At 68.1% G+C, this 57,671-nt stretch carries 50 protein-coding genes (1 of these 50 running past the window's edge); 19 read left to right on the top strand and 31 right to left on the bottom strand.

Features of this window, described 5'->3' with window-relative positions; all coding sequences use genetic code 11:
* Positions 1-581, top strand: the 3' portion of a protein-coding gene (locus ABT078_RS30410) for an SMI1/KNR4 family protein (protein ID WP_351233332.1). 211 nt of this gene lie to the left of the window's left edge; the window shows 581 of its 792 coding nt (coding positions 212-792); its start codon lies off the left edge, out of view; it ends in the stop codon at positions 579-581.
* Between the two features lie 207 nt (positions 582-788).
* Here ABT078_RS30410 and ABT078_RS30405 read toward each other — a convergent pair whose 3' ends face one another.
* Complete coding sequence (locus tag ABT078_RS30405; protein ID WP_351233330.1) at positions 789-1,739, bottom strand: hypothetical protein; 951 nt, start codon at positions 1,737-1,739, stop codon at positions 789-791.
* 3 nt (positions 1,740-1,742) lie between these two features.
* Positions 1,743-2,123 carry a hypothetical protein gene (locus ABT078_RS30400; protein ID WP_351233329.1) on the bottom strand — a complete coding sequence of 127 codons (381 nt, stop codon included), beginning with the start codon at positions 2,121-2,123 and terminating at the stop codon, positions 1,743-1,745.
* A 220-nt stretch (positions 2,124-2,343) separates the two neighbouring features.
* On the opposite strand from ABT078_RS30400, the gene ABT078_RS30395 reads away from it, so the two are divergent.
* Both ABT078_RS30395 and ABT078_RS30390 read left to right on the top strand, forming a co-directional pair.
* Positions 2,344-6,162, top strand: coding sequence for a CHAT domain-containing protein (locus tag ABT078_RS30395; RefSeq protein ID WP_351233327.1), 3,819 nt, complete (start codon positions 2,344-2,346; stop codon positions 6,160-6,162).
* A 247-nt stretch (positions 6,163-6,409) separates the two neighbouring features.
* Complete coding sequence (locus ABT078_RS30390) at positions 6,410-6,598, top strand: hypothetical protein (protein ID WP_351233324.1); 189 nt, start codon at positions 6,410-6,412, stop codon at positions 6,596-6,598.
* 167 nt (positions 6,599-6,765) lie between these two features.
* On the opposite strand, the gene ABT078_RS30385 is transcribed toward ABT078_RS30390, so the two are convergent.
* Positions 6,766-7,524 (bottom strand): IclR family transcriptional regulator, encoded by a 759-nt coding sequence (locus ABT078_RS30385; RefSeq protein WP_351233322.1) that lies wholly within the window; start codon positions 7,522-7,524, stop codon positions 6,766-6,768.
* Positions 7,525-7,721: 197 nt separating this feature from the next.
* On the opposite strand from ABT078_RS30385, the gene ABT078_RS30380 reads away from it, so the two are divergent.
* The 4 genes from ABT078_RS30380 (at position 7,722) to ABT078_RS30365 (ending at position 11,106) form a co-directional block, all read left to right on the top strand.
* On the top strand, positions 7,722-8,381 hold the full coding sequence (locus tag ABT078_RS30380) for a hypothetical protein (RefSeq protein WP_351233320.1): 660 nt from the start codon (positions 7,722-7,724) through the stop codon (positions 8,379-8,381).
* A complete protein-coding gene (locus ABT078_RS30375; RefSeq protein WP_351233318.1) occupies positions 8,375-8,518 on the top strand; it encodes a hypothetical protein in 144 nt (47 codons plus the stop codon). The genes ABT078_RS30380 and ABT078_RS30375 overlap by 7 nt, the downstream gene beginning before the upstream one ends.
* Before the next feature lie 125 nt (positions 8,519-8,643).
* Entirely contained in the window at positions 8,644-10,116 is a 1,473-nt protein-coding gene (locus ABT078_RS30370) for a hypothetical protein (protein ID WP_351233316.1), read from the top strand.
* 84 nt (positions 10,117-10,200) lie between these two features.
* Positions 10,201-11,106, top strand: coding sequence for a hypothetical protein (locus ABT078_RS30365; protein WP_351233314.1), 906 nt, complete (start codon positions 10,201-10,203; stop codon positions 11,104-11,106).
* A gap of 249 nt (positions 11,107-11,355) precedes the next feature.
* On the opposite strand, the gene ABT078_RS30360 is transcribed toward ABT078_RS30365, so the two are convergent.
* From ABT078_RS30360 to ABT078_RS30310, 11 genes are all read right to left on the bottom strand, one after another.
* Positions 11,356-12,447: a C40 family peptidase gene (locus ABT078_RS30360; RefSeq protein WP_351233351.1), complete on the bottom strand. Its 1,092-nt coding sequence runs from the start codon at positions 12,445-12,447 to the stop codon at positions 11,356-11,358.
* A gap of 62 nt (positions 12,448-12,509) precedes the next feature.
* Positions 12,510-14,786, bottom strand: coding sequence for a hypothetical protein (locus tag ABT078_RS30355; RefSeq protein ID WP_351233312.1), 2,277 nt, complete (start codon positions 14,784-14,786; stop codon positions 12,510-12,512).
* 20 nt (positions 14,787-14,806) lie between these two features.
* The gene (locus ABT078_RS30350; RefSeq protein WP_351233310.1) at positions 14,807-17,350 is read right to left on the bottom strand and encodes an ATP-binding protein; all 2,544 of its coding nucleotides are present in this window, start codon (positions 17,348-17,350) and stop codon (positions 14,807-14,809) included.
* Positions 17,350-17,922 (bottom strand): hypothetical protein, encoded by a 573-nt coding sequence (locus tag ABT078_RS30345; protein WP_351233308.1) that lies wholly within the window; start codon positions 17,920-17,922, stop codon positions 17,350-17,352. The genes ABT078_RS30350 and ABT078_RS30345 overlap by 1 nt, the downstream gene beginning before the upstream one ends.
* 17 nt (positions 17,923-17,939) lie before the next feature.
* Entirely contained in the window at positions 17,940-18,233 is a 294-nt protein-coding gene (locus tag ABT078_RS30340; protein WP_351233306.1) for a hypothetical protein, read from the bottom strand.
* A gap of 15 nt (positions 18,234-18,248) precedes the next feature.
* Positions 18,249-19,343, bottom strand: a complete 1,095-nt coding sequence (locus tag ABT078_RS30335; RefSeq protein WP_351233304.1) for a conjugal transfer protein — start codon at positions 19,341-19,343, stop codon at positions 18,249-18,251.
* Positions 19,343-19,606, bottom strand: a complete 264-nt coding sequence (locus ABT078_RS30330; RefSeq protein WP_351233302.1) for a hypothetical protein — start codon at positions 19,604-19,606, stop codon at positions 19,343-19,345. Before ABT078_RS30330 ends, ABT078_RS30335 begins: the two co-directional genes overlap by 1 nt.
* Positions 19,607-19,659: 53 nt before the next feature.
* The gene (locus ABT078_RS30325; RefSeq protein ID WP_351233300.1) at positions 19,660-20,565 is read right to left on the bottom strand and encodes a hypothetical protein; all 906 of its coding nucleotides are present in this window, start codon (positions 20,563-20,565) and stop codon (positions 19,660-19,662) included.
* A gap of 481 nt (positions 20,566-21,046) precedes the next feature.
* Entirely contained in the window at positions 21,047-22,681 is a 1,635-nt protein-coding gene (locus ABT078_RS30320; protein ID WP_351233298.1) for a DUF2637 domain-containing protein, read from the bottom strand.
* Between the two features lie 130 nt (positions 22,682-22,811).
* The gene (locus ABT078_RS30315) at positions 22,812-23,903 is read right to left on the bottom strand and encodes a ParB/RepB/Spo0J family partition protein (protein ID WP_351233296.1); all 1,092 of its coding nucleotides are present in this window, start codon (positions 23,901-23,903) and stop codon (positions 22,812-22,814) included.
* Positions 23,900-25,048 carry a ParA family protein gene (locus ABT078_RS30310; protein ID WP_351233294.1) on the bottom strand — a complete coding sequence of 383 codons (1,149 nt, stop codon included), beginning with the start codon at positions 25,046-25,048 and terminating at the stop codon, positions 23,900-23,902. Before ABT078_RS30310 ends, ABT078_RS30315 begins: the two co-directional genes overlap by 4 nt.
* A gap of 337 nt (positions 25,049-25,385) precedes the next feature.
* Here ABT078_RS30310 and ABT078_RS30305 point away from each other — a divergent pair, with 337 nt between their 5' ends.
* Together ABT078_RS30305 and ABT078_RS30300 are read left to right on the top strand one after the other, a co-directional pair.
* Positions 25,386-26,321 (top strand): ParA family protein, encoded by a 936-nt coding sequence (locus ABT078_RS30305; protein WP_351233292.1) that lies wholly within the window; start codon positions 25,386-25,388, stop codon positions 26,319-26,321.
* Entirely contained in the window at positions 26,318-27,310 is a 993-nt protein-coding gene (locus ABT078_RS30300) for a hypothetical protein (RefSeq protein ID WP_351233290.1), read from the top strand. Before ABT078_RS30305 ends, ABT078_RS30300 begins: the two co-directional genes overlap by 4 nt.
* Before the next feature lie 119 nt (positions 27,311-27,429).
* Here the strand turns inward: ABT078_RS30300 and ABT078_RS30295 are convergent, their stop codons facing one another.
* The 3 genes from ABT078_RS30295 to ABT078_RS30285 form a co-directional block, all read right to left on the bottom strand.
* Positions 27,430-28,377: a hypothetical protein gene (locus ABT078_RS30295; RefSeq protein WP_351233289.1), complete on the bottom strand. Its 948-nt coding sequence runs from the start codon at positions 28,375-28,377 to the stop codon at positions 27,430-27,432.
* Complete coding sequence (locus ABT078_RS30290) at positions 28,374-29,015, bottom strand: ParA family partition ATPase (protein ID WP_351233287.1); 642 nt, start codon at positions 29,013-29,015, stop codon at positions 28,374-28,376. Before ABT078_RS30290 ends, ABT078_RS30295 begins: the two co-directional genes overlap by 4 nt.
* Before the next feature lie 156 nt (positions 29,016-29,171).
* Positions 29,172-30,407, bottom strand: coding sequence for a hypothetical protein (locus ABT078_RS30285; protein WP_351233285.1), 1,236 nt, complete (start codon positions 30,405-30,407; stop codon positions 29,172-29,174).
* A gap of 413 nt (positions 30,408-30,820) precedes the next feature.
* Between ABT078_RS30285 and ABT078_RS30280 the strand changes: the two genes are divergently transcribed.
* Entirely contained in the window at positions 30,821-31,561 is a 741-nt protein-coding gene (locus ABT078_RS30280) for a hypothetical protein (RefSeq protein WP_351233283.1), read from the top strand.
* A 128-nt stretch (positions 31,562-31,689) separates the two neighbouring features.
* On the opposite strand, the gene ABT078_RS30275 is transcribed toward ABT078_RS30280, so the two are convergent.
* From ABT078_RS30275 to ABT078_RS30240, 8 genes are all read right to left on the bottom strand, one after another.
* The gene (locus tag ABT078_RS30275; RefSeq protein WP_351233281.1) at positions 31,690-33,459 is read right to left on the bottom strand and encodes an ABC-three component system protein; all 1,770 of its coding nucleotides are present in this window, start codon (positions 33,457-33,459) and stop codon (positions 31,690-31,692) included.
* A complete protein-coding gene (locus tag ABT078_RS30270) occupies positions 33,437-33,703 on the bottom strand; it encodes an ABC-three component system middle component 6 (RefSeq protein ID WP_351233279.1) in 267 nt (88 codons plus the stop codon). The genes ABT078_RS30275 and ABT078_RS30270 overlap by 23 nt, the downstream gene beginning before the upstream one ends.
* Complete coding sequence (locus ABT078_RS30265; protein ID WP_351233276.1) at positions 33,700-34,635, bottom strand: ABC-three component system protein; 936 nt, start codon at positions 34,633-34,635, stop codon at positions 33,700-33,702. The genes ABT078_RS30270 and ABT078_RS30265 overlap by 4 nt, the downstream gene beginning before the upstream one ends.
* A 113-nt stretch (positions 34,636-34,748) precedes the next feature.
* Complete coding sequence (locus ABT078_RS30260; protein ID WP_351233272.1) at positions 34,749-37,223, bottom strand: DEAD/DEAH box helicase; 2,475 nt, start codon at positions 37,221-37,223, stop codon at positions 34,749-34,751.
* Positions 37,224-37,319: 96 nt separating this feature from the next.
* On the bottom strand, positions 37,320-37,991 hold the full coding sequence (locus ABT078_RS30255) for an IS110 family transposase (RefSeq protein ID WP_351233270.1): 672 nt from the start codon (positions 37,989-37,991) through the stop codon (positions 37,320-37,322).
* Between the two features lie 385 nt (positions 37,992-38,376).
* Positions 38,377-39,021 (bottom strand): hypothetical protein, encoded by a 645-nt coding sequence (locus ABT078_RS30250; RefSeq protein ID WP_351233268.1) that lies wholly within the window; start codon positions 39,019-39,021, stop codon positions 38,377-38,379.
* Positions 39,022-39,497: 476 nt separating this feature from the next.
* Positions 39,498-41,240: a serine/threonine-protein kinase gene (locus ABT078_RS30245; protein WP_351233266.1), complete on the bottom strand. Its 1,743-nt coding sequence runs from the start codon at positions 41,238-41,240 to the stop codon at positions 39,498-39,500.
* Positions 41,241-42,058: 818 nt separating this feature from the next.
* Positions 42,059-42,619 carry a hypothetical protein gene (locus ABT078_RS30240; protein ID WP_351233264.1) on the bottom strand — a complete coding sequence of 187 codons (561 nt, stop codon included), beginning with the start codon at positions 42,617-42,619 and terminating at the stop codon, positions 42,059-42,061.
* Between the two features lie 65 nt (positions 42,620-42,684).
* On the opposite strand from ABT078_RS30240, the gene ABT078_RS30235 reads away from it, so the two are divergent.
* Complete coding sequence (locus tag ABT078_RS30235; protein ID WP_351233262.1) at positions 42,685-42,858, top strand: hypothetical protein; 174 nt, start codon at positions 42,685-42,687, stop codon at positions 42,856-42,858.
* A 501-nt stretch (positions 42,859-43,359) separates the two neighbouring features.
* On the top strand, positions 43,360-44,589 hold the full coding sequence (locus ABT078_RS30230; RefSeq protein ID WP_351233260.1) for a methyltransferase domain-containing protein: 1,230 nt from the start codon (positions 43,360-43,362) through the stop codon (positions 44,587-44,589).
* Between the two features lie 61 nt (positions 44,590-44,650).
* On the opposite strand, the gene ABT078_RS30225 is transcribed toward ABT078_RS30230, so the two are convergent.
* Positions 44,651-46,915 carry a pentapeptide repeat-containing protein gene (locus tag ABT078_RS30225; protein ID WP_351233258.1) on the bottom strand — a complete coding sequence of 755 codons (2,265 nt, stop codon included), beginning with the start codon at positions 46,913-46,915 and terminating at the stop codon, positions 44,651-44,653.
* 528 nt (positions 46,916-47,443) lie between these two features.
* On the opposite strand from ABT078_RS30225, the gene ABT078_RS30220 reads away from it, so the two are divergent.
* The 3 genes from ABT078_RS30220 (at position 47,444) to ABT078_RS30210 (ending at position 49,194) form a co-directional block, all read left to right on the top strand.
* Positions 47,444-48,481, top strand: a complete 1,038-nt coding sequence (locus tag ABT078_RS30220; RefSeq protein ID WP_351233256.1) for a hypothetical protein — start codon at positions 47,444-47,446, stop codon at positions 48,479-48,481.
* Between the two features lie 112 nt (positions 48,482-48,593).
* The gene (locus ABT078_RS30215; protein WP_351233255.1) at positions 48,594-49,028 is read left to right on the top strand and encodes a hypothetical protein; all 435 of its coding nucleotides are present in this window, start codon (positions 48,594-48,596) and stop codon (positions 49,026-49,028) included.
* Positions 49,029-49,032: 4 nt separating this feature from the next.
* Entirely contained in the window at positions 49,033-49,194 is a 162-nt protein-coding gene (locus ABT078_RS30210; protein ID WP_351233253.1) for a hypothetical protein, read from the top strand.
* 122 nt (positions 49,195-49,316) lie between these two features.
* On the opposite strand, the gene ABT078_RS30205 is transcribed toward ABT078_RS30210, so the two are convergent.
* From ABT078_RS30205 to ABT078_RS30190, 4 genes are read right to left on the bottom strand one after another with little or no spacing between them, the layout of a single operon-like run.
* Entirely contained in the window at positions 49,317-50,126 is an 810-nt protein-coding gene (locus ABT078_RS30205) for a hypothetical protein (protein WP_351233251.1), read from the bottom strand.
* Positions 50,123-50,380, bottom strand: coding sequence for a hypothetical protein (locus ABT078_RS30200; protein ID WP_351233249.1), 258 nt, complete (start codon positions 50,378-50,380; stop codon positions 50,123-50,125). The genes ABT078_RS30205 and ABT078_RS30200 overlap by 4 nt, the downstream gene beginning before the upstream one ends.
* The gene (locus ABT078_RS30195; protein WP_351233247.1) at positions 50,377-52,593 is read right to left on the bottom strand and encodes a Mucin-19; all 2,217 of its coding nucleotides are present in this window, start codon (positions 52,591-52,593) and stop codon (positions 50,377-50,379) included. The genes ABT078_RS30200 and ABT078_RS30195 overlap by 4 nt, the downstream gene beginning before the upstream one ends.
* A 60-nt stretch (positions 52,594-52,653) precedes the next feature.
* Positions 52,654-53,076: a restriction system modified-DNA reader domain-containing protein gene (locus tag ABT078_RS30190; RefSeq protein WP_351233245.1), complete on the bottom strand. Its 423-nt coding sequence runs from the start codon at positions 53,074-53,076 to the stop codon at positions 52,654-52,656.
* Positions 53,077-53,447: 371 nt separating this feature from the next.
* Here ABT078_RS30190 and ABT078_RS30185 point away from each other — a divergent pair, with 371 nt between their 5' ends.
* Positions 53,448-53,954: a hypothetical protein gene (locus ABT078_RS30185; protein WP_351233243.1), complete on the top strand. Its 507-nt coding sequence runs from the start codon at positions 53,448-53,450 to the stop codon at positions 53,952-53,954.
* A 322-nt stretch (positions 53,955-54,276) separates the two neighbouring features.
* On the opposite strand, the gene ABT078_RS30180 is transcribed toward ABT078_RS30185, so the two are convergent.
* Positions 54,277-54,720, bottom strand: coding sequence for a hypothetical protein (locus ABT078_RS30180; protein WP_351233241.1), 444 nt, complete (start codon positions 54,718-54,720; stop codon positions 54,277-54,279).
* 254 nt (positions 54,721-54,974) lie between these two features.
* Between ABT078_RS30180 and ABT078_RS30175 the strand changes: the two genes are divergently transcribed.
* The 3 genes from ABT078_RS30175 to ABT078_RS30165 form a co-directional block, all read left to right on the top strand.
* Positions 54,975-55,181, top strand: a complete 207-nt coding sequence (locus tag ABT078_RS30175; RefSeq protein WP_351233239.1) for an Imm32 family immunity protein — start codon at positions 54,975-54,977, stop codon at positions 55,179-55,181.
* Between the two features lie 285 nt (positions 55,182-55,466).
* Positions 55,467-55,916, top strand: coding sequence for a DUF6193 family natural product biosynthesis protein (locus tag ABT078_RS30170; RefSeq protein WP_351233237.1), 450 nt, complete (start codon positions 55,467-55,469; stop codon positions 55,914-55,916).
* Between the two features lie 1,114 nt (positions 55,917-57,030).
* Positions 57,031-57,671: reverse transcriptase domain-containing protein (locus ABT078_RS30165; protein ID WP_351233235.1), on the top strand; the 641-nt coding region annotated here is incomplete at its 3' end.

Genomic DNA, 57,671 nt, shown 5'->3' with positions numbered 1-57,671 from the left:
GCGATGTACAGACGGCCCGGAGCCTGCGCCATACCGAACCGCTGGCGCGGCTCTGCCCGCCGCCCGGCGGCGGCCGAACCGTGAAGTGGAGCGCCGTGGAGGAGACGTTGGGCATCGTCCTGCCGGCCGACTACAAGCGGCTCGTCCAGAGGTATGGCGGCGGGCTCTTCGCGGGGGTGATCTGGCTGCTGGAACCCGGCTGCCCGGATGCGATGTACGACCTGGTTGCCCAGACCGCGGAACGCGAGGAGATCCTCGCCGAGCTTTGGGAAGCGGGCGAGGAAAGGCCGTCGGAGCTCCATGAGGGCAACGCCAGGCTGGTGCCCTGGGGGTACGTGGAAGGTGCGGGCCACTTCCTGTACTGGCTGGTCCGGCCCGGTGTCGAGCCGGAGGAATGGACCGTCATCCTCAATGAGGGGCGTGGCCCCCTCTGGGAGTCTTATCCGGCGTCGTGCAGCCAGTTCCTCCTTGATGTTGTGGCCGGCACGACGACGTCGTTCTACTTCACCAACCTCGAAGACATCGTTGCCTCGGAAGACAGGACTTGTTTCTCACCCAACTCGCAGATCCTCAGCCAGTAGGAGCAGGCGGTGGGGGCCGTGCCGGCCACGTTCGGGCTCGCCTGTCCCGCGGCCACTACGTGCGTTGAATCGAGCCCGCCCGTCTCACCCAGTCCAGTCCAGGCAGGTCAGCGCAATCGCGGACGCCTAACTTCATTGAGACTGGGCACTCGGCAAGTCGCCATGACACATGCGCAGGGGATGGCGTGCCGCGGGCGAGGAGCCCGTCTATCGCGTCGGCGATGGGGCGGCGGGCGGCGGAGGCTGGGTCCGCAACAGGGCGGTCAGGGTGGTACCGACGCCGGGTGTGAGAGGTCCTGTGTGGTCAATGCCCAGATGACGGGCCAGATCGACGGCGTGCAGTCGGGTGACCGCCTCCAGCAGCTGCGCGTAAATGTCGACGGCCGTACGGATGCGGTGCCGAGATATGAGTGCAAGGACACCGGTGAGTGGCGCTGCGGGCCACCACAAGAGAGTGAGGGGCGCGTACAGCAGGGTCCAGCCGCCCAGGGTGGTGGCGCGGGTGACGGCGGTGCGGGCGGCAGTGATTTCGGTCCGTACGGTTTCCGGCAGATGGAGCCATAGGTGCGGCCACACGACGGCGAAATCCAGGAGCAGGTCGCGGTCCAGGCGAAGAGCGACTGCGTGGATGCGGTCGCCGCTCCATGTGGGGCGGTCAGAGGGTTCGACAGCGATGCGGTCCCTGGTACGGCGGGCCTCGTGGCGGGGAGCGGGGTCCGCCCGTTCGCCGCGGGTTCGAGCGACTGCGGCCGATTCGCGGTGGTGATGGTAAGCGGCGTGGGCGTCGGCCCAGCGGGTGGCGCGGCGGTCGACGCGCCGTGCGGTCAAAGTGCGCACTGGTCTCGGCCAGGTCCGCCAGTTGGCGGCCAGGACAATCTGTTCGGTCAGGGATCCGATGGCCTGCGCGGCCAGCCCTACGGCGGCTGCGCCAGCCAGGACCGCTGCCAACAGGACGACCTGCCCGCCGATGGTTTTGGCGGCGGGTGCACCGGCCCAGGCTGTGATGTGGTCGGTGAGGCGGCCGACATCCAGGGCGTGGGCCTGGCCGAGAGTGTGGGCGGCGACAGCGACGGCCAGGTAGAGGACGCCGGGGAGCACCAAGAGGGTGAGCCAGCGTTCGGCGAGCTTCTTGCCGAGTTCGCTCAGCAGGCCCCCCATCGTCTACAGCCCATCGCGGCGCAGAGGCTGTTCGGTGATCGCGCACTGGGGCGGGTCGACGGTGGCCGCGGGCCAGCTGTAGCGGGAACACCGGTGTGCCGGGCACAGGTACACGGTCTCTTCTGCGCCGTCGTCGACCCCGACAGGCCGAATCCCCCTGTTTCCGTAGACCCCGATGTGGTCTCCGGCGGCCAGCAATGCAGTGTGGAGAGCCTGCAGCGGGCGGTCTGGGTCTTCGCCGTTTCGCATTGCTTCCAGCAGACGTCGCAGCGGGGATGCCTCATCGTTCTCGGGCAGGACAGCGCTCAGGACGTCCAGCTGCCGGCACACGTAGGCCAGGGCGTCCCTAATCCGTTCGGCCGCGCCGTTGGGCTCCTCGGCCACCGATCCCCCTGTCTCGACGTACGCGTATGGCCCCTGATCCGTGGCTTCGGGGCCCGTATTGTCGGGCACCCTGACCCTACCGATTGAACCCTGCTGCGCGCAGTCGCATTGGGTACTAGCGTCATCTTCTGGGCATAGGCGGGGAGGGGTTGTGGGGGAACGCGAGGAACTCGTGGAGGCGGCTAAGTCCCGGCTCCACAGGGTTGGGACCACCCAGGACTTGTCGTCGGTACTGGGCGCGGATGCGTTGATCCAGGCGCAGCGTCTTGCACAGTACGCGGAGGAAGACGGCGACCTGGAGACGAGGTGCCTGCTCGGCTGGCTGCACTGGTATCGCTACCAGGCGCTGCCCGAGGGGGAAGACCAGCACGATCTCGGCGCGGCCATCGACCAGTTCACCCACTGCTTCATCGCCGATGTGGAACATCTGCCCGAACCCCTGCTACCTGTCCTCGCCGAACGGGCGGCCCCGATTGCCATCGCCATAACCAATCAAGTCCTGGACTCCGCCGACGAGAGCACGATCACGGCTATCGTGGAACTGCACGAGCGCATCCTGGACGCAACTGCGGAAGTCCATCCCGACCGGTGTGTGCGTCTGTCCTACCTGGCGATGGCGTTGCTCATCAGGTTCGATCGCGCTGGCGCGGCGGGCGATCTCGAGGCGGCGATCAAGGCCGGGCGCAGCGCGGTGGACTCCACCCCTGCAGACCACCCGGGCTACTCCCCGATACGGAACAATCTCGGCCGGGCTCTGCAGACCAAGTACCGGGAGTCCAATGCGTCAGAGGACCTGGACAGTGCGATAGAGGTCATCCAGGAGGCAGTGGACGCGACCCCGGCCGACGACGCCCAGCGCACGAGTTATCTGAAGAATTTGGCGAGCCTGCTCCGGGTCAGATACCTGCGGGCCTTCCCGCCGGGCGGCGCACTGGACGACCTCGACACTGTGATCTGGGCCCTTCGGGAAGCGGTCGACGCCACCCCGGCCGGCCACCCCGGGCGCCCTGAGCAGCTGTCCGACTTTGCAATCATGCTGCGGTTCAGGTTCGAGCGCACCAGTGAGCCCGCGGACCTGGAAGACGTGATCAGCGCTCTACGCGAGGCAGTGGACACGACCCCCTCCGACGATCCGCAACTGGCGATGTACAAGTTCAACCTGGGGAGCGCTCTCCAGACCAGGTTCGATCGAATCGGCGCAGTGGGCGATGCGAACGCCTTTGTCGAGTCGGGGCAGGAGCTGGTGGACGGCACACCTGCCGGTCACCCACGCCGCGTGTCCTATTTGGAAAACCTGGGCAGAGCGCGTCTGGCCCGATTCGATCGGACCGGCGAACTGGAGGACGTGGACGCGTCGATACGGGCTTATGAGGAAGCGGTTGACGCCGCGCCGGCCGACGACCCCCAGCGCATCCGTCACTTGGTCGACCTGGGGCATGCGCTCCAGGCGAGGTTCCTGCGCACCGGTAGACTTGCCGACTCGGACTCCGCCCTCACTGTTGTCCGGCAGACGGTGGATGCGACCGTCGATGACCGGCGCGATCACGCCAGATGCCTCTCCAACCTGGGAAACGCGCTCCAGGCGAGGTTCGGACGGACCGGTGCACTCGACGACCTCGACACGGCGATCGAGGCCCTTCAGGAAGCGGTCGAAGCCACCCCGGCCAATGACGTCGACCAGGCAACAGTCCTCAGCAACCTGGGCATTGCGCTGTCGATCAGGTTCGAGCGGACCGGGGCACGACGCGACCTGGATAGCGCCATCGAATTTCTCCAGCACGCGGTGGACGCTACCCCCGCCGACCACCGGAACCGGAGCGGCTACCTCTCCAACCTGGGGAGCGCCCTCATACCCAGGTACCGCCGGACGGGCGCACTGGCCGACCTGGACAGCGCCATCAGATTCCATCGGGAAGCAGTGGAGGCCACCCCCCATCATCACCCGCACCGTGCCCTGCTTCTGCACAACCTGGGATACGCGTTCGCCTCCAGATTCGAGAACACTGGCGCTCTGGAGGACCTGGACACCAGCATCAGGGCCATTCGGGAGGCGGTCGACGGCACGGCTGACGATGCCCCGGACCGTGCCCTGTACCTGGAGAACCTTGGCGACGCACTGTGGATCAGGTTCGAGAGGACTGGGGCGCTGGGCGATTTGGACACTGGTATCAACACTCTCCGAGTGGCAGTGGATGCCACACCCCCCGACCACCCGCGCCACGCCAGGCTGCTGTTCCGCCTAGGGGGTGCACTGCGGACCAAGTTTGGGCAGACCGGGGTTCCCAGCGATCTGGAGGCTGCGGCGTCCGCTTATGCCGACGCGGCGGAGGGCGCTTCGGCCCCGCCGTCGATCCGTATCCACGCCGCCCAGGCGGCGGCCGAGCTGATCGCCTCGGCAGAGCCCGCGCGGGCGGCCGGGCTGCTGGAGGACGCAGTGCGGTTGCTGCCAGAGGTGGCGCCCCGCCGGCTGGAGCGTGGTGACCAGCAGCATGCGATCGGCAAGTTCGCTGGACTGGCCGCGGATGCCGCCGCCCTTGCCATGGCGGACCCCGGCATCCCCACGGACCGACGGGCAGTCAGGGCTCTGCGGCTGCTGGAGGCAGGCCGGACAGTGCTGCTGAGCCAGGCGCTGGATACCCGGAGCGACCTCAGCGCACTGCGTGACCAGCACCCTGAGCTGGCCGCCCGATTCACCGATCTGCGTGAGCGGTTGGACGGGCCTGTCGACGCACTGTCACCGATTCCCGCGCCGCAGGACGGAAACGGCCACATCACCGGTTTTCGGACGCAGCAGGGGCTGGATCGTCGACACCTGGCTGACGACATCACCGCCACCCTTACCGAGATCCGCGCACTGGAGGGGTTCGTCGGCTTCGGACTACCCCCGGCTACCGAGGAACTCCTCGCAGAGGCGGAATCCGGCCCGGTGGTGGTGTTCAACGTCAGCTCACACCGCAGTGACGCCCTCCTTCTGACCACCGGAGGCATCACGCCGGTGGCATTACCCGCCCTGACTCACGACACGGTGATCGACCAGGTCAACGCATTCCACCGTACTCTGCACACCGCACTCGACTCCAACGTCATGCCCGTGGACCGCATGGCCGCCCAGGCCAGGTTGCGGACCATCCTGGAGTGGCTGTGGGACACAACCGTGGAACCGGTTCTCAGCGCTCTCGGGCACAACGGCCTCCCGCTCGGCGATGACTGGCCGCGGGTGTGGTGGTCGCCCGGGGGACTGCTGGGTCTGCTGCCCATCCACGCCGCCGGCTACCACACCGAACCGTCGGGGCAAGAGCCGCGCACCGTGATGGACCGCGTCGTATCTTCCTACACTCCCACCATCCGCGCCCTGCGCCACGCTCGCCAACGAGCCCGGGTCCAGCCCACGCCTCGGGACCGAGCGATGATCATCGCCATGTCCGCCACGCCCGGACTTCCCGACCAGGGCCGCCTGCCGAACGTTTCCGCCGAAGCCGCGATGCTCCGGGCCCGTGTGCCGAATTCCGTCCTGTTCACGGAACCCGGTGTCACCAGCGGCATCGAGGGGGGAGGTGTGGCGACCAAGACCAACGTCCTGACACACCTACCGAGCTGCACGATCGCGCACTTCGCCTGTCACGGGTACAGCGATCCCACCGACCCGTCCAGCAGCCAACTGCTTCTGCACGACCACCTGGACGACCCCCTCAACGTCACCAGCCTCGCCTCGATCGCGCTCGACAACGCCCGCCTGGCCTACCTGTCGGCCTGCAGTACCGCCCTCACCGCCGACACCAACCTCCTGGACGAGGCCATCCACCTCGCCTCGGCGTTTCAGATCGCCGGATTTCCGCACGTCATCGGCACTCTCTGGGAAATCAACGACCAACTAGCCGTCAAGATCGCAAAGTCCTTTTACACCGATCTCACCACCGGCGACGGCAGCCTCAACACCGACCGAGCTGCCCATGCCCTACACCGCGCCACTCGCATCGCACGCGACCAATACCCCGCCACACCCTCTCTGTGGGCCGCCTACCTTCACGCTGGCGCCTGACTGCACGGCAGGTAGAATCCGCAGCCCATTCAAGGCCCCAATGGAGCGGTCACAGCCGTCACCACACCGGAGGCGTTCCCCCGGCGGTCCGCCGCGTGGTCGACGCAAGCTGGCCCCGACAGCGACGGCCACCCTCGTCGCCGCGGTCCATCTCCTCGCGCCTGGGTGATTCATGGGCTTTCCGCGTGCCGCAACCGGCTGCTGGGAGGTTCGTCCCTTGACGTTCTGATCACTGGAGGTGCACGTCATGGCCGTTCCTGCACTCACCCGGGCGACGATCACCACTTGTGCCACTCTGCTGGCCGCGGCTGCGCCGGCTGCGGCGAAGAACAAGACCCACCGCGGCGTCGACGGATGCATTGCCTGGTCCTGGACGGAGGGCGGCTTCGCGACGACCACCATGCACTACTCGAACCGCTGCGACACCATGCGATGAATCAGGATCCGCTGGGGTGGTACCGCCAGCTCGGAAACCAAGACGGCCGACGCGAAGAAGAAGGGATCGGAGTGGACCATGGCCACCAACGCTGGAGGCTGGGTCGAAGACCTCGGCAGGCGCTGACCGCTGGCCCACCGCAGCGCCGCAGTGAGCATGGGTGCTGATCAGTTCGCCTTGTCCGCGGCAAGGGTCAACTCACGCCCGAAGTGTTCGGCGATCCGCTGCACCTGGGTGATGCCGCGAGCCATCGGGACGCCTCGCGTCTCCGCGGTCAAGCCGAAGACGTAGTTCGCTGCAGGAGCAGGCACCAACACCGCGGCGCACCACCAGCCCAGTCGGTTCTCCTCCCACTCGTGGGCCACGCCCGTGTCGGCCACCCGCTGCAGCCTTCCGAGCAGCATGCGCGGGCTGGTGACGGTGTGCGGGGTCAGCTTGGGAGGGCCGCCGGATCGGAGGACTTGTTCCACGTAGGCCGGCTGAGCCGAAAGGAGCAGGCGGCCGGCAGCGGTCCCTGCTGCTGCCGCTATCGGCATCCGCGGGTCCCAGTGCGCTGCAATGATGGCAGAGTGCTCCCGCGCGAAAGCCTTGTCGAGGACGACCAGCGCATCACCGTCGAACGTGCACACCCACGCGATCTGGCCGGTCCGTTCGTGCAATTCGTGGACGTAGGGCGCTGCGAACTCCGCCGTGCCGAGCTGCGACGCGGCCGCAACGCCTAAATCGATCAAGCGCAGGCCAAGTCGGTAACCCCGCGGATCTCGGCAGAGGATTCGCTGGGCGACGAGTTGGTTCGCGATCCGACGCACGGTCGGCTTGGGAATCCCCGTCTCGGTCGCCAACTTGGCCAGCGATGAAGGGCCCGACGTGGCCCCGACAGCTTCGAGAATCGCCGATGCTCGACCGAGCACTGTGTGATCGTCCATGGCTTCCCCCTGGCCACCGCTGAACTACCCCGCGCAACAAGAATGCACCCTCCGTTGGGGGGATGCCCCGGTTTCGGCGACGCGTAGGCAGGGCGGGTCACTCAGCGACACGTCCGCCTGGCCCGGGCCGGGCCGGCGGTGACAACGTTCAGCTGAGCCGGCACGCCAGCCAGGCCAGGCAATCCGAGAGGAAGCCGATGAGCGGAGATTGGCAACTGGACCCGCCCCCCACACCGACCGAGGGCGACAAGTCCGTGACCGAGCAGATGGACGACGGAACCGTGGTCACCTCATGGCCGGACGGAACCAGCCGCGTCGACTACCCCGACGGGTCGGCGACGATCACCTATCCGGACTTCGCCGTCCTCAACATCTATCCGGACGGCTCCAGGACGCTGACCGACGCTCAGGGTGTCTCCTACGACCCCTACAGCGGAGCCCCGCTCGGCAAGCTCGAGGTCCCCCTGTACGGGGCGGCAGAAATCCAGGACATCCTGGCGGGCGGCAAGATCCTCGGGACGTTGGGCGAGGCCAAGGAACTCGTCGAGGCCGCCGCCGACTCCGTGCGAGGAGCCGTAGACCCGACAGAGTGGGTGGGTCAGGTGGTCAACGCGATCCTGGAAGTGGTCCGGGCGCTGGAGACTGAGGAGCGTGGTTGCTTTCTCCGCGGCTGGAGCTACGCGCTGCTATATGGGGCACTGGACATGGCGGGACCACCCGAACCCGTCTTTGCCGGAAGTCTCGGTGGCCCCGACCAGGACGAGCTGAACCGCGCCACGTGGTGGGACGGAGTTACGCGGGCCCAAGCGGATCTGTCGAAGGCGAATCGGGAGTCGCCGTCCGGAACAAGGTGCTGATCCAGGTCGCGCTTGACGGCGGCGACGCGACGACGGCGCTGCGCAAGACGTGGTCAGCGGCATGTGCCGCCTCCGACGACTGGCAGCTGGCAGCTGCCTACGACCAGCTGAGTTGGCCCGAGCCCGTCGGCTCCTGACCAACCCGAGGGCACACGCGCACAGAGAGAAGGCGATCACGATGAGGATTGACCTGTCCAGGCTTAAGGGGTACGTACCCGCCCGGGAAGTCGGCAGTGCCAAGTTCAGCGTCACAGTCAACGCGATGGGCGAAATCTCATTCGGGCCGGGGTTCGCCTACGTTGCGCCCCCGGAGGTCGCCTGGGGCGGGCTCCAGGACCTGCACCGCAGGTCTCTCGGCTGGTCGGAGTCGTTCAACATGACCGGTCTCGATGACCTCACGCCCCATCAGGCCCACGTCGGCTACGAGCGGACGATGGGGACCGTACTGGCTCAGATCGCAGCCAATGGACCCGCATTCTCGCAGCATGTGGTCGAGACCATCGGCGACTACGCCGACCGATCCGGGTCCCTCGACGGCCTCGAAGGACCGCTGATGAGCGCCATGCTGACCGCCCAGAGCGGACCGAATGCCCAAGAAGTCTTCACCGCCGGCTGGGAGCGGCTGCGTGAGCACGGCGTACCGCAGCACTCGGGCGGCGGACGCGAGCTGTCCCACATCATCGACGGGACCACCAAAGAGGTCACCGGCGTCAGCACCTCCGACATCCAACGCATCATCGACAACCCGGTGGCCGAAGGCGTCGGAATGGTACGCGAGATGTTCCGTGACTCCGGGAGCGGCGAAAGTAGCGCCGCAGACGAGATCTTCCTCGGCATATTCCTCATGGCCCTGGGCGCGGTGGCGAGCCTCGTAGCCCCGCCAGTCGGCGCCGCCCTGGAGACAGTCGGGACCACCGTCCTCGTCCACGGCACCCTGGAGGCCACCCACCGGATTGCTCACGAAGTCGGCGTCACACTCCCCGGCGAAGCACAACACCCCGCACCCGCCGGACACCCCACACCGGCCGGACACCCGACGCCAGCCGGCCCGACAGCCCCAGTCCCCTCTCACACCTCGACCAAGCACTCGGTCCAGACCACGACCCGGAACCTTCCAGACGGGACGACCGAGGCCACCACGTCCACCACCACGCAAACCAAGGACGTGTTGGTGGACGTGAAGAAGCGGGGGGAGGACGGAGCACACGTGCCGGTCGACGACGGCTTCGACTCGAGCGTCGACCCATGGACCGGAGCCCCCGTGCCGATCAACCCGCTCGCCACCTGGATCCCCGACGGCGACGGCCTCATCGGCATGGTGAACTACCTCGGCGACGGTACCTACTTGCTTTCCGGCCTGCCGCACATCACCGACGACTTCACGCTCGCCGATGCGGGAATTTTCCAAGCGGCACTCGACCCGGCACCGCAAGCGCGCCAGGCAGACCGGCTCCAGGCCAGAGCGCTGGACCGCTACGCCACCCTGCTCGAATTGCAGACGTACCGCACCGCACCCAATCGAGTCGATGCGACAGTGACCGTCGACGGGTCGCAAGTCCGACTCACCGGCACCCCGGGCGAGCGGTACACCGTCACCGACGAGTTCGGTGCCACCCTCGAGCTGGGTGCCGACCTCATCCCCATGGCGGACGGCAAGCCAGCCGGCATGGTCCTGGAACCCAAGAACGTGGCGGCACAGGTACAGCGGTTCCTCAAGTCGATCGGCGCAACCTGAGATCACCTACATGCCCAAACTGGCGGTGACTCGCCTGCCGGGTCCAGTACCTGTATCTGACCTCATTCACGGAAGGCGTCACCCATGGCGGAGCCGGTCACGGTCGTCCTTGCGGTGGTGGGGCTCATTGCTGCCTCCACGGCCGCCATCGAGGGCATGAAAGGCCTCCTAGACGAACTGGGATTCGACCGGTCGGCGGTCATCGAAATCGATAACGCCACCAATGAGCCCCTTCGGGTCGCCGGCGCCGAGACGGAGTCGGGTGCCTTTCACGACTGGCCAGCGAACTGGATCGAGCCGAGCAGCCACTTGCTCTTCTCCGCCAGAAGCCGCCATGCCGCGGAAGGGGTGTCCGGTCACACCACCCTTGAAGGGAACGGCTTCGTCGTGTTCGTGGACTGGAGCAATCCACTGTTCGGCAGCAACGACATCGACATCACCGTGACCGGCCCCCGGGCGGGAGAGTTCACTACGCGAGCGCTCACCACCGGAGGAGCGACCGGCGCCCATCTTAAGGCGGAGCTCTACTACACCGATGTCAACCGGATGGAGGCCATGCTCACCGCCCAGCCCTACGGCGGATTCGCTCCCGACGCCACAGACTCGGCGTGCGCGCCCGCGGCGGGCCAGTACAGCGTTCAGCTTCCGGATGCGTACAACGCGGTCCGCGGGGGCTCGGGCAGGATCCGCTTCGACATCATCGTTACCGACTCCTCGGGGAACGTCCGAACCGGCCGCAGCGACCAGCCGACGCGGGACGACAGTACCGGCGGCATCACCATGGAGGTGAACGAGTGCGTGAACGGCCAACGCGCGGACCAGTGGAGCAACGTCGGTATCGGGGAGATCTTCGGCTCCTACCTCATCCACTTCGAGCTGCCGTCCTTCGACCATGACACGGCCACGCTGAACGAGTCCAACGGGTACCGCCAGGTGTACGACGACGGGAGTTCGGTGACCGTCGTCAGCTGGCGAATTCCGAGCATCTGAGACGACTCCGCGCCGGCGGCTGACTGCCGACGGTCCGCCGAACCGGTCGCCCATCGGATCGCGGCCCTCGCGCCGTACGGCACGTGCACGGCGCTTCGGCTTCTGCGCACCGCCGTCGTTCTTCGCAGCCTCCTAGCGAGGGCCGTCGTCGTCACTCGGCGCGATCGTGAGGCATGTCATCGAGCCCAACGGGAAGCTTTCCCCACATCCGCGACCATGACTTGGTTCTCAGCGCGTAGCGGAGGATCATCATGCGATGCGTCGGGCCATAAGGATCGTGCCGTGGTTTGGCAGTGTGGCCACCTCCACCACCCGGCCCGGGCGCGGCGCGTGCACGACGAGGCCGTCACCGATGTACATCGAGACGTGCTCTGGCCTGGCCGGGGAGCCGACGGTGAAGACCAGATCTCCCGGCCGGAGAGCGGTCGGCGGCACGGGGCGTCCGTCGTTGATCTGCGTGTAGGTGGTGCGGGAGATCTCGATGCCGGCCACGCCGTACGCGCGCTGCATCAGGGAGGAGCAGTCGCACCGGTCACGGGGGTTGGTGCCGTGCGGGTTGGTGCAGGTGCCGCCCCACTGGTACGGCGTGCCGAGCTGGCCGAGTGCCCAGCGGATCGCGTTGCGCACCGGCAGGGGGGCGCTGACCGGGATCTGGTAGCCGGCTGGCAGCGTCCCGGGAGGGATGGTCCCGTAGTCGGCGCCGGCCTGTGTGACACAGCCAGTGCCGAGGTCGCCGGCGAACGCGGGAGTGCCTGCAGGTCCCGTGGCTGCGCCGCCGAGGGTCGGCGCGATGGCTTGCTGCAGGGCGGTTGCGAGCGGCTCGTGCTTGGCGTACGCGTTGGGGAATCCCGAGTTCTGCACCTTCTGCGCGGCGACCGTGACCGGCATGTGCTCCCACCCGTCAATGGACTTGAGGGCCTTGTAGAAGCGGGTGGACGCGTAGACCGGATCGAGGATCTGCTCCGGGGTGCCCCAGCCCTGGGAGGGGCGCTGCTGGAACAGGCCGAGGGAGTCGCGGTCGCCGTGCCGCACGTTGCGCAGGCTGGACTCCTGCAGGGCGGTGGCGAGGGCGATGACCTGTCCGCGGGCGGGGATCTTCATTTGGGCACCGGTCGCCACGATCACACGTGCGTTGGGGATCTGCTCGCTGGGTGAGGACAGCCCGGAGACCCTAATGTCGCTGGGGCTGCCGGCGAGGACGGCTCTGACTTGCTGGGCGACCTGGGCGGTGTCGACGTCCTGGCCAGTTGCACGACTTGTGGTGCAGCTGGCCCTGGCGCGGGCGGCGGCTTCGGCATCGTCCTGGGCGATGCCGGTGACGTGTGCGGCGATGGCCCCCATGAGGATGATTGCCACCACGATCAGGCTGGCGCCGCCGCCCAGCCACTTCTTGCGTTGCTTCGTCACGAGGGGCCTCGTGGAGGCATGCGCCGGCGGGACAGTTCCCGTTCCTCACGTTCGTCGAGCCAAGCGTCGAATCCACCCGGGCCGCTGGCTGAGGGGCTTGGGGGCGTGGCTGCACGCTGGCTGCGCCGGGCCGCGACGCGCTGGGCCTGGACGTGGCGGCGGGAACGGTTCGGCTGGCCGGGCGTGCCGGCCCTTGCGGCAGCAGTTGCCGGAGCGCCGGGAGTCGTCCGAGGGCGAGGGGTTCGCACGGTAGTGCCGGGGCGGCGGCGCGGCGTGCCGGCGGGGCCTGCGGTGGGCGGTGCGGGTACAGGGCGGGACGTGTTTCCGGGCTGCGGCGGCAATCCGCCCTGGGGAGCACGTGGCTGTGGGCCCCGCGGCGGAGGGCCCGGATTGCCTCGACCGCCCGGGCCCGGACCCCTGCGTCCGCGTCGCCGCGTGCCGGCGTTGAGGCGGGTGGCGAGCGTGGTGGCGCCCATGCTGCGCGGCATGCTGTAGGCGACCGCGGAGAGCGGGTTTCCCTGGGCGAGGGCCACACCGACCAGTGCGGTGTGCATCAGGCCTCGTGCTGTCGCACGACCAGCCCCGGAGCGCTTGGTGACAGCGTCGGAGGCGGGCGAGGTGAAGATCGAGCCGTGCGTGCCGCCGATCCGGCCAGCGGACATCTTGGTGCGGAAGTTGGCGGCGACCTGCTTGGAGCGCTCGGCGAGCTTCTTGCGCTTCTTGATCGCGCCGATGCACACGATGTCGACGATCAGGAACCGCAGGGTCAGCTCTTTGCCCGAGTCCTCGATGGCGGGGTCGAGGACGGCCTGATCGAGGACGGCCTTGACGATGATGATGAACACGGCGAGCGCGATGACGCTGGTGAGCATCTGTCCGAGCGAGCGCAGTACCGAGGCGCACCAGTCCCACAGGAAGGCGCGGCCGGCTCCGGGGATGGTGCCGGCGATGAGGGCGGGCTCGCCGCGGATGGCGTCCCAGGCGATGCGGCACTGTGCGACCAGAAAGCTGCCCGCGAGGCCGGTGATGAGGAAGGCGACGATGAGCGCGGCGATCAGGAGGAAGACCGCGCCCCCGAGCTTGTCGAGCGAGGCCTTCTTCGCGGCCTCGACGTCGCCGGACACGCACTGCTCTTCGAAGGCCTCCATGGGCGGGTTGCCGAAGTGGTCGACAACCCAGCGCGCAGCGAGGTCCGTTTCCCAGTCGTGGATGGTGGAGGTGAGGCCGGTGGGGTCGATGAAGTCGGCCAGCCCGTTGATCTCCTTGGCCTTCTTCGTGTAGGCGGAGATCTGCCGGTCGTACGCGAGCTGGGTGATCTTCGTGTTGGAGTACCGCGTGGCGCACTCGCCCTCGAAGGTGCGGCCGTACTGCAGGAGCATCGCGGGCTTGACGATGAACGCGTCGGTTAGCGCGTCGGTCAGCGGCCGTGAGAGCGCGCTGGAGGTCGCCTCGCTGGCATCCCCTTCCACGGGTGTCTTGGCGGGGTCGGCGTCGAGGATGACGTCGGCGACCTCGAGCGCGAAGCCGCGGGCCGCTGCGAGGGCTCCCTCTTGCTCCCCCAGCAGGACCTGGGGCGGTGAGGCGAGGAGCGTGGTGGCCAGCGCGGCGAGCAGGAGGGAGAGCGCAGCATCTCCCCAGCCGCTGGCCCTGTTTCCGAAGAAGATCCGCGCCACGGAGATGACCGCGCACACCGCGAGGAAGACGCTGGGCAGCCCCATCTCCATGATCACGCGGGTGTGCAGGGAGCCGGCGACGGACATGACCGGGGCCATCAGGAGCTTCGCAAGGCCGAAGCTGAGGGCCCAGGTGATGAGCCAGCAGCAGAACGCGATCAGCCACTTCGTGGCCATGAAGCACAGCTCGGTGAGCAGGTTCTGGATACCGAGGTCCCAGTCGAGCAGGCTGCCGGTGTCGGACTTCACGGTGTAGGCCGAGATGGGCATGCCGTTGGCGTCGGTGACGTTGAAGACGCCGAGCACACCGCCCTCGTCGGGCAGCAGCTTGCGCAGCCGCTCCTGCGCCGCCTTCAGCCTCGCCTCCTGTTCTGCCTCGGGCAGCCTCTCCCCCTGTTCGCGCAGGATGTCCTCGATCGCCTCCATCTCCTCGGGCGTCGGCGTGCGCTGCCCGGGCGCCGTCGGCGCGCTGGGCGAGGGGGCGGGGCTGGGCTCGGCGTGCGCGGGCAGTGAGGTGAGCAGGGTGAAGGTCGTTGCGGCGAGCGCGGCGATGAGCAGGGCGAGCCGCAGTCGCGCCGATCCGAGCAGCCTCAGTCTCATCCGCCAGTTCCGGAGCGTGGTCATACCGCGGCCCGGTGGTCGCTGGGCGTGGTGTGGATGACGCGCATGACGGCAGGGTCGAAGGGGATGAGGACCTTCATCAGGCCGACCCGGCCGGCCAGGTCGCGGTAGAGGCACTCCCCCGCCCGCACGAGCTTCTCCTCCTCCGGGAGGTCGAGCGGGGACAGGCCGGCGGTGACGAGGTCCAACAGTTCGGCATCGGTGGCATCGACCCCAAGGAACTCGAGGCCGCGCGACGCGAGGGCGCGGGTGGTCTGCCGGAACAGGAGCCGGTGCGGGATGAGGCCGCGGATGATGGCGCCCTTCTCCGACTCCGTCGGCCCGATGTCGTGGGGGTCGTGGCTGCCGACGTATGCGGCGGCGTTGTGCTTGCGGCCGTCGCGCATGAGCTCCAGCAGCAGCTCCAGGCCCTCGTCCGAGCTGGTGAGCCACCAGCATTCGTCGAAGACGGCGACGCCGAACTCGTGCTTCGCCTTCATGACCGTTTCGCGTGCCACCGCGGCGATCAGGTACATCAGCGCGCGGCCCAGCACCTTCTCGAACTCGAGGCGTTCGATGCGGTGCTCGGAGGCGAGCTCGCTCTTCTTGGGGAGCTGCAGGGAGTTGACGAGGAAGACGACGGAGTCGGCGCGGGCGGTGTCGACGACCGGCAGGGTGTCGTCGAACACGGCGGCGGCGAGGTCTTTGCGGGCGACGGCGTTCAGCTTGCGGGCCAGGTTCCGTGCGGCGGTGTCTTCTCCGCCGCGGGCGGTGAGCTCGTCGACGAGCGCCCGCGTCGAGGGCGCTGGCTGCTCGAGGACGGCCTGGACCGCTTCCGACAGTGCGACGCCTTCCAGGTCCATGGGCTTCACGCCGAGCAGCAGGGTGAGGAACGACTCGCAGAAGCGGGCCGCGACCTTGGGGCTGTCGCGTACGTACAGGCGCAGCGGGTCGAGGGACACTTCGGCGTTCTGGTCGATGCGGATGATCTGGCTGGTGCCGGGGCAGGCCTTGGCGAAGCGTGCCCACTCCTCTTCCTTGGTCCGGTCGACGATGACGGCACGGCCGCGGGAGCCCGGCTTGCCGGTCTGGTGGCCGCGGGCGAGGACGTTGTAGACCGCGGCCTTGAGACCGACGGACTTGCCGGCGCCGAGCTCGCCGATGAACGCCATCGACGCGGAGGCGTTCTCGCGGGGGCCGCGGGCGGGGTCGACCATGACCGGCCGGGCGCCGCCTGAGGCGAGCTGCAGGCCGAACAGGCCGCCGCGTTCGTCGCCGAGCTGGGAGCCGCACCAGGGCATGGCCATCGCGAAGTCGCGGGCGAGCAGGTACTGGGCGTACCCGGTCATCACCCGGGGGGTGCGGCAGCCGGGCAGCATGGCGTGCCACAGGTTGGTCTGCTCCCCCACCGGGCGGGCGAAGGTGTAGTCGGTGGACCCGAAGTCGGAGGCGAGGGCGGCGGCCCGGTCCTGGGCGTCGTCGGGGGTGGTGCCCCAGACGGCGAGGGTGACCATGGCCCGTATTTCGACCTCGCGCCGGTTCGCGGTGAGCCGGTCGCGGTACTCGTCGTTGTCGGCCTTGTTCCTCTCGATGGAGGCGGGCGGGCCGGCCGGGTCGCCGGCGTATTCGTCGGCTTGGGACTTCAGGTGCCGGGCCCGCTTGCGGACTTTGGGTTCGGCCTTCGTGCCGGGGGTGATGACGAGGCGGGCGGTCCAGTCGACCGGGTAGGCGAGATCGTCCAGCTGCTGCAGGTACGCCGCTCCGGGCAGCGCGAAGGCCTCCGGCATTTCGGAAAGGGCGAGCAGCGCCTGGTAGGAGTTGCCCCACTCGCTGGAGACCTGTAGGAACCGGCGCTCGAACGGGTTGCCCGGGACCATGCGCCGGTCGGTGAAGTCGGCTCCGCCTTCGGCGAGCAGTACCTCGCCCAGCGCCGCGACGGCGCGGCCGCGGCCGCGGACCGCCGGCTCCGAACCGTCGGGCAGGAACGGCTCGGCGAGCCCGCGCCGTGCCGAGTGGCCGTAGATCCACAGGATTTCCGCCTCGGTCGCCGGACGCATCGACACCCCGGCTGGCCACTGCGCCTGCATCCGCGCCGCCTGCTCACTGCGTCGCTCGACCTCGCCGGCGGTGATGGGCGCGGGCATCAGGCCGAGCTGCTGGGCGACTTCGGCCCGCGCCGCGGAGAACGCACCCAGCAGGGCGTCCTTGTGGGACTGCGCCGGCAGCGGGATAGCGAGCCAGTCGGTGCGGCCGGTGAGCTCCATCTCCTTGAGCTGGTCCAGTACCGCGTGGCCAAGCCGCTCGTAGCGGGGCGACTTGCTCAGGTCGACGTCGGCGACCATCGCGCGGACCACAGCGATCGGATCGACTTGAGGACACAGCGACATCAGCATTGGCTCGCCCGTGAGCGACCTGAACAGCGCCTCGAGGGCTTTGAGCCGGCGCTGCTTGGCCGTGGCTGGCGCATGAGAGTAGTTCGCGGCCGCGACCCGCCAGATCGCCCAGGTGGTGCCATGGGTGGTGAAGACCAAGTTGCCGGCGACGTGCCGGATCGGCAGACGCATCAGTTCTCCAGATCGGTTCGGTTCCCGGCCGCGGCGCGCCGGGCGAGCAGGACCTGCACCCCGGACGCCACCGGCGCCGCGCCGGTGCGGGGAGCCGGCGAAGCGACAGCGGGGCGGGGCTGCTTGGCATTGCCAGGTGTCGCCGAGAGGACGGCGGGCGGCGCATCGACGGCGGTGAGGGTGATGAGGGTGTCGCCGTGTGCGGGCCGGGCCGGCTTGTAGGGGCGTCCTCGCAGGACGCCCCAGCGCGGGCCGGCGAGCATCACGGCGACGCTGGCTGCAGCTGCGGCCGGGTTGCGGCCGTCGATGTGCAGGTGCCGCAGCGCGAAGGCGGCACCGACCGGCGTACCGAGCAGCACGACGATGTCGACGAGGCCGTGACCGCCCCACAACGAGCGGGTCAGGATCAGCACGACGAAGCTGATGACGATCGCGGCAAGCTGGGTCAGCGTGTACGGGCCGCCGGGGAGGCGCAGGCTGCGGCCGGCGCCTCCCGGGACGGAGCCGACGACCAGCGGGGTGCGGCGGGCCTTGGTGTAGCAGCGGCCGATGAGCTCACCGTCGTCGCTCATCTCCCGTGCGGCGGCGGTCACTGGTCACCCGGCCCGGTGAGCTGTCCGCCGCCTCCGCCGTCGTACTGGGTGATGTCCTCCGTGGTCTTGTCCTTGAGACGGTCCATGTTGGCGGACCCGCCCCAGACAATCGCAGCGAAGATCACGGCCATGATCGTCGGCCCGGGGGCCTTGGTCTTGACGCCGACGATGACGACGAACGCCCCGCACAGCACGGGAATGGCGACGTTGAAGATGAGGTCCTTGATGTCGTTGCCGAGGCCGGTCCCGGTGTCGATCCATCCGGCGGCGAGCGTCAGGGTTTCAGGCATGGAGGCTTCTCCTGTTCAGGGCGTGGGAGCGGGGTGGGGCGTACGTGCCGGTGCGGTGGCGGGGGCGCCGTCGAGGGCGGCGATCTCCCAGCGGCCGGCCCGGGCTTTGAGGGTCAGCGCGTAGGTGAGCGGGACACGGACCGTGTCGTGGCCGGTGGCGCGCAGCGCGACCATGAGGCGCAGCTGGGTTCCGTCGGCGGGCACGGAGGTGACGGGCTCGGATCCCTGCTCGCCCTCGATGGCGAGCTGGTCGACGGCGATGCCCGTGTAGGGGGTGGGGGCGATCGCGGTGAGCTGGGTGCCGGGGGCGAGATAGCGGTCCAGCTCCCCCGCGCCGGCGAGGTAGGCGGTGAGGAACTCGGTGACGGCCTGGGTCCGCGGATCCGAGGGGAGGGCCGGCCGCATCGGCCCGTAGACGAGCTGTGGCGGCTGGATCCGTGCGGGGGCGCCGACTTCGGCCGGCATCGCGAGGGCGACGTAGCCGCTCGCTCCGCCGCCGGCGGGCGAGGTGGCGACGGGGACCTGGAAGTAGTGCACGGCCTCGGCGGCCGCCGTCCCGGCGTCGCGCTTCCCATCCGGGCGATCCGCATCGGACGGCTTGGTGGTGGGGCTGGGGTCGCTGATCCGGGCGGCCACCGTCACCGACCAGATTCCGCGATCGGTCTGGCGCAGCCGCACGACGGTGAGCTGCTCGCCCGCACGTCGGCCCGAGTCTCCCTCGAGGCGGAGACTGGTGGCCGGCGGGTAGTAGGCGACGAGCTTGGCCTCATCGCCCTCCCCCGCGGCAAGGTAGGCGGCAACGAAGAGCTGGGCGAAGCCCGCTGCACCCTGGGCGCCGGCGGTGGCGGGCGCGGTGGTCGCCGCCTTGGGCCTGGCGGCGCCGGCCGAAGCAGGTGCCGAGAGGTAGGCGGCGGCGCCGAGCAGCGGCCCGAGGACGAGCAGCCCCCATGCGGCCCAGCGGATCAGAGCCGAGGTGTTGGCCTGGGCGCCGGTAGACCAGCCGCCGACATAGTCCGGACCGTCGTCTGCCTGCCCGTGCTCCGGCTCGGGCTCGGCCGGTCCGGCGGGTGCGGGCTGGGCCGGGCGGCGGCGAGTCCATGCGGACTTCATCACGCACCCCCGAACGGGAGGAGGCGGTGGCCGGCCAGCTCGGCAATCCGCCGGCGCAGTTCGGTCTCCGGGCGCTGTTGCAGGATCTCGAGCGAGGCGAGGACCTCATCGGCGTCGTCGGCGAGGAAGGCACGCAGGCGGTCGTGGGTGCGGGTGTCGAAGGGCTGCGAGACCAGTTCGGCGCCCAACTGGATGAGCAGACGCTGGGCGCGGGTGACGCGCTCCTCGTCTGCATCCAGGGGCGTCCTATCGGCCTTGGGCATGCGGTTCTCCTTCTGAGGGAGCGGGCGGACGGTGGTCGGGCGAGAAGGCGGTGTCATGCCGCAGCCCTCGCAGGGAGCGCGGCTGTCAGCCGGGCGACAGCGCGCGACCGGCGCCGCTGCCACGCCCCGGCCGTCGTGCCGGCGCGTGCAGCGGCCTCGGCATCCGGAACGGGGGCGGTGGTGTAGTGCCAGGCGATGGCCCGGCCATCGGCGGGCGAAAGGGTGCCGGCCGCCATCGCGTCCAGAACCAGCTCGAGCAGCTCTAGGCGGGCACGGCTCGCCTCGGCCCCCGCTTCGCCGGCAGACCCGGGCGCATGGAGGCCAGCCGCGGCCGCGGCCGCACGTACCGCGTAGGCGTGGGCGTACTCGTGCGGTCCGGGCGCGGTGTCGGCCAAGTCCTCGGCGGCGGCCAGCTCCTCGCCGCGCTCTTCTCGCTCAGTGGCGAGCTCGGCGCAGACACGGCGCAGCGCGTCCAGGGCGAGGTTGGCGGCGGGCCGGCCGGGCCGGGTGTGGATGCGTCCCGAGCACGCCACTTCGAAGAGCGCCGCCACCGTCATGTGACCGATCGCGTCGAAGGTGCGGCCGCCGAAGGGACGGCACTGGCCGCGGGTCATGCGGACCGCGGCCGGGATCATCGCCTGCACGACGATGCGCGCGGCGAGCGCGGCCGATCGGTCACGGCCGGCCGCGCGCCGCAGCAGGCCGCGCAACACGGCATCGGTCAGCGCATCGGTCACGGCTCCGTCGCGTGACCGAAGGGCGGCGAGCAACTGAGCGGGACCGAGAGCGCGAACCCGGAAATCGGTCACGGCCGCGACGTCGTCGGCCAGGCGATCGGCCACCAGCCAATCGGTCACCGCGGCCTGGACGGAGGCGTCCGCGCACAGCGCAGCCCACTCCGCATCCAGGCGGCCAAAAATCCCGCCGACGATGTGGACGGGGTGCTGTCGCTCGAGCACGGCACGTCTCCTTTCGGATCTGGTGCCGTGCACTCTCCTCAGACCGGCTTGCCCGAAGGCTTGCCCAACTCCCGAAAAGCCCAGGTGGAAAGCTTGCCCATTCGCTGGGCAAGCCGCCGGTGACCGATTGGGCAAGCCCCCTGAGGAGCCGGGCAAGCCCTCGTGACCGATTGATGCAACCCCGGGCAAGCCCCTCCCCGGGGTGGGCAACCCAGGCCTGCGCCCACGGGAAGGGGACGCCGAGAAGATGGATCGGTCACGGCAAAGCGGTGACCGATCCGTGGCGGATCGGTCGTGACCGATGGCCGATGTGGCCCCCATCGGTCACCGGTCACAGACAGCCGGATCGGTCACGGGGACAGCGGTCACCAGACACCGGCATCGGTCACGGGGACAGCGGTCACGGCCGACAGGGGCGCAGAAACGGCAGTGACCGATGACCGGCACCGGTCATCGGTCACTCGCGCGGGGCGGGACAGGATCAGTCTCTGACCGACCGGAGGCGGGGACGACCCTGCTGCCGACGCTGCTCCTCCAAGTACTTGGCCGCGTCGATGACACGGCGCTGACCGGTCTTCGGGGACACCCCCAGGCGGCGCGCAACCTCGGCCCCGGAAAGCTTCTCGCCGACGTCCTCGGCCTCGGCCAGCCACCCCGCGACGGTGACGATCTGCTGCTGCAGAGGGTCCAGGTCGGGCTCCTGCGTCTGCTGCGCGGGCAACCGCGCTGTGGCCGCGCCCGTGTCGGTGACCGTCGCCTCCCAGACGGCCGGCTCGCCCGCAGCGGACGCCCCAGCCGTGGTCGACGTCGGGACATCCAGGGCGATCTGCTGGGGCACTCCCCCGCCGACGATGTGGTCTCCCGATGTAGAGGCCGTCGGTACTGGCACCGGTTCGGCAGCGTACGGCCGCGCGTCCGCCGGCTCCCCCATCGCCGACTGCGCGGCGCCGGGCCCGAAGAACGGGTGGAACTCGGAGACGCCCAGGTGATCGGTCACAGGGCTGGCGCCCTGGTCGTCCACGTCGGTCATGACCGGCTCGGCCGACCGGTCATCGGTCACCGGCTCGGCCAGCGTCCGGTACAGCTCAGCCAGCACCGGCTCCAGATCGGCCTCGGCCAGCGGGCCACCGGTCTCCGCATCGGTCACCCCGTAGGCCTGGGCGAGGAAGAAGGCGAACTGGCCCGCGCTGGGGAAAACGCCGTACTGGTCGATGAATGCGCGGCAGGGCTCCCCCAGTTCGGCCGCGGGAATGCCCTGTTGCTCGGGAACCGGGAAACCGTCCGGCACGGGAGCCGCCGTGGGGACTTCGTCCTCTGCGTGGCCGACGGCTGCAGGCTCGCCGGACTCCCCCACATCCAGGGCCCGCTGGTGCTCGCCGTCAGGCTGGGCGACCGCCCGGTTGTCGCGCTCTACGGTCACAGTGCTCAGATCAAGGCCGGCGGCCTCCAGAACGTGCGGTGCGGTCTCGGCAAGCGGGACGCCGTAGTTGGCCAAACGCAGCGGCATCAGGTCCTCCACGGGGGCCTTGCGGCGCCAGCGGCGGCCGTAGCGTGCCTGCAACTGGGCCTCGTAGACCAGGCGGTGCTGCTCGAGCTGGACCGCGCTTCCGTAGGAACGGATCTCCCACAGCTTCATCCGCCGCCACAGCTTGAAGGTGGGGATTGGGGAGAGCAGCCAGCGAGTGAGCCGCACGCCCTCCATGTACTTGTCAGCGGTGATGTCCGCGATCCTGCCCACCGCGTGCCGGGCAGCCTCAAGGGAGACGACGAAGAGGACGGGGATGACGGCGTGCATGCCGACGGCGAGCGGGTCGGGCCAGGCAGCCGCACCGTTGAACGCAATCGTCGCGGCCGTCAGCAGCCATGCCGTTTGACGCAGCAGCGGGAACGGGATGCGGATCCACGTCAGCAGCAGGTCCAGCGCCAGCAGGACGCAGATGCCGGCGTCGATGCCGATCGGGAAGACGTACGAGAAGTCACCGAAGCCCTTCTTCTCGGCGAGGTCGCGTACGGCGGCATACGAGCCGACGAAGCCGATGCCAGCGATGAGCACGGCACCTGCGATGACCACCCCGATCAGCAGTCGATGCGCCCGGGTCAGCCGCGGCTGCTTCACAGGTACGTTCCTCTCCCCCGTTGTGATGGATCGTTCGAGCACCGAGTCCAGACTCCTCTGAAGATCCAGCCTTGCATGGCGCGGGTCTTTGTCTCAGCGTTCTGCCGAGACAAAGACCGCTTCGGCGCGATCAGTCCTCCGCAAGAAGTTTGGCCAGCGTGATGCGGTCCTCGTCCGACATGTGCCTACGTACCAGCTGGTTGAGTGCCTGCGGGCTGTCCCACGGCAGCCTCACGGCCTCATCAGGGGCGGTACGTGTGCCACCCGCTGATGCCGAACCGTCAGTGGGACGCCGACTGATTACGTCGTTATCACTGTCCTGGGCCCTCGCCGCCGCGGGACCTGAGGCGGCGATAACGCCGTTATCACCGGGCGGAGTGCCTGCTTCTCCCCCACTGGTGATTACGTCGTTATCACTCCGACCGGAAGCCAGGTCTGCCCCGCCTCGGGTGATCGCGTCGTTTTCACCGGCGGGCCCACCCGCGACCGCCGACTCCCTGCGCTGAGTGGCCTTCGCCTGCCTCTTCTCCTCAGCCTGTGCTGCACGGGCGTTGGCAGTCGCACGCTGTTCCTGCGGCGACAGCTTCGCCATGCCGCGCACGTGCTCGACCTTGCGTAGGCCGGCCTGGAGGTCGGCCTGAAGGTCCGGCGCGAGCGCGAGCAATGAGAGGCGCTGTGAGATGTAGGGCTGGGTGACACCGAGCCGCTTGGCGGCCTTGTGCTGGGATCCGTAGAACTCGACCAGCGTCTGGAGGGCTTGTGCTTCCTCGAGGTCGCTCAGATTCTCGCGCTGGGCGTTGGCAACGAAGGCCGCTTCCAAAAGCGCCTCGTCAGTGGAGACCCGGGTGTCGTCGATCGTGACCTTTATTGACGGCAGCCCTGCTTCCCGAGCGCCGGCCAGGCGACGGTGGCCATCGACGACCACGTACTGCGCGCCGGTATCCAGCTCCCTGGCGCGCTCTGGACGGTCCCGCAGGTAGGCCTCGACGGAGGCCACGGTGATGGCCTGGATCTGTCCGATCTCCAGCAGGCTGGAGGCCATGCCGCTGACGTCGCCGATGTTCTCGCGCGGGTTGTCAGGGTTGGCGCTGATGACGTGCAGCGGCAGCTCGCTCGGGTCGCCGCCGAGGGCAGCGTCGGTGAGTTGCCGGCGCAGGCTTCGCGCTTGTCCCGCTCGCGCGAAGGACGACGAGGCGCCAAGCGTCTCGCTCTTGCTGCTCATGAAATCTCCCGGGCGATCTGTCGCATGTTCTCGGCCTGGTCGCTGTGCGGGGAGTAGGCCAGCAAGGGGCGTCGCATTCGTACTGCTTCGCGCTGTTCCTTGAGGTCTCCGATGACCGCGAGGACTCTTGGGTCGCCGAGGCTGCGCCACTCCTGGAGTGAGGAGGTCGCCACGTATCCACGGCGGCTGTCGTAGAGGTTGACGACGAGCCCCAGGTACTCGATCTCGAGGCCCATGTCGTCGCGCAGCGATTCGATCTGATCGGCGAGCATCGTGTAGGCCGTGGCCGAGGAGTCCTCAGCCAGGACAGGGATGACCATTCCGGAGACGCCCGCGGTTTCGCCCGGCCGGCGGCGGCCGTAGTAGATCGCCGCATCGGTAGCCATGCCGAGGCTGGGCGGACAGTCCACGACGATGACGTCGAAGTCCTTCTCAATCGGCTGCAGAGCGCGCTCGAGAGCGGACTCCTTGTTCCTCATACGCGCAAGAGCGATCTTCGCGTCGAGGAGGAACCCGTCGGGGCATGCGGGGAGGACATTGAGGCGCTTCTCGAAGCGGGGCTCGTCCACGGCGACGATGAGATCGCTCAGAGGGCCTCTGCCTTCCCCGCACATGTGCAGGACGAGACTGTCAGCGCCGGGGGCGATCTGCTCGATTCCGAGCTGATCGCTCAGGTGCCCCTGGGGGTCGTAGTCGACCAGCAGGACCCGTAGACCGTTTTCCGCGAACGCTTCGGCGATGCCTGCGGCAACGGCGGTCTTGCCGACGCCACCCTTCTGATTGATGACGACCTTGCGTGATGGAATACCGGTCACGGGTCGGTGCCGGGGCGAGGGGTGCGTCTCAAGCCACAGTTGCACGGACTGGGCGAGCCCTTGGACGAAGGGGATGCCGCGTTCGTTGGATGTGGCCTTGAGGTCGTCCCACAGCCCAACAGGCAGCCAGGTCGAGAACGATGCGGCGCCTGAGGTGTCTATGGGAGGGTAGTCGGCCTCCAGGGCACGCCAGGCATGGATGCCTTCGGTGGCTGCGTCCTGGATGTCGACGCCGAGTTCGGCGGCGCGAACCTTCAGATCCTGGCGGAGCCAGGAAGGCAACTTGGAGACGACCTTCTCTCTGTCTCCGGAGGGGCTTGGAGTGACCATGGCGGTACCTTACTAACTCCCCCGGCCTTAGTCGTGATCCCTCGTCACTTTCACGTGTTACGTATCGAATTGTCTGGTTCAAAGTGTCTCCTCCCGAGCCACCCGACCAGACTACGACGCCGTTCGGTCCAAGACATGCGGCGCGACTTTGACGTTGACGGACGCCGACCGAACAGACAACCCGCCGCACTCATCGCGCGATAGCGGTGTGTTCACGCCGACTCCCCAATTGGGGAGTTCATCCCATAGCCCGCACGCGGCCGAGTCGGCGTGTGCCAGGATGCCGAGTGCTGCGGCCTCAGCGGAACGCTGAAGGTACGTAAGGAGGGCGCTTCCGATGCACAGCAATTCGGTGGAGCTCATCGAGCCACCCGCAAACTGCGTCATGGTCGGCACCGGCAAGGGCGGCGTCGGCAAGAGCACTATCGCCGCCCACAAGGCCGCCTGGCACGCGGCACGCGGCGAGCGCACGCTCCTCGTCTGCGTCACCAGCCAGGATGACGACGACTTGGGCATCGAGTCGTTCGACCGCGGCATACGACCCGACGGCCCTTCGGTGCTGAATGGAATGGGCCTGTACCGGGCGATCCACGATCGCACGCCCCTACTGCCGATCCGGGAAGTGCGCCCCAACCTCGACGTCGTACCGGGCGGCGAAGCCGTCGGTGAACTCGCGACGCTCCTGACCGCACGGATGCCGGTGGAAGGCGTCCACGTCGTGACCTCACTGGCGAGGGCCCTCGAGCCGATCGCGCCCTGGTACGACCAGATCGTCTTCGACAGTGCCCCGGAACTGGACAGCCTCGAGCAGCTTGCTCTCGCTGCGACGCGGTGGCTCTTCGTGCCAACGCGTTCCGACACCAATTCCATCCGCGGCATGCGGCGCATCGCCCGCAACTACAAGCTGGTCCGCAAGCAGCTGAACCCCTACCTCCAGGTCGCGGGCGCCTGCTTGTACGGCTCGAACCCCAGCGCTACACAACTGCACCAAGAGGTACGGGATGCGGTGCTCAAGGAGCTCGGATTGAGTACCCCGATGCTGACCACAGTCGTCGGGTATCGCGAGATGCCGGCGGTCAACGCCCGCAACAAGGGTCTGACGTTCGGCGAGTACGCTGCGCTGCTGCCCTCCAGTGCCAGGAGCTACGACGTGGCTGCGGGCCGCGCCAGCAGAGCTGATGTGGTGCCGGAATCCATCGTGCCGCTGGCCAACGAGATGGAGTCGCTCAACTCGGAAATCGACGCTCACTGCAGGAAGGCTCCCTCTTCATGACCGGCGTGTTCGACGACGACCAGACTGAGGTAGTACGGCCGGGGAAAGGGCTGTTGGGCGGCGGTGTGCCCGCGATGTTCCAAGAGGCCACCGTCGTGGTGAAGGCTCCCGTCGGTACGACCCTCGACTCCATCCCCGCGCCCCGACCGCCCGCGGGTGAAGGTGACCTCACGCCCGCGGAGAAGGAGACGTTGGAGGCCTGCAAGGCGGGCATGAACAACCTCCACAACGCGTTCTGGGTCGCCGGGAAGAGCCTGGAGACGATGCAGACCGGCAACCTGCACCGTAACGAGGGCTTCGGAAACTTTGCCGAGTTCGTGTGGGACAGCTGGGAAATCTCCGAGTCCCAGGTGTACCGCCTGATGGACGAGTGGCGGATCGGCGAAGCTCTGTCGCAGCTCGGTCACCGGCCGCGTGAGTCGCAGGTTCGGGAACTGACCGACATCAAGCAGGTTGCCGGCGACAGGGCCGCGGTGGCGGTCTACGACGCCGTGGCCCGCACTGGGAAGCGCGTAACGGCCAAGCTCCTGGGCGACGTCGCCCGCCAACTTCCGCCGCTGACGCGAGACTCGAGTCCAGCTGAGATCGGGCGGATGGTGCGCGATGTCCTCGCTCCCCCGTCGGCGCACCCGGCTGCCACGGGCGCGCAGTCGCTTGGGGAATCGAGTGTTGGGCAGGTAGCCGACTCGGCATCACACGCCGACGGAACACCGGTGCAGAACATCACATCGCTCGGCCAGGCTGGCGACTCCCCAATTGGGGAGTCGAGCGGACAGGCCAGCAATACCAAGGGTTCGGTCTCCGCTTCGGCGGACCTGCAGCGTTTGAACGAGACGTGGGCGCTGCTGCGCGAGGCGAGCCGCAGTATCAGCAAACCGGCCGTGAAACGCGCCCTCGACGAGGCCCCGGAGACCACCGAGCCTCTGCTGCGGGAGATCGACAGCGAGCTCAACAAGATCGGGCGAGCGATCGCGGTCAGGCGTAGCTGAGCGAAGGGAGCTGCGCCAGCAGCTTGGCGAGCGGTCCGACACGGCGTGGCGAACAGCGGGATGAAGGGTGGCACCGGACGAGTTCGGTGCCACCCTTTGTGGTGCCGGGGGAGGGGCGCTCAGGGACGGACCCGGTTGCTCACCCTGATCGCGGCCCTCTCAGCTTCGGTGAGCAGTTCGGCAGCTTCCTCGGGGGCGTCGGCGAGTGCTTGCTTGACCTTCGCCGGCGTGAGCTTCTGGTACGCCGCCCGCAGGTCGGAGACCGCATCGCGGAGGCAGGCCAGTGCCGGCGAAACGCCTGCGAAGCCTGCCCCTTCAGATTCGCCCTCCGGGTTCATGGCCTTGGTCACCAGCTGCCGGGCGCGGGCCAGCAGCTCCTCTGGCGTGAGCTCGTGGTCCTGCCTGCGGGGGAGCTGCTGAACCAAGCCGGTGATTGCCTTGACCGGCACCTTCTTGCCAGCGGCGTCCTGGACGGTCTCGACGAAGGCGACAGAGACCTCCGCCCCGTAGTCCTGCGTGATCGAGCTCAGGGCAGCGGCGGCCTTCTTGCCGATCGTGGTGTCTGCGCGTGCAGACATTCCGTTCGACTGCGCTTCGAACGACTTGTCTGCGCGTGCAGACAGCAGCTCCCCGATGGGGTACGAGGTCATCTCCTCGTACGCGGTGGGGCGGGACTTGTTGAGCACGTCGCGGCAGAAATCCTCGAAGGTGTTGTGCGTCTTGCGGTAGAGGCGACGGGCGTTGATGTTCGCCAGCGCCTTGCCCATGACCCACCAGGCATTCTCAAACTGCTTGATGCCCCGCATGCACAGGTCGAGGACCTGCTCCTCCTCGTGGCTGAGGTCGCCCGATGCGTCCGGCGTCTCTACAGGGTCGGGCAGGTCGTCGAACGTCATCATCTTCTCCGCCCGGCCCTGGGCGAAGGCGATGGTGTCCTGTGCGTCCGTACTGCCGGTGACGGCGCTGGGCACGCTCGGCAGACCGCTCTGCTGGTTGGGCAGCGTGCTGCCGGCCTTTCCGGCGGCGCGGCGAGCGGCACGCGCGGCGAAGGGATCCGCTTTGCTCACCTCGGGATCAGCCCCCGCTCTTCCCACTCGGACACGAGCTCGTCGAAGACACTGCCCTTGGCCTGGATCTCGGAGCCTTCGTGGGTGCGCATGTACTTCACGACGGCCGGCACCACGGTGGTGAAGACGTTGTAGCCCTCGTCCGCAAGGTAGCGGCGTACCCGCGGGGTCTCGCTGATGCCAAACGGTGCCTTGCACAGCAGCACCCACGTGGCCGGAGGTCTGTTGTCCACCCGCAGCGGCGCGACATCCTCAATGAACTCCTTCATGGGGAGCTCTTCCATCCGCTCCACGTCGTTCATCGACGGCGGCAGATTGATGATCGCGAGGTCAGCTAGTCGCAGCACGGACGCGCCGACCGCCCTGTGGTCCTCGAGATGGCCGACGTCGATCACGCCGAAGCCGTCCTCGAAGCCGGCCGGAATGCTCTGGGGCGTGTTGATGTGGAAGGCAGGCGTGGCTGCCTGCTGCACCAGGAACGGGTAGTTGCTCGTCGCTTGCCAACGGCTGAAGTGCCGGGAGTCGTCGGCGTCGTACCCAATCACTCTGCGGCCACGCTCGTGCAGCGCGTGGCACATCCACGCGGAATTCGTGGTCTTGCCCGTACTTCGGGGGCTGACGTTGGCGATGTAGAGCATGGCGGGAGCGTATCGAGTGGTTGCTACGATCTGCCGCTGAATGTCCGAGTTTTCCTGGTCAAGACCCTATTGGCGAGGAACTCCCCGCCAGGTGTGCGATGCGACGTCGGGCTGTGCCACCGGGCGCCTGGCTCGCCTGCTGCTCGAGACACCGCCTCAGCGTGGGAAGAGATCTGCTGCCGCGGCATACGCCAGCCGAGCCTCCTCAGTCGTCGCTACCGGCCGGCCCGTACGGCTCTCCGACTTCCTCAGCTCGCGAACCACCGCTTGGACGTAGGTTCTAAGACTGACCTTCTGCGTTGGCGTCTCACAGCGGGGGAGTACCTCGGCAACCTCGTTCAGCCAGTAGATGACGTCCTCGTCTTCAGTCAGCCCCGCCCGATGCTCAAGGAGCCGCTGCGCGACCGGGAATACCAGCTCATGTCGGCGACGGGCCTCCTCCTCGGCACGGCGCTCGGCCGCTGCCTGGGCTGCAATCTGACGTTCCACCTCGACGACCGCCTCAGGGGTGCGCCGCACGGGACGGTCGCCATGCGACGCGGTGCTCAGGACGGCAGCCCGAAGGCGCTTCGCCTTGTTGTATGCCGCGCTGGCGGCGTTAACGGCGAGCGCAGGCACCAGGTCTGCCCACGTGGCATTCGCTGCCCGAGCATCCTCGATGGCCTGCGCCTGGTGTAGGTCTACCTGTTCGCGGAGGTACTCCCACAACTGCACGCGCTTGATTCCCGCGACGCGCCGGGCCTCGGGGTTCTTGAGTGCCCCCTTGTGCGACTCGAGATAGAGCAGGGCCTGGAACAACTCGCCATCAGCCGGCATCCGTTCAACGTCCTTGTCCTCGGCCTCTTCGTGTAGTTGACGCAGCTCACCGACGAGGGCTGCAGCGTCGAGGCTGCCGATCCGGACAGGCGTCTTGAGCAGGGGCTTTACTGGCCCGGCTGACCTTCGGGTGCGATGTGCCATGACGATGAGTCTGCCCTTCCCCGAGGGTGATTCACATTCTGTGAATGGCAGGGTGGCAGGCTGTCGCCGGCCGAGGAGCAGGTAGGCGTGCACGGCGTCCGAGGTGAGGAGGTCGGCGAGGGAGCCGCTGGCGGTCTCGGTGAGGCCGAGGGGCAGCGCGAGCGCGAGCTCGGATGCGACCCATTCGAGTTGCTGCAGGTGAGAGTCTGAGACGACGTCCTTGGCGGTGCGGTTGACCGTGCGGAACACGTCGAGGGCCCGCTCGAGCTCGGCGAGGGCCGGGGCGGTCGAGGGCACGGCAGTAGGCGCCGCGGGCGTCGAGCGGTCGGTGCCGGGGCTGGGCCTGGCTGCGGTCGAAACGATGAGACAAGAGTTTGCCTGGGTTCGGACGGACTGGATGCGCCGGTTGGCGGATCTCAGTGCTGTGCGCATACAGTGCTGCCCCCTTCGCGTTCGAGGGGATGCCTTGCCGTAGTTCCCTCATCGCGCACTTCCGTTTGGAGTCAACTGGCATGTCCACGCCACCTTCTGGGTCTTCGGCTGGCGGACCGCCCAGCCCTGCGCCAGGTTCCTCGACTGGCGGGCCCCCTACGCCGGCGCCCTCACCCACGCCTACGCCGCCTCAGCCCGGTCTCCTACAGCGGTTAGCTCGCCGGATCCGCAGGGCTCACCGGCGGGAGAACCTCGATCATCTGCGCGGCTGGTTTGAACTGCTGAGCTACTACCTTGCTCCTCTCGTTGTCCTCGGGGCCGCTGCGTGGGCGGTGTGGACGTGGTCTCAGGATCACGAGGTCGCGGAGAAGGCCGCGGCCGCCACGGCGAACGGACCGACCCTCAAGTCGGACTTGAAGATTGCGAAGGTCGAGGCCCTGCTCGGCGAAGGGCTCAAGGGTGAGACGAAGGAGTACCTCGGCGAGGGAAAGGCCCGCACTCTCGAGAAGTTCAACGCGTGGGGTCCTCATGTGAAAGTGACGGTGCAGAACATCGCCACCGCACCCGCGCTCATCACCAAGGTCAAGGCGACGTTTCGGCAGTCGTTCTACCTGGAGCCTTGCTATGGCATCGGAGGACAGTTCGGGGACACGGTGAAGTACCAGGTCACGATCCCCGACGATCAGCCCAGGGTGAAGGGCTCCCGCTCGCACAAGGTGCCCTTCACCAAGGATGCGGAAATGGCTTTCACCGTGGAGGACAACGCCTTCGACCAGTTCACGCTGACGACCGGCAACGAGATCACCATGGACGGCGAGAGCCCGTGGATCGGTGTCTTCGACGTGGAGCTGGAACACGGGAACGGGAAGAAGCTGACCGTCGGCCCAATCGCTGTAATCGACACAGGCGGCAACCCCGCCTTCTACGCCGACGGCGACACCTGGCACATCGAAACGGAATCTGTACCGGGATGCACGAAGCGCAACGCCGCAACGGTGGCGAAGATCCTGAGCATCCCCAAGGCCACGGCGTCCAAAGAACTGAAGAACCTTGACAAGGCGTTCCGCTCGGTGGAAGACCCCTCGCGCAGGTCCGAGGAGCCGTCCGAGGGACCTCGCTGCGACGAGCCGGGAGCGAACTGTGGTTACCACTGACCATGGTCGGCGTGCGTTACTTGCGGACCCGTCAACCAGTTCGAACAGTAGAGTAGGCCGCTGCGGCGCGGCTGGACCAGCGGCTCGGGCTCGTACAGCGTGAGCAGCACCGCCTCCTCCCGTCCGGGCTACGCCTTGCCGACGGCTTTGAATCGGAAGCCGAAGAGGCCGCCCTCGTCGTGGTCGGTGAGGCGGGGACTGCGGATGTAGGGCTCGGGGTTGAAGCCACGTTGGGCAGCTACGCCCAGGTTGTCCGTGTTGATGGTGATGATGTACTGCATGCGTTCTTCTTCGGTTACTTCGACAGCGAGGGCCAACGCTTTGGCGATCTGGCGCTCGTCGACACCGTCGTAGAGGTGGCTGTCATGGATGAGGAAGTCGGGACCGCGGCCGTGACGGTGCGCGAGGACGGCCAAGGTCAGGTCGAAGCAGAAAATGACCATGTTGTTGATGCCACGGCTGTCATCGCTGTCGATGCGAGGGGTGATGCTGAGGCTGCTGCGGCCTGCTTCGATCGCTAGGTACGCTTCGCGACCCTCTCCGTAGAGGCGCTGCGCGTACTGAGAGAAGAGCAGAATGGCTTCGTTCGTCTGCTGCCGACGTTCTTGTAGGTCGGTGTCCACGGCCTGCTGCAGCTCCACGCTTTTGGCAGTGATCTGCCGGGCACTCGCCTCAAGTGTCTGAGCTGCCTCGAAGCGATGCCGGAGGGCACCGAGCGCAGCTTCTTCTCTGCCGAGAGCGGTTTGCAGGGCTGTGAGAGCCTCCAGGGCACCTCCGTCGGCCAGGTCCCGCAGCAGACGTGCTTGGTCTTCTCCCAGGCGGGCGCGCTCCGCGCGCCTCGCGTTCAGCCTCTCGGTGAGTTCCTCGATTTCCTCTTCGAGGAACCGCCGGCGGTTGCGGACGATCGAGTGGTGAAAGGTCTTCACGTCCTCGAATCGGCGCCGAACCTGGTCGTTGAGGAGGATGCCAAGCTCGCTGTACGCGGGTTCGAGGTAGGACACTTCGACGTCTGTGGTCTCGGTGACCGCGGCCTGGAGCTCCTCGAGGTTGTGCTGGTCGATCACGTCTTCTTGGGCAAGCTGTTTGATTCGTCTGCTGACCTGGTCCGCACGGTCCTTGAGCCGCTCGTACTCGGGTACAACCTGAAACGTGGCAACCTGTCCACGCAGTCGCTCCACCTGAGCTTCCGCCAGTGTGATCTGCCCCCGGAGATCGGCGGTGGAGCCAACGATGCGACCCCAGACGGGGTCGTTGACCGCCTTCTGTAGTTGGGTCCGCGTTGCCTTGCGGGCGGCGAGCTCGCGATATCCGTCGACCAACTGCCAGTCCAGGCCCAGAAGGTAGGCGAGGTTGGAAGACGCTTCCGCAGCGGACTGCTGGGAGAACGTCCTGGTGGGCTCATTGAAGGCGTGAGAGGACGCTCGGCGCACCAGGAAGGAGAGCAGGGTGCGGCCGTTCACGCCTGGATGGTCTCCGCGCAGTCCAAACAGATCCCGCTCGATCGTCCGGGTCCACTGCTCCACCGACAGCTCAACGCCGCCGTTGCCGTTGCCGTTGAAGAGCACATCGGCCGGTGCGCCGAACACGTCCTGGCTCAGCGACACGTACTTGGCGCGACTGCCGCTCCTGCGCACCTCCAGGAGCTGGTCCAGCCCGGGCCAGTCCATGTCGAGGCCGAAGGTGGTCCCTCGCAGGGCTTTGTTCATCGCCAGTGATTTGGCGGTGGCTCGGGAGCCAAGGAGAAAGTGAACGAGTTCGATCACGCTTGACTTACCGGCGCTGTTACGGCTGTCGGTGTCGGCCGACGACGCGGTCTTGTCGGCGACCAGCAGGTTCAACCCAGTCGTGAACGTCAGGGTCTTGAACCGGGCGTCGTCAGCGCTCAAGCGGCGCAGCATCCGTGCTCCTAGCAACGAGGACGTCCTGGACCAGCTCGACAGCACCCATGGTGTAGAGCATGTCCAAGGCCAGGACGAACCAGCCGAACGATACCGGCGAGGTGTGGCTATGACCGGCCCTCCAGCTCTTCAGCCGTGACCACGCCTGACTGACCGTGCGTGGCTCGTCCAACTGAATGAGGATCTGGGCCCCTACGGACAGGAGGCATCGGTCGGGCGCGATGCCCTTCGTCGGAGTGATCATGCCGACAGCCCGATATCGGGACGCCAGCCGGCGGGTGGTGCCTCGAAGATGTCGCAGCGGTCGAAGAAGTGTGCCAGCACGACCAGCGCCGCACGCAAGACCTTTGGTCGTGGCTGGGCGTTGCCAAGGATGTACATCTTGAGCTGCCAGAGCACATCCTCGGGATCACTCCAGTCCCGGCACACCTGCTGGTAGTACAGGCGGAAGCCCTCCGCCACTTCGTCATGCTCCATCTCATTCATCGTTCCGGCGTAGAAGGCGTCGACGAGGTGGCTCTGTCGCTTTCCGCGTAGGAGGTCTTCCCGGTCGGCTCCTTCGATCCGGTTGAAGTCAAGCTTCTCAAGCGGGACGTCGGGCAGAGGCATGAGAGGGTCGGACTCCGTACGCAACTCCTGCAGCTGCTTCAGGAGCGGCTCGAGATCCTCCATGCCGATACCGAAGGTCATTTCCTTGATCGGTATCTCGCAGCGCAGTACATTCTCGGCAGCCAGCTGGTCGAGCTGCATGCACTCCTGCCACAAGCGCCGAGCTCCCATCTGTTGGAAGCTCACGGACGGTGTGCTGGATGCCGCAGCGGACAGCAGGGACGCCACTTCTGGGTGTACGCCACGTCTGTCGTTATGAACGAAGACGAAGGTATCGAACTGTCCGCTGCGCTTGGCTGTGGCGCCCGCCAAGTCCTTGTTGAACTTCTTGCGGATCTCATACGGGTTCACTGTCTGGGGGGCGTAGCAGGCATAGAGCTTGCGGGAGTGGAGGGTGAGACCGTCTGCAGACATGTCTCCGAGGCTGCCGGCGGTGCGTACGTCGAGGAAGTCGGGGTATCGCGAGCACATCAGGCGGTGGAAGAAGTCCTCGAACTCGTTCTCGTACAGTTCTGACATCAGGTCAAGGAACTTCACGTGCGCGTAGGCGCGTTGCTCGTACTTCATACGCCCCCCTAGCGTGCCGATCCCCAGCGTAGCTTCCGGTGATCACTCTAGGTACCCCTGTGACTTCGAGCAGTCGTAGTCCGTGCCGACCCTCCGCCCGGTCTCAGTTCGCTTCAGGACCACCGCATTCCGAGCGTGGACAACTCCTTCACTCGCTCTGGTGCCAGCTTTGCGGCCTTCATGCGCTGCTGGCTGATCCACGCTCCGAGGCGCATCGTCTGGTCGCCGACTGCCTCGGTGTGGCTGCGTGGCACTTCGAGGTGCCCCTCGCGCTCGCGGTACTGGCGGGCGGCTGCCACGTTCTGCTCCCACATTTCGGCCCTGGTGCGCTTGGCCGGCGCTGCGGCGATGCCCAGCACTCTGGTGAGCATCCACTGCTGGGTCCCGCTCAGCTTGGCGAAGCCGGCGCGCTGGGCGGCGGCCCACTTGCCAAGGTCTTCGCCGTCGACGACGGTCTGGTCGGCCTTGTCCGGCAGCGGGTTGCCGGCCTTGATGTGGTTCCAGGCGAGGCGGAAGGCGCGCTGCCAGTCGATGCCCCAGGCTGGGCACCAGCCGGGGTCGATTTCCTCCAACGCCTGACGGCGGTCGTCCGACAGGGGAGTGGTGCCGCCTTCGGGTTCGGGCAGGCCTGCGGCGCGGCAGCGCTCGAGCTCTGCGGCGCGGCGTGCGGCTGCCCGCTGGTTCTTCAGCCAGCGGCCCACCGGGTGCTCTCCGTGGGTGGCGTCCACGGGCGCGGCGAGGCCGACCTGGTGCTCGGCGGCCCAAGCGGCGGCTGCGGCCAGTCCCTCTTCGAAGCCGGCATCGAAGGATGACCACACCATGCCCAGGGCCTCGAGCTGGGCGGAGCGGTCGGCGTCCAGGCGGCCGGTGTTGTAGTGCCGGCGGCAGTCGGTGACCCATACCCCCAGCGGGAAATCGGCGGGGGACCAGTCGGCGGGGGTGCGGTAGCCATACGGCACGCGCAGGTCCTTGTGTTCCTTGGCGTAGCGCTGGGCGGCCTGGATGCCGCGCCGCCAGTGCACGCGCTCGGGGTTGAGAACCCGCAGCTCGATGAATGCGGCCAGCTGCCGTGCGTCGCGCGGGGCGGAGAACCGCAGCAGTTCCTTCGCGGGCCGGCTCACCTCGGGCGTCGCGTCGCCGTCGGTGTCCTCGTCCAGGTCTTCGTCGAAGTCGCGGGTCTCTTCGCGCGGGTCGGGGATGTGGGCCTTGGTCCGGCTGGGCTCGGTGAGCTTTTCGATGCGGGCGTCGTGGGCGCGCAGCGCGGTGAGCAGCTTGGCCAGGCCGGTGTACGCCGGCGAGGTGAGCATGGCGTCCGGCTTCTCGCCGGGGGCGAGGATCGCAGGCACGACCAGGGTGGCGATCTTGCCTTCGCCGGGGTGCATGCGCAGGGCGCGGCCGACGGCCTGGACCAGGTCGGGCATGGAGCCGCGGACGTCCGCGAAGACGACGGCGTCACATTCGCGGGTGTCGACGCCCTCCCCGAGTACTTTCACGGACGCGATCAGCGACAGCGCCGTCTCGGTGCCGTCGCCGGTCTCGCCAGCGGCGAACTGGCCCAGGACGCGCCGCCGGTGGGCGGGCTTGTGCTCGCCGTGCAGCCACTCCGCCCACACCTCATCCTCAGCCGGGTACAGGTCGGGCTGCTGTGCGTGCAGCTCGCCGGCCTTGCCGGGCAGGCCGAGGGCGAAGGCCTCAGCCTCCGCGACCCGCTGGTGGAAGGACAGCACCCGGCGCAGGTCTTCCTTCGCCGACACCTTCAGCGTCGCGGCCTGCAGCGCGCCCAGGCGCTTGCCCCGAACCTCGTCGCTGCCGTCTCCGGCGGTGCGCAGCGCGGTGTTCAGGGCCGGGTCCTGCACGTCGACCACCAGCACCTGGTACGGGGCGACGATGCCCCGCTCGATCGCCTCCTCCAGCGGGAGGTGAAACGCGACGCTGCCGAAGACGCCATGGGGGTCGTCCAGCATCGAGGCCACGAGCTCGCCCGGGCCGCGGCGGCCGGGCTCCTCCTCGTCGACCTCGCCGGCCTGCCACACGCGAGGCGTGGCGGTCATGTACAGGCGCCTCTCGGCGGGGATACGGGTGTTGTCGTGGACGACGGCCCAGGGCTTGCCTGCCCGGCCACTGGTGCGGTGCGCCTCGTCCACGACGATCAGGTTCCAGTGGGGGAGGCCCGCAGTGTGGGCGGCTTCCAGGAAACCGAGGCCGAGCGAGGCGTAGGTGGCAAACACGGTGACGCGGCCCGGCCCCCGGGTGAGCCGGACCAGTTCGTCGGCGTCGGTGGTGTTGGGGAATCCCACCTCGTCGGAGTTGAGGGAGGAGACGCCGAAGTACGGTCCGGGCCGGCCGCCGTCGCGCCAAGCGCGGGCGGTCTGCTCGAGCAGGTCCAGCGAGGGGACCAGGATCAGGACCCGGTCGGCGGTGAGCTCTTCGGCAGTGTGCACGGCCACCAGCGTCTTGCCGCTGCCGGTGGCCATGAGGACCTGCGTACGCAGGCCCGCCGGCGGCAGCGGTGCGCTCGCGGGCAGCTCGAGCGCGCGCACCGAAGCAACCACGGCCTCGGCCTGGTGGTCCCGCAAGAGCTTCAGCATCTGCTTCTCTCACTCTCTGGGCGACGGAACAGGTTTTCAGGGCCGAGCGCGCGCCGTCCAGCTCCCCCAGGGCTGCACGGTGCGCGACGGAGATGATCAGAGGGACTTGGTTCGTGCGGCAGCGAGAGCATCACGCATCTGGGCCTCGTTGTCCTTGACCTGCCGGTCAAGCCTGCGCAGGTCGGCCAGCAGATCACGAGCGATGTCCCGGCGGCAGTGGTCCGTCGCAGTGGCCGGCCGGATGCCCTTTATCAAAGTCGTGGCCTTCTCTGCCGACAGCCGTGTGGGGGCGCCACCGGGCAACAGGTCGCGAAGGACCGCGTGGAGACGGTTGACGATCCGCGTCCGCTCGCCGGTCAGGTCGTCGTGCCGCTCGGTCAGCAGCCACAGGATCGTGGACTGGTCCTCCGCGGTGACCTTGCGCAGATCAGTGCGGAAGAGCGCGACCTGGGCCACGTGGAGAGCGTCCGCGGGGTCGGTTTTCCGGTCCCCGCCGGTGGCCAGAAGACGGGCCCTGGCCGACAAGGTGGAAGGCACGTCGACGACATCCTCGCCCGCGGCGGCCAACTGCTGAGCAAGAGACCGGCCGAGACCGCCGGTGCCTTCGACCGCGAACCGGCGCCCCGGCCACTGCGCGCACCAGTGCAGAAGCCGACCGAGGGTCCCGGAGTTGACGACGAACCGCCGCTGACCAATCTTGTGGCCTGTTGCATCGACAGCGACTGCGGTGTGCGAGGACTTGTGGGGATCGATCCCGATGATGATCATGCGCATCCTGTCCTGGCGGCTGACGGGCAGAAATGTGCGGTGGGCACTCGGACTTGAAGTAGCAGTCACACACATTCATGCCTCTGTCGAGCCACACCGCGCGGGTGCCGGACGGCGGTGGCACGCTAATCATGAGCCAGCCCGCAGGGTGGCAAGACACTACACGAGCCCGTGCCGACCGGCGCCCTGGACGCTACGGCTGCAGACCGAGCGCCTGCGGTCGATTCAACAAGTCAGACACTCCCAGGAATAGTGCAGGGCCAGAACGCTGCCTCTTCACCAGTAGCGCGTCCTCGCCGAACCTGGGGGCTTGGGCGGCACGGATGCGGTTAGCGGGAGGGGGCCGGCCGGATCGGCATGGGTTTCGGGGCCGGGCGGGTGCGCGTCAGCCGACCGGGTCGGTCGGCTCCGGCGACGGATCGGGCGAGGGTGGGGGCAACGCGGGCGGCTGCGCCGTTGGGGCCGGGATGGCTTGCTGCTGAACCGTCGGTGCCGTCGCCGCTGGCAGCTGGACTGCAGATAGCGGAAGCGCTGGCGCCGGGATCGTCGGCGCCTGCTGCTCGGCCAGGATCAGGGCGCTAGATGGGACGGCGACGCGCAGTTCGTGCAGGCCCAGGAGGGCGGTGTGCAGATGTTCGGGGCCCTCATAGGCATCGTAGGCCAGGATGAGCCGGGCGCGCGTCTCGAGATTCTGCCAGGCGTAGCGTCTGCGGAGGTTCGTCATGTGGCGGGCGTCCGCCCGCAGGAAGGTCGACCCGGCCGAGAACCCGGCGGCCAGGAGGGCAAGGATGGCCGCAGGCACCCGCGCCTCGGCGGAGGCCAGACCCGCCGCGCCCGAGATGCCAGCGAGGACCGCCGCAGGAAAACCCAGGCTGAGATAGGTCGCGTGCCACAGCTTGGCGCGGCGCTGCGCACGCCGTGCACCGATCTGGGCCTCGGTGATTAGCTTCTCGACTTCGGCACGCAGCGCGAGCAGCCGTGCGTCGTTGGCGGCACCCTGCGCCGCTCCGGCGGAGGTTCGGTCGGGCACGAATCCCCCTGACTGGAACGGGAGTTGGAGGTCCCAGCCCAGAGTTTAGGGGTTGCTCCCGGATTGGCGACAGGGAACGTACTCGCCTCACCCGTACGGGATCAGCCGCCACCGAAGACCTTGTGGCGTCCGAACGAGAAGTACGGGCGGGGCAGCGAACTCTTGGGCATTCATCCCAGCACCACCTACGCACTACGCATGGTCCCAGTTCGCCCAGAACAGATAGACGGACTGGACTACCTCGCAGCGATCCAGGCCACCAAATAGCGCAGGGTTGGAACACTGCCGCTTCCCCAGTAAGCCTCCCCCGCCTCCGGCCGCACCGTCGCCGCCGGCCTCGCCGTCCTCACCTGGACCGCCGCCTTCACCCTCGCGCCACCGGGGGGCCGCCGCTGGAGAGACGACGAACCTGCTAGCCGCCCCTGATCCTGCGGCCGGACGGCACCGTTTGCCGGCCGCCCAGGTCTCCGACCCGGTCAATTGCGCGGCTGTTGACGTCGCCTTCCGACGGACGAAAGCACGGCCAGAATGGCGGAGAGGGCGGCGGCGACGGCGGCCAAGGGGAGGACCCCGCGCAGGGCATAGCCGATGCTGTCGAAGAAGTACATGGCGTCCACCGCTTGCAGAACCAGGCCGACGCCGCCTGTCGCGATCAGCCAACGGCCGGCCGTGTTGCGCACGAGCAGCAGCAGCAAGCCGATGGTGAGAACGGCCGTCTGGACGCCGAACAGCGTCATCTGCACCGTTCGAGAGTCGCTCGACATCGCACCGGCAGTGACAGCCTGGTCGGTCGCGACAGGGATGACCGGAACAGTGAGAAGGCATACCAACGCCATCACGGCAGTCGCAGTTCTGGCGGAGGGCTGTAGGGGAGGGAGAACCGGCGTAGTGCCCGGGCCCGGTCCTGCTGCCGGACGGCACCAGCGGCCTGTGGGCGCACGTACGGCCATGACCACAGCGCCGGCCGCCGACGCGGCCGTCAGCGGGCCAACGACGTAGGCGATCATCTCGACGGATGGTGGCCCTCCCACCAGTTGGTATTGCACGCTGGCGCTCAAACACTGCAGAGCCGTCGCCCCGCCAGCTGCCGTGATCATCCAGCGTCCAGCCATCTTCTGCCTGAACAGCATCAGCGCGCCCGTGGCGAGCACGGCCGTCTCCGCGATGCCCATCGCCATATTCACCGCGATCAACTCTGTCGGCGCAGAGGGATCCAGGATGTACTCGACGGTCTTGGCGACCATGGACATAAGCCCTGGAAGGCAGAGCAACGCCAGCGTGATCGTGGCACTCGCGGCTCTGCGCGCCTCGGACGTGGGATCCATCCGCGGGAGCGGAGTCGTGCCGGGCATCGTCGGAGGTGGCGTGTTTTCTGGTGCGTGGTCAAGTTGTCGCAGGGCTTGGGCGACGTCGGCCGCGTTCCCGTACCGCTGGTCAGGGTCCTTGTGCAGGAGGGCCAGCACCAGGTCGTCCCAGGTGGATGGGATGCCCTGGGACACCATGCTGGGGGCGGGCGGTTCCTCGGTGAGGTGTGCCGAGAGGTATCCCATGGTGTCGGGTGCCTGGAACGGAAGCTGGCGTGTGATCAGCTCGAAGAGCAGGCAGCCGAGCGCGTACAGGTCGCTGCGCGGTTCCGGGAAGCCACGTGCTTGCTCAGGGGCCATGTACGGGGGTGTGCCCACGATGAAGCCGGTCTGGGTAAGGCGATCCGCGCTCGCGTAGGGGTCGCCGGCCCGCGCGACGCCGAAGTCGAGGACCTTCACGATGCCCGACGGCGAGATGAGGATGTTGGAGGGCTTGATGTCCCGGTGCATGATTCCGGCATCGTGGGCCTCTGCCAGCGCGTCGCATATCTGCGCACCCCATCGAGCCGCGTCCCGCAGGGTGACGACGCCTTGGCGCAGCTTCGCGTCCAGGCCCTCGCCTCGAACGAGTTCCATCACCAGGAACGGGACCTTGCTGTCTCCGGTGTCCGTCTCGCCGACGTCGTGGATGGTCACGATGTTGGAGTGCTGCAGGCGGGCGGTGATTCGTGCCTCGCGAAGGAACCTGGCGCGTGCCTCGGTGCCAAGGCTCCCCCCGCCGGCGAGCAGCGAGATCACCTTGACCGCGACCCGTCGGCCCAGCGACTCGTCCTGCGCCTCCCACACCTGCCCCATACCACCCTCGCCGAGCTGCCGCACCAGCCGGTAACGGCCCCCCAGAAGCTCATTGCGCACTGCGATGCCTCCCTGCTTCGGTCACTTCCGCCCCTCCCGCCAGCGAACCGACGCATAGGGATCATGTCGCAACTGCCCAAGGGGCACATGTGATACGCGATATCGCGTAGGAGGTGACGGACCACCCTCACTCGCCCCACTCGTACGAGTCGTCGTCCGACGGCGGTCGACTACGACCAGGTAGTCACCGAACGCCTCCAGCTGCTGCCGCAGTCCGCGGCCGGAATACCGCACCCCGCAAACAACGCCTCTCCACCAGTACTGCTCACTCACGACCAAGTCCGCGAGCACGAGCTGCCCGCCGCCGCGGGCAAGGCCGGCGACCCACGCTGGTCGGCGTTCGCCAGCCGGTACGGACTTGATGCCTCCCAGCCGGTGCAGTGGGAGGTCGAGGCTCTCGACCCGACCGAGCTTCAGCGCCTGGTCCTCGCTGCCATCGCCCCCGTACATCGAGGACGCCGTCCTCGGTGACCGCATCGCGGAGGAAGAACGACAACGGGAGCAGCTCAGGGCATTCGCCGACGGGTGGTCCTCCAGCCATTCGCCGGCCCGTGAGTGACTCCAGAACTCATCGACATGGAGCAAGCCACGGGGCTACGCAGTGACTCCCGAAGCTGTCCGATCTCAACGAATCCAGTCCCCTTCTCATCAAAGGCAGCCGGGGGTTGGGGAACCTGTGAACGATAGCCAGCGTTTGCGCTCTCCGTCGGGGCCAGCCGAGATCTGTAGGGCTGCCTACCACGTCGTTTGAACGACGGTTCGGCTCTACCCGCCGCAGGCTGAGCAACAGGCGGCCGGCTGAGCCGACGGCGAGATGGTCAACGCGGCCAGGGGGTCCCCGCCTGCCATTCATCGAACTTCCAGGCCGGATGACACGTGCTCAAGTACGGCAGGTGCCCGTCCCACTCGACGGCTGTCAGTGCCTTCGCGAGCCGGAGGGTGATGTGGCCGGTCGCATCGATGTCGAACCCCCAGGAGAAGCCGGCCACCGGCAGGACGTGCCGCTGGGCCTGGTCCAGAGGTGTCCACGCCAGGAAGCTGTGAGCGAGCCAGGCCATGGGTTTACGTTCGCCTCGTGACGGGGCGTCGAACAGCGTGGGGCTGACACCGAAGAAGGCGTAGGGGGACGGCGCATCTTCGAACAGGACGAACGGGTCCATATCAAAGTCGACACCGCCGGACGCGTTGTCTGTGGACCGGACCAGCTGGACCCAGCCGAACAGGGCTCGATACCCCCTCCCGGGGTAGTCCACGACAGCCGTGCAGCACGGAAACCCGCGCGATTCAGGGTGCTTGCCGACCGTCAACGGCTCATCAACCTGCTCAAGAGCCACCGTCACATTGCCGGTCTCACCATCGCGGGTGAAGGGAATGATCACGGCATCACCCTGCCAATGGTGCATCGTCAGCCACAAGAGCCAATGAACCCTAGGCCGACTTGTACATGTGGCGGTCCACCCTTGCGAGCCGGGACGAGCCCTTCACGAACCCGGCCCTGTTCGAGCAGCGTCTGGCCGCCCTCCATGCCGAGACGGACGCGCTCCGCGAAGGACCTGTGATGACGCTGCGCAAGACCAGGACGATCTGCGAGGCCGTCCAGCGCACCCGTACGTCCTGACGTCCCGCCGCGGACACCCGCCGGAGCGGTACCGGCAGGGATTAGGGGAGAAGCGAGAGCGCCTGTAGGTGAGGTCCGAGCGCGATGCCGATGCAGATGTCGAAAACGTCCTCGTCCATGCCGACGGCCTCTTCGAAGGCATGGTCGTCGAAGCAGACCAAGAGGCCCTGGCTACATGGCCGGCCGGGCTGCACCGGCGGGTTCCGGGGCCCGCTGGACCACCATGGTCTGCCGACGGGGATGGGCCGGGTCCGCACCGCGCTTGAGGGGCAGCCTGTTTCCAGGTCCCAGGAGAAGCGGCGCGATCGCGTTGTGCGCTCTGCCGCGGCGGGCGCGGCTCTTCTACCTTGGGCGGGAGGCCTCGAGAGGGAGGACGGTGTACACGTGGATGTCGTCGAGGGGAAGCACCGCAGTCCGGTAGGGGATGACGGGCATCAGCCGAACAGGCCCGTGCCGCCGGCGCCTCCCCCGCCGCCGTCGCCCGAAAAGAAGTAGCCCGCGATGACCGCCGTCCCCGCCGCCTACGCCGGCCGGCTGCTCGCCGACGTCGCCGAGCAGCTCGGCCACCCCGTGCACACGGAGCTCGCCCGGGCACTGCGGGCCGTGCCACGGCACGCCTTCCTCCCGGACCGGTTGTGGCTTCGGGACGGGCGCGGCGGATACGAGCCGTGCGACCGGGCGACACATCCGGACGAGTGGATGGCGGCCGCGTACTCCGATGCGCCGCTGGTCACGCAGTTCACCGAGGGGATGCCGTCGTCGTCCGCGTCGATGCCGTCCACTGTGCTGCGCATGCTCGAGCTCGCAGACCTTCAGCCACTTGCCGGCACCCGGCCGCCGGGGCGTTCCGTGATCGAACTCGGGACGGGGACGGCGTTCAACGCCGCCCTGCTGTGCGAACTGCTCGGATCCACCGGGGTGACCACCGTGGAGCTCGACCCGGTGCTCGCGGAGCGCGCCGAGCGCAATCTGAAGCCGCTGGGCTACACGCCCACTGTCGCGCGGGGCGATGGGGCGGCCGGCTGGCTCGACCGGGCGCCGTACGACCGGCTCCTAGCCACCTTCTCCGTCGACCACATCCCCGCGGCGTGGCTGGCACAAGTCCGGCCCGGCGGGCGGATCATCACCCCGTGGTGGTCGGCGTGGTGCGTGTACGGCACCCTCGCCCTCGACATACGGCCGGACGGAACCGCCACGGGCCACTGGCACGACTTTGCGTCGTACATGCCGATGCGCTCTCCCGAACCTCGAGCGAGCACACCAGGCACGGAGCCGAGCGGGTGCAGCACGGTCTCGCGCACCGGGCTGTCGCCATGGGCGGTCGCCGGCGGCGACCTGGCCGCCGAGTTCCACATCGGCCTGACCGTCCCCGGCGCCTCGTTCGCGTGGGACACCAGCGGCCAGCACGCGCACACCCGTCTCGAACTCGAGGACGCTGGCAGCCCATCGTGGGCCGCCGTCGACTACGACGGGCGCCAGGCGGAGGAGTTCACCGTCACGCAGGCTGGCCCGCGGCGCCTGTGGGACGAGGTAGCCGCGGCGTACGCACGGTGGGAGACGCTCGGCCGGCCTGGCGCGGACCGGCACCGGCTGACCGTGGGGCAAGACGGCACGCACACAATGTGGGTCGACGCCGCCGATCGGCCGGACCGCCCCATCACCTCCCTGCCCCACGCCTCCTCTTCAGCCAGTAACGCGGGTGGCCGCGATACGGCTCTGCGGTCTCCTTGACCGCCCGATGGCTCACCGACGAATTGGGAACCCGTGGGGTGACACAATTCTGGGGTGACGTCTACCGCTTGACCCGTCCACGGACGGCGAGAACGGCGAGGCCGAGCAGTACCGGTTCGGCCAGTCGGGATGCCATCTCGGTGTAGGTGCCGGCGGTGGTGAGGTCCTGGCCGGAGGAGCGGAAGACGACCGAGTTCACCACGATCCGGAGGGACTTCTCCCACCGTTCGGCAGTGAGCCGGGAGGAGAGGGAGCCGGTGGGGTTGACCGGGTCGGGCTTGTCGGTGGTCAGGGAGATGTCCTGTCCGGTCAGCTGTCCGGTGGTGGCGGGCTTCGGGTCGTCCACAGGTAGCCCCCACAGCATCATGACCAGCACGGTGGCAGCCATTGCGCCGAGCAGCCAGCCCAGCGCGCGGGAAGCCCGCAGCCCGTACCCGGACACCGCCCAGTACAGGGCCAACAGTGCGCGCTCGGCGCGGGGCCGGTTGCGGTCGTGGCGGCGCATCTGCATCTCGCCGTAGTAGAAGTCCGCGGCGTCCGGCTCGTTCTTGCTGTCTTCGAAGGACTTCCGCAGCTGCCGGTAGACCGGCGCCAGCTGCGCCGGACCCACCACCTCCACCCCGGCCGGCGCCGCCGTCCACCCGGACCGTCCCCGATTGGCGTGCCAGTGCTGCTCTTCGGCCAGCGTCCGTCGTGCGGTCCACCGCACAAGAAACAAACCCCGACGCCGCAGACCCGACGGGGCGGGCGCGAGAGGGCATTCCCCTTCCAGCCGCAGTTGGTCCAGGTGCACCGTGCCGGAGAGCACGCAGGCGCTGAGGTCCACGTTGTGGAGCACCAGGTGCGCCGCGTCCGCTCCTCGCAGAGACGCCATCCGCACCCCCGGATCGCTGCCCACCAACTGTCCCTCAGCCAAGGCTGCTTCGGCCGGATTGGTGAAGGGGGCGGTCCGAGCGGTGATGCTCAGCGGATACTCGAGCACCGCGTCGTTCAGGTCGACAGTGGCGTATCTCAGCCGCAGGGCGGCGGTGGAGTCCCATCGCGTGCGCTGGCACTCGATGCGGGCTGCTGCCGCCTCGAGGGTCACGGGGCTGTTGAAACGGGCTCCGGACAGGCTGAGGGTTCCCTGGCAGATGAGGGGGCCCAGCTGCGTTGCCGTCTCGAACGTCGCCTCGCGGAACGAGGCGTCGCCGGAGAACGTTGCCTCGTCGAACCAGGCCTCGCCGGAGAAGGTCACCTGGCCGAAGACGGCGCGAGCGGAGAACGTCGCCCCGCGGAACAAGGCGTTGTGGGAGAACGTCGCCCCGCGGAAATAGGCGTTGTGGGAGAACGTCGCCCCACGGAACAACGCGTTGTGGGAGAACGTCGCCCCGTCGAACAAGGCGTTGTGGGAGAACGTCGCCCCCTCGAAGATCGCGCGGGCGGAGTACGTTGCCTCGTCGAAGCTGGCGTCGCCGGAGAACGTTGCCCCGTCGAACCATGCCTCACCAGAGAAGGCCGCCGTGTTGAAGAGGGCGTCGCCTGGGAACATTGCCCAGTTGAAGGCGGCGACGCCAGAGAACGTTGCCTCGTCGAAGATGGCGCCGGAGAACGTAGCCCTGTTGAAGACGGCGTCGCCGGAGAACGTAGCCCTGTTGAAGACGGCGTCGCCGGAGAACGTCGCCTCGTCGAACCAGGCGTCGCCGGAGAACGTCGCCTCGTCGAACCAGGCGTCGCCGGAGAACGTTGCCTCGTCGAACATCACGTTGTCGGAGAACGTTGACCTGCTGAAAACGGCGTCGCCGGAGAGCGTCGCCCCGCGAAACCCGGCTTCGCTGGCGAAGGTCGCCTCGCGGAATCCAGCGTCGCCGGAGAACGTCGCGTCGCCAAACGAGGCGCGGGCGGAGAACGTGGCCCCGTTGAACCACGCCTCGCCGGAGAACGTCGCCCCGCGAAACCCGGCGCGGGCAGAGAACGTCGCGTCGCCGAACCCGGCGTCGCCGGAGAACGTCGCCCCGTCGAACGAGGCGCGGGCGGAGAACGTTGCCCCGTCGAACCAGGCGTTGCCAAGGCAGGGCCGTCCGGTGGCGGGATCACGGAGCGCGTCCAGGAGTTGCTGCAGCAGATTCTGTGAGATGGGGGTGCCGCGGTGGTCGAGACCTCTGCCAGGCGCCAGTGCGCCGAGGTAGGTGGACCGATCGGCGTTCGTGAGGTGAGTTAGGCACGCGCCGTACTGCTCTACCTGACGACCGCGGCAGCCAACCGGGTCGCTGGCCGGGTCCGCACCGCGGGCGCAGTGCGGCCAGGGCGGCGCGGACAAGGAGCGCGGCGTGCCGGTGGTCGTCATGTCCGCTGGGACGTGCTCGGTCGATGCCCGGTTGCCGCGGGCGGTCGGCCGCGATCGGCTTGCTAGGCAATGGTCCCTGGCCAGCGCCCCGGGGGATCCTCCACGGCCCGGATCCCTTGAATCCCAGGTAGCCCCCTTTGGGCGCCCTCCGTTCTCGGCGCGGCCAGCGCAGGTCTCATCAGACCGGAGGCTCGGGAGGGTCCGCGACCGCTTCTTTCTGAAGGGCCCAGGTGCGGCCCACGTGCGCGATTCCGTCGACCATCTTGATCAGCCGGATGACTACGGCACGTTGACTGCCTTCTCTGAACTAAAGATCTCTGCGCAGTCTTCGAGTTCATGCAGGTGCATGGCGTTATCGGTCAGTCCTGACACCGGTAGTCGATCGGCGGCGACACCGCCCAGGACGGGAAGGCAGGCTGACCGCCTAGGGAACGCCTAGGGACTCACTTCACCCGGAGGCGACACACCCGTCAGCCTCAGCAACTGGACAATGAAAGATCTTGCACCCGTCACCGGGGAGATTCGACAATGAAGGTCGGACTGGCACGTTCCGCCGCGATCCAATGGGTTGCCCGGCATGCCCAACCCGATACCAACTTCCGGGGCGCGTACTTCAGCGGCTCGACCATCGGGCTGCCGGACGACGCCGAGCTGTCGCCCTCCTCCGACATCGACTTCGTCGTCGTCACCGCCCAGGAAGCCCCGCCGGCAAAGCCGGGGAAACTCCGTTTCCAGGGCGCCTTGCTGGAAGTCAGCTACCTGCCCTGGCCCGAGCTCGCCTCCGCCGACGACGTCCTGGCGTCCTACCACCTGGCCGGCAGCTTCCGCACCGACACGATCATCGATGACCCCACCGGCGATCTGCACAAACTGCACGCACACATCTCGCGCTACTTCGCCGCCCGGCCCTGGGCCCACCGCAGATGCCAGGATGCCCGCCACCGGATCGAAACCCGCCTCGCTGCGATCGACACCTCGGCGCCGTTCCACGAGCAGGTCACCTCTTGGCTGTTCCCCACCGGCGTGACCTGCCACGTCCTCCTCGTCGCAGCCCTGCGCAACCCCACAGTCCGCTTGCGCTATCTGGCCGCTCGCGAGGTCCTCACCGACTACGGCCACCTCAGCCTTTACCCGGAGCTTCTGAACCTTCTTGGCTGCTCGCATCTGCCCGTGCAGCGCGTCCAGCACCATCTGCGCGAGCTCGCCGCGACGTTCGACGCGACCGTTGAAGTGGCGAAGACCCCGTTCTTCTTCAGCAGCGACATCACCCCCACCGCACGGCCGATCGCGATTGACGGAAGCCGGAGACTCATCGACTCAGGCGACCACCGCGAGGCGGTCTTCTGGATCATCGCGACCTTCGCCCGCTGCCACACCATCCTGGCCAACGACGCCCCTCAACTGCACGAAGCCCTCGCCCCAGCCTTTCAGGCGGCCATCACCGATCTCGGCATCAGCTCCACCGGTGACCTCATCCAGCGGGCCGAAACGGTGAGCCGGTTTCTGCCCCGGCTCTGGCAGACCACCGAGGACATCCTGAACGGCAACCCCAACATCACCAAATAGCAGCGGAAAGACATCGACTCGGCCCCGTTTCGGTGCCAGGTTCCTGTCCAGCAGATCGTTGAGGGTGGCGAGGCACAGATACCGGCGCCTGGCCAGCCGAGGGGGGAGGACCATGCTGTTTGCACAGCTCAAACCCGGCGGGCTCTACGTCAAGCGGACCTACCGACCGGACTGGGAGCTGACCTTGATCCGGGTCGGCGAGTCCCCGCGCCTGTGGCGGTGGAACGAGAAGCGGTGGTCCTACGAGGTGGCCGAAGACGCCGACCGGCCGGACCTCAAGCAGCGTGTCGGCTATCTCGCCGTGGCGCCCCCGGCGGCGTGGCCGGAGAGCGACGGCGTGGGCGGCATGCTGAGGCGCGGCATCCATCGCTGGGCGAGGCCGATGGCCGCGCTCCGTTCTCCCTTGCCGGATCCCTCCGTGACGCGTGTGGCCTGGTTCGATCTGCCCTCGCGACGAGGACGAGGAGCTGTCATGGACGATCTTCGATCCGCGGGACATCGTCTGCCCGTACACCTCACCGGAGGAGTTCCAACAGTGCATCCTTGACCGGATGACGGCGCTCGGCGTGGAACCGGCGCCCGTGTTCCAGCCGCCGCCCCCGGGCAGCATCACGCCCACCGACGTCCCTCGTGCGGCGCTGCGACTCGACGTCCTCGCGGAACTCCTCGACCGCATCCCCGGGCCCGGGGTGGAACAGGAGACCGAACGCTGACGGGTGTTCCGCCCAGCGAAGTGGCGAGCCCGAGGTACCCATGTCCGGATTCCGCGTACATCCTCCGCGGCGACGTCGAGTTCTATGACGGCGAGTCGGGCCATTGAAGGGCTGTCAGCCGACTAGAGGTTGGTCTTCCAGGCGCGGATTTCCAGACCGACAATGGGGGCTTCGGGGTCGAGACGGCCGGTCATGACGAGCCAGCTGCGTACTGCGACGGCCACATCGCCGCTCGCTGCGTCGACCATGGCCTTGAACTGGACAGCGTCGAAGCCCTGCTCGCCAGAGCCGGGGCCGCCGGTGTTCTCCGCATACGCGCGTTCCTCGGTGCCATCGGTGCGCTTGACGACGTTGCGTCGCACCCCGGGGGAGTCGGCGGCCCGGCCGGCGTCGTGTTTGAAGGCGCCTTTCCGGGCCCGCACAGTGAAGGCGATCTTTCCGCGGTTCGCGGCTGCCTCCTCGACGACCGGCCGGAGCCGGGAGGCGCCGGAGGCGATGTGCTGCTTGCCGGCCTTGGCCAGGGACGAGGTCCAGGCCTTCACCGGCTTGCCCTTGTCGTCGAGGACGGTGCGGCCCTTGCGGTCCTTCACGGTCTTCTCTGCGCGGGCGTGGTTCGGCTTGCGCACCTGGGCCTTGTATCCCTCGCGGTTCAGGCGCGGCTGGATGTGCGCGGCGGCGAGGGCTTTGAGGCTTGCGAGGTCGCGGGGGCCGCCGGCCTGTACTTCTTGGACCACGGCCCGCAGCGCATCGACCATCGAGGCGCCCTTGTTCTTGGTGAAGAACTGGGACACGAGCGACGGGTTGCGGCCGAGGATCTCGCCGACCTGCTTCTTGTTGAAGCCCTCTGCGATCAGCTGGTCGGTGAGCCGTGCGGCCTCATTGCGCTGCGCGCGCCGGCCGCGGCCGGTCGCCCTCCGCCTGCGCGGCGTCACGCGGCCACCCCCTCGTCATCGTCGGCGCACTCGTGATCGGAGTACGCCGTGGTCTCGTCGTCGAACTGGTCATCCCCCGAGGCCCCGCAGCCGTGGCAGTGCCATTCGGCGCTCCAGGTCACTTCGCCATCGTGGCCGCCGTCGTGCCCGGACGACGGGGTGTCCTCGTCGTCCCACACCGCCTCACCCGAGGCGCCGCACTCCGAGTGCTCCCACCTGCCGCCCCACACCACTTCCGCGCGTGCTGCGCTCACTGGCCTTCCGCCTCAAGCGCCTGCCGGCCAAAGTCCTGCAGCACGTAGAACTCTTCATCAGTGGTGGGCGTGGTCTGCTCCCAGGACATGGCGCCCTTGAGCAGGTAGTCGCCGGGCTCGCCCTGGTAAGGCCACTCGGGGCGGACCGAGCTGTAAATTGCGTCGGTCCGGAACGCGAGGATCGAACCGGCCGGCAGGTGCAGCGCACCGGCCTTCACCGGCTTGCCCGTCGCCGGGTCCTTGGTGCCAGTGCCGGCCGACAGCAGCGCGGCACGGGCCGCCGACCACACCCCGGCCGCCCACTCCGGGTGCGCGTATTGGTCCCGGGCGAAGCCGGCGTTGCGCTCCCAGGTGACATGCGTGTCCGAGATGCCGGTCAGTCGTGCGCCGTCCGGGATCTCAGGCACCTCGCCGCCGGCGCCGAGCTCGAGCGAACCGGTCGTGATGCGGGGCCGCTGCGCGAACGTGCCGATCCCGTACAGCAGGATCGCCCGCACGGCACGCGAGGCCAACCGCGCGGCCTGACGCTGCCGCTCGTCGCCATGGATCTCACCGAGGGCACGCAGCGACTGCCACGCGTCCTTCAGCTTGTTCGACCAGCCCTTGAGCGGGTCGCCCTTCTCCCACAGCAGACCGTCCAGGATCTCGATCCGCCACGGCTGAATCGGGTTACGCAGCGCCAGGTTGACCTCAGCGCCGCCCGCCCACGTGACGAAGGTGCGGCCGCCCTCGTACGGGTAGTGCCACGACCGCTCCCCGGGTGCCGGCGCCGGCAGCAGGCCGACATGATTCCAGTCCTTTGGGATCGTCACCCGCACCTGCCAGTGCGACGGGGAGAAGAGCGCGTCGGCCTGCTCCTTCTCGCTCATCGAGGCAAACGCGGCCGCGGTCACCCGCTGCGGCACGCCCACGCCGGAGGACCAGGTGTGCTTGGCGTAGGCGAAGGTCCGGTCAACCTCGTACCAGCCGGGCACCCGCTCCGGCACCCGCGGCGGGGAGATCAGCTCGGTGCGGCCCTGCCCGGCGGTGGCGTGCAGCAGACCGCGGATCTCCTGCGACATCACGGGATAGCCGTCGGCCCACTTCGCGCCGGCCTTGGCGGGGATGGTCCGCGACCACAGGTCCCGGCCGGTCTGCGACGGCGAGCCCATCAGCACCACGTCGTCCCAGTGCCGGCGCAGCGCCTTCCACAGCTCGACGAAGGCGGCACGGACGGTGGCCGGGTCGGCGCCGGCCGGGTCGAACCACTCACCCACGGAACGGATCTCGGTGTGCTGGTCCGGCCCGCGCTGCCAGCGGCCCACCGGGTTGCGCGGGTGGACCAGGTGACCGGCCTGACGGTCCTTGCCGCGCGAGGACTCCACCTGCCAGCCCTCAGGCAGCGGGCCGTTCAGCCACTCAGCGACCGCATCCTTCAGCCACTGGTGGCGTGCCGCGTTCTGGTGCCACGGGTCGCCCGCCGTGATGTAGATCCGCTCCACATCCGCCGGGACTGTCGCGTACACCGCGGTCAGGATCTCCGCGACACTCGCGCGCCCCAGGTCCACCGTGACCGTGCCGGCCTGCCACACGAGCACGCCGGTCGCGGTGTCCAGGAACGCCATCTGCCGTGTGGCCTGCTTGAAGTTGGGCCGCTTCGACGTCAGGTTCGGCTCGGCATAGATCCAGCGGTCACCCTCGGCACCGTCGGGGATCGACGGCAGCTCCCGCTCCTGCGCCCCCTCCGGCTCCACCGTCGCCGGTGCCAACAGCTCGGGGGAGAGGGCCACAGGCAGAGCAGCGACATCAACGTCCGCCGACAGAGCCTGGTCCTGGTGCTCACCGTCGTCGGGCTGCTCAGTGACCTCGGAGGAAGCTGAGGGCCGCTCGGCCGCACCCAGATCTGGCGCGAGGGTACCGGCCGGCTCCTTGATCGGCTGTGCGGCCGCCTGCGGCCCCGTGCGATCTTCGGGGGAATCGGACGGCGCCGCCTTTGCAGGCTCGCTGGCGAGCCCCTGGGGGCCCAGAGAGGGCACCAGAGCGACCACGTCGATCACCGAGAGGCCCGCGGACGTTGCAAGTCGGTCAGCCTTGGCCTTCTCGTAGGCGCCCAACTCGACGACCCTCTTGTCGCGTTCGGCGTGCAGCTTCGCCAGCTGCCGCTCGAGCGGCTTGATCTCATCACGGACCTCGCGGAGCTCGGCGAGGCCGGCGTTGTATGCCTTGCTGTCCATCTGCAGCGTCCCTGGTAGTTCCGGTGGAGGCCCCGCCTTGTGCGGCACGGAGTCGTTCGGTCAGTAGGTCTGCGGCTTGTGGCGCTGCGCCTCTTCGCGAAGTTCTTGAAGTCGGCGACCGCTGGGGAGGTGGATGTACTGGCCCCAGCCGTTGATGTCGCTCCCGGTCTGGGCCTTGAGTGCGGGGGAGGGCTGAGCGAAGGCCCGCCCATCAGGGATCTCCACCCAGCCGTCAGCGGTGACGGTGGCCTCATGAGTCCGCTGTCGGCGGGGCTGGTGGTGCTGCAACTTGTCGCCAGGCGCGGCCAGGCCGGCCTCGATAATGAACATCAGCGCGCCCGGGCCTCGGGTCTCCTGCTCTGCGTCCGGCTTCTTCTTACCGAGGAGCTCGCGGCGCAGCACGTCGTTGGGGGTGTCGACGAGCGGCTCGCTGTGCCGTTGCAGGTAGGCGAACACCTCGTCGTCGATCTCAATCTTCCGCATGCCCAACACCTTCACTCTGCACTCTGAACTCCAAAGTCTGGCAGATTTCAAGAGGGAAGCGCAAGGGCTGTGGGGACGAATGTTTCCGTCTGAGGGCATATTGGGCGGTCACGCCTTGACGGGCTGTCACGGATCGACCGAGTAGCCAAGAACGGATCCCATGTGTGGCCCGTCGGGCTCGAAGACGGAACACCCCCGCGTCGCCGGGGAGGACCATCGGCTGCGATGGCGAGGCCGCGGCGACCAGAGCCAGCCCGATTCGCAGCCAGCGTAAGGGGCCATGATCTCTCGCCCCATGGCAGCTCCAGCCCAAAGCCGCTACGCCGACCTTCGCTGTACCGTCTCCGCAGACGATCACAGGGGAGGGCAGGATGACGGGTGATCTCCAATTCAGCTGGGAACTGAGCGGTTCCGGCTGGGCAACGTGCCGTATCGCTGACGGCTCTTCGGAGCGGAAGGACTTCGTCAGCTACTGCACGGACGCTCTCGCCGACTTGCTTCATGGTGTGGCGGGTCTCTATGGACCCACCACAGTCCAACGGGTCTCCTTCGACCTCGAACCGGCCGAAGTGAGGTGGGTCCTCCGCGGCCGAGGCTCGGACGTTGACATCGCGATCTACAGGTTCCCCGATATGGACGCGAGCTTCGGCGTGCCTGACGAAGAAGGCACGCTCTCCTGGAGCTCCTCGCAAACCCGCAGCGTCCTTGGCCATGCGGTCGTGGAGGCAGCGCAAGCGGTCTTGCGGGAGCACGGAGAGGACGGTTACCAGGAGAGGTGGGTGCGGTACCCGTTTCCCACTGCTGCTCTGCAGGATCTCAGGCGCTTCCACGTCCGAGATGACGAGTGCCAGCGCGAGCATGACATGGCGCTCCCATAGGCGTAGGTAGCGGTGGCCGTCGCCGATCCAGCTCAAGCTGGGGAGCGAGAGTAATCGCCAAGACTGCCGACACCGACCTCTGGCAACGTGCCCCTGTCGTGCCCGCCAAGGCAGGGAACCACGGGGAATCACGGTGGCTAGCGGGGCAGCGGACAGCACAACGACCCCCGACCGTTTCACCACGTCAGGGGCCGTTCACGTGCGGTGGGTGTGGGACTTGAACCCACGGTGACGTCGCCGCCACGACGGTTTTCAAGATCGCTCAAGGGGGTTGACTCGCCCATTGCGACTCCACCGACCTCAGCGCCTTGAGCGGCTTCGCTCATGTCACGACCCCCGTGCAGCGGGTGATCAACTGGCTGAGCTCGGCAGGCGACAGGTGCGTCATGAGGCGACGCAATGCCGCGGCCTGCTGATGGACCCGCTTGATGGTCGACCGTCTGGTCGTGGCTGAGCCGGGGACGTCCTGGGCGGGCCCACAGCCGGCGGCAACATATAGCCCGTCCAGCCAAGCCCCTCGCCCCTTCGCACCATCCCGTCCGACCACCGCCACACGCGTCGCAACCTCGGGCTCGCGGCCTTCAAGAAGCCAAACGTCCACGTCCAGTTCAGCAGCGCGGAAGAGCAGACCATGTTCCGTCAACTCCGGATCAGCGAAGCCTGCATCTTCGGCAAGGAACGAGAACGCTAGTTCAACCTCGGACCGGAACTCGTCCAGCTGATCTAACCCACGGCTCATCATCCGATGCTCCGCCAATCCCACCATCGACGGAAGCCGTCAACCGGCGGACGTTCGTGGCCATGACATCAGGGCCGCGTGCCCCTTGCGTGCCCGACGAGTGGGGGGCAAGCGGGGAACCATGGGGACTCGGGGCGACTCAGCCACCGCCCTGCAGGTCAGCCATGCCCCAGGTCAGACCGCATCGGCATACGTGGTCTTCCAAACTGGTGCTCCAGAAGACGCGCGGTGGCGCTTGACCGGCCATTAGGACTCCACCGCCCGCGTTGTAGCGTGACGCCATGGATGAACCCCGGATCAAGGTGTACGGCTCAGCGACCGAGATCACCATTGCAGCCAACGCGGCCGGGCTGCGAGACCTCGCCGAGCGACTCGCAGGTCTGGCTGCCACCGGACTCCGGGACGGATACCACGAGCATCTTGAGGGCGGCATCAATCTCGAAGACGGCTCGATCAGCCTGATCCTGGCCCGAGATGACAAGCTGTAGAACTCGCACGCGCACGGGCGAGCGTCATGTTCCGTGCCCCTCCCGTGCCCGATCGAGCGGGAAACCACGGGGAACTTCGGGTAGTCACGGTGCCCAGACACGAAGGCAGCCCCCGACCAAAATCGCCTGGTCGGGGCCGTTCACCTGCGGTGGGTGTGGGATTTGAACCCTTGGTGACGTCGCCGCCACGACGGTTTTCAAGACCGCCCAGAGGTTGCCTCGCCCGTTGAGACTCCACCGACATCTCCGTTGACAACAGGGCAGGTCACACATCACGGTCACTGCATGGATGCCGAGCGGCCGCGCCGCAGTCGTGACGAAGCCTGGGCGGATTTACTTGATGCGTACAGGCCGCCGCACGAGAGCGCCTGGGACGAAGCCCTGTGGCCGCTGCTGAAGGCTGCTGCCAGTGACTCGCTCTTTCGATCGATGTACCCGTGGCTCTCAATGCACCAGCTGTACGCGTCGAAGTTCGATGACATGAGAGATCGGCATGAGCCCTTCCCCACCATCGCGGCCGGCGGCGACGTCTACTCAGTCATCGCGTACCCCCTGCTGTCGGGCCATGTGCTTTTTGAGACCAACGATCCGGCCGAGGCGGTGGCCGTCGCCGCCCGCCTGATGCGCGATGTCTTGGCGGGCCGATCGGCGGAGAGCGAGGGCGATCACAGCGATGTGCCCCATCCGTACCCGATCAACCGGAGAGGAGAGGGGAGCCGCGGGGAGTCACGGTGATGCGGCCGCACCCCCGCAGGTCAGCGCCCCGCAGCTCAGCACGCATCCGCATACCAGGTCTTCCAAACAGGTGCTCCGCTCAACCGACCCAATCTAGAACGGTGGGTCGTCGGAGTAGCCGTCCGGCCATAGATCATCCTTCGGGCCGTAACCCGAGACCCATGGGCTGGGTAGGGGGCCGGGCTCCGCTCCCCAGGTCACGAGGCACCATTCTGCGAGGTACCGGTAACCCCCGTACTCAGTGCGTTGTGGCAAACCGGATTTCGTTCGAGGTGTGCGGCGCGGTGATCATCTGGACAGAGGTACGGGTGCGGCCGTGGGCATGAAAGAACGGGCCCCTTGGTAGTGACGCGGTTACGACACCAGCACGACCAAGGAAGCCCGTTGCGCGATCAGTTGAGCAGTATCTCTGTGCCTGCGTCCACTGCGGTCACCCCTGGGTGTGACTGCTACGTGCACCGGTTCGGTTCGATCGCTCCAGGGTTGCGGGCAGGCTGCTATCCCAGTGACATGACGGATGCGGAGTTTGCGCCGTGAGGCGCTGTTGATTCGAGTGGAGGTGGGAGACCTTCGCCGCTGACCCTGTCGCAGCAGGGCGGTGAAGCTGAGGGCAGCCTGAGCCGGGTGGTGCCGGGGAGGGCGGGAGCGGCCCTGACAACGTCGGGACGTGCCAGTACTGCCAGATGGTGCGGGTCCGACAAGCGTGATGGAGAGGAGTACGAGAGGAACCGGTGTCGTTACGTCCTAACTCCGTCACCGACTCAAATCTGGTGGATACGGGTCGGGTGCGGTGCGCACGGCCGTCTGCGGGCGGCCGGAACTCCTGGGGTGTCTTATTCCGGGCGCCCGGGAGGCCATGGGGAAGGTCTGCGGCGTACTCATGGCGATGCCGCTGGGATACAGCCGGGCTCCTACTCCATCGAGCGAATCACAGTGAACACGGGAACCGCCCGTTCGTGGCTCCCGGTCAGCGGGCCGCCAGCTCGCGGGCCGGGATAGGCACACCGACTGCCGAACGGAACGGGCGGGGCGGAGCCGTCGTAGTACTCCGAGCCGGGGAGAGCCTGGCACATGGGGAAGGACGGCAGCGGTTATGCGAGGGGAGGAGGCTGCAATGCCGAAAGACGCACCGGTGAACATCGGTGCCGCGCTGGAGGAGCCCCCGATGGGGCCGCGGCAGCGGGTATCGGAGATGCAGGCCAAGCTTCACCGTTGGGCGGTGGCCGATCACGGCCGCCGGTTCGACGACTTGTTCAACCTCGTGCACGACCCGGCGACGCTGATCGTGGCGTTCGACCGGGTCGCCGGCAACCGGGGAGCGCGAACTGCGGGCGTGGACGACCTCTCGGTCGCCGACGTCGAGGAGCGGATCGGGGTCCCCGGATTCCTGGACGACCTGCGCGGCCAGCTCAAGGCGGGCGCGTTCCGAGCCCTTCCGGTGCGGGAGAAGAAGATCCCCAAGCCGGGCGGGTCTGGGAAGGTCCGGCGGCTGGGGATCCCCGTCGTCGCCGACCGAGTGGTCCAGGCGGCGCTGAAGCTGGTGCTGGAGCCGATCTTCGAGGCCGACTTCAAGCCGGTCTCCTACGGTTTCCGACCCAACCGGCGGGCCCAGGACGCTATCGCCGAGATCCACCTCTTCGGGACCCGCGGATACCGCTGGGTCCTGGACGCGGACATCCAGGCGTGCTTCGACGAGATCGAGCATGCCGCCCTGATGGACCGCGTCCGAGCGAGGATCAAGGACAAACGGGTCCT

Origin of the sequence: Streptomyces sp. NPDC002133 (assembly GCF_040296405.1) — a bacterium.
Lineage (GTDB): Bacteria > Actinomycetota > Actinomycetes > Streptomycetales > Streptomycetaceae > Streptomyces.
Note: the sequence above shows the minus strand (reverse complement) of the source record. Positions and strands in the feature narration are given on the sequence as shown.

Excerpts from the sequence above, each read along its gene's own strand:
- ABT078_RS30405 (WP_351233330.1), bottom strand. The coding sequence starts at position 1,739 with ATGGGGGGCCTGCTGAGCGAACTCGGCAAGAAGCTCGCCGAACGCTGG.
- ABT078_RS30390 (WP_351233324.1), top strand. The coding sequence starts at position 6,410 with ATGGCCGTTCCTGCACTCACCCGGGCGACGATCACCACTTGTGCCACT.
- ABT078_RS30385 (WP_351233322.1), bottom strand. The coding sequence starts at position 7,524 with ATGGACGATCACACAGTGCTCGGTCGAGCATCGGCGATTCTCGAAGCT.
- ABT078_RS30380 (WP_351233320.1), top strand. The coding sequence starts at position 7,722 with ATGAGCGGAGATTGGCAACTGGACCCGCCCCCCACACCGACCGAGGGC.
- ABT078_RS30370 (WP_351233316.1), top strand. The coding sequence starts at position 8,644 with ATGGGCGAAATCTCATTCGGGCCGGGGTTCGCCTACGTTGCGCCCCCG.
- ABT078_RS30365 (WP_351233314.1), top strand. The coding sequence starts at position 10,201 with ATGGCGGAGCCGGTCACGGTCGTCCTTGCGGTGGTGGGGCTCATTGCT.
- ABT078_RS30360 (WP_351233351.1), bottom strand. The coding sequence starts at position 12,447 with ATGGGGGCCATCGCCGCACACGTCACCGGCATCGCCCAGGACGATGCC.
- ABT078_RS30355 (WP_351233312.1), bottom strand. The coding sequence starts at position 14,786 with ATGAGACTGAGGCTGCTCGGATCGGCGCGACTGCGGCTCGCCCTGCTC.
- ABT078_RS30350 (WP_351233310.1), bottom strand. The coding sequence starts at position 17,350 with ATGCGTCTGCCGATCCGGCACGTCGCCGGCAACTTGGTCTTCACCACC.
- ABT078_RS30345 (WP_351233308.1), bottom strand. The coding sequence starts at position 17,922 with ATGAGCGACGACGGTGAGCTCATCGGCCGCTGCTACACCAAGGCCCGC.
- ABT078_RS30340 (WP_351233306.1), bottom strand. The coding sequence starts at position 18,233 with ATGCCTGAAACCCTGACGCTCGCCGCCGGATGGATCGACACCGGGACC.
- ABT078_RS30335 (WP_351233304.1), bottom strand. The coding sequence starts at position 19,343 with ATGAAGTCCGCATGGACTCGCCGCCGCCCGGCCCAGCCCGCACCCGCC.
- ABT078_RS30330 (WP_351233302.1), bottom strand. The coding sequence starts at position 19,606 with ATGCCCAAGGCCGATAGGACGCCCCTGGATGCAGACGAGGAGCGCGTC.
- ABT078_RS30315 (WP_351233296.1), bottom strand. The coding sequence starts at position 23,903 with ATGAGCAGCAAGAGCGAGACGCTTGGCGCCTCGTCGTCCTTCGCGCGA.
- ABT078_RS30310 (WP_351233294.1), bottom strand. The coding sequence starts at position 25,048 with ATGGTCACTCCAAGCCCCTCCGGAGACAGAGAGAAGGTCGTCTCCAAG.
- ABT078_RS30305 (WP_351233292.1), top strand. The coding sequence starts at position 25,386 with ATGCACAGCAATTCGGTGGAGCTCATCGAGCCACCCGCAAACTGCGTC.
- ABT078_RS30300 (WP_351233290.1), top strand. The coding sequence starts at position 26,318 with ATGACCGGCGTGTTCGACGACGACCAGACTGAGGTAGTACGGCCGGGG.
- ABT078_RS30290 (WP_351233287.1), bottom strand. The coding sequence starts at position 29,015 with ATGCTCTACATCGCCAACGTCAGCCCCCGAAGTACGGGCAAGACCACG.
- ABT078_RS30285 (WP_351233285.1), bottom strand. The coding sequence starts at position 30,407 with ATGCGCACAGCACTGAGATCCGCCAACCGGCGCATCCAGTCCGTCCGA.
- ABT078_RS30275 (WP_351233281.1), bottom strand. The coding sequence starts at position 33,459 with ATGCTGCGCCGCTTGAGCGCTGACGACGCCCGGTTCAAGACCCTGACG.
- ABT078_RS30270 (WP_351233279.1), bottom strand. The coding sequence starts at position 33,703 with ATGATCACTCCGACGAAGGGCATCGCGCCCGACCGATGCCTCCTGTCC.
- ABT078_RS30265 (WP_351233276.1), bottom strand. The coding sequence starts at position 34,635 with ATGAAGTACGAGCAACGCGCCTACGCGCACGTGAAGTTCCTTGACCTG.
- ABT078_RS30260 (WP_351233272.1), bottom strand. The coding sequence starts at position 37,223 with ATGCTGAAGCTCTTGCGGGACCACCAGGCCGAGGCCGTGGTTGCTTCG.
- ABT078_RS30255 (WP_351233270.1), bottom strand. The coding sequence starts at position 37,991 with ATGATCATCATCGGGATCGATCCCCACAAGTCCTCGCACACCGCAGTC.
- ABT078_RS30235 (WP_351233262.1), top strand. The coding sequence starts at position 42,685 with ATGTGGCGGTCCACCCTTGCGAGCCGGGACGAGCCCTTCACGAACCCG.
- ABT078_RS30230 (WP_351233260.1), top strand. The coding sequence starts at position 43,360 with ATGACCGCCGTCCCCGCCGCCTACGCCGGCCGGCTGCTCGCCGACGTC.
- ABT078_RS30225 (WP_351233258.1), bottom strand. The coding sequence starts at position 46,915 with ATGACGACCACCGGCACGCCGCGCTCCTTGTCCGCGCCGCCCTGGCCG.
- ABT078_RS30220 (WP_351233256.1), top strand. The coding sequence starts at position 47,444 with ATGAAGGTCGGACTGGCACGTTCCGCCGCGATCCAATGGGTTGCCCGG.
- ABT078_RS30215 (WP_351233255.1), top strand. The coding sequence starts at position 48,594 with ATGCTGTTTGCACAGCTCAAACCCGGCGGGCTCTACGTCAAGCGGACC.
- ABT078_RS30210 (WP_351233253.1), top strand. The coding sequence starts at position 49,033 with ATGACGGCGCTCGGCGTGGAACCGGCGCCCGTGTTCCAGCCGCCGCCC.
- ABT078_RS30195 (WP_351233247.1), bottom strand. The coding sequence starts at position 52,593 with ATGGACAGCAAGGCATACAACGCCGGCCTCGCCGAGCTCCGCGAGGTC.
- ABT078_RS30190 (WP_351233245.1), bottom strand. The coding sequence starts at position 53,076 with ATGCGGAAGATTGAGATCGACGACGAGGTGTTCGCCTACCTGCAACGG.
- ABT078_RS30185 (WP_351233243.1), top strand. The coding sequence starts at position 53,448 with ATGACGGGTGATCTCCAATTCAGCTGGGAACTGAGCGGTTCCGGCTGG.
- ABT078_RS30180 (WP_351233241.1), bottom strand. The coding sequence starts at position 54,720 with ATGGTGGGATTGGCGGAGCATCGGATGATGAGCCGTGGGTTAGATCAG.
- ABT078_RS30175 (WP_351233239.1), top strand. The coding sequence starts at position 54,975 with ATGGATGAACCCCGGATCAAGGTGTACGGCTCAGCGACCGAGATCACC.
- ABT078_RS30170 (WP_351233237.1), top strand. The coding sequence starts at position 55,467 with ATGGATGCCGAGCGGCCGCGCCGCAGTCGTGACGAAGCCTGGGCGGAT.